This window comes from Vibrio jasicida CAIM 1864 = LMG 25398, from assembly GCF_000400365.1.
In the GTDB taxonomy this organism is placed as follows: domain Bacteria; phylum Pseudomonadota; class Gammaproteobacteria; order Enterobacterales; family Vibrionaceae; genus Vibrio; species Vibrio jasicida.
The window spans coordinates 173,014-230,684 of record NZ_BAOG01000003.1 but is presented as its reverse complement, the minus strand read 5'-3'; the positions used below and the strand labels follow the sequence as shown (position 1 = coordinate 230,684).

Annotated in this window: 37 protein-coding genes and 2 tRNA genes (2 of these 39 only partly in view); 4 read left to right on the top strand and 35 right to left on the bottom strand. The window is 43.0% G+C overall.

The genetic code is table 11. The features are described 5' to 3' along the window. Positions 1–516 carry the 5' portion of an adhesion domain-containing protein gene (locus tag VJL_RS01070; RefSeq protein WP_038874892.1) on the bottom strand. The gene continues 1,845 nt to the left of window position 1, outside the view, so the window shows 516 of its 2,361 coding nt (coding positions 1–516); it begins with the start codon at positions 514–516; its stop codon lies off the left edge, out of view. A gap of 760 nt (positions 517–1,276) precedes the next feature. Between VJL_RS01070 and VJL_RS01065 the strand changes: the two genes are divergently transcribed. Then, positions 1,277–1,900 (top strand): HD-GYP domain-containing protein, encoded by a 624-nt coding sequence (locus tag VJL_RS01065; RefSeq protein WP_038874890.1) that lies wholly within the window; start codon positions 1,277–1,279, stop codon positions 1,898–1,900. 137 nt (positions 1,901–2,037) lie between these two features. Here VJL_RS01065 and VJL_RS01060 read toward each other — a convergent pair whose 3' ends face one another. From VJL_RS01060 to hppD, 34 genes are all read right to left on the bottom strand, one after another. Further along, positions 2,038–2,469: a GNAT family N-acetyltransferase gene (locus tag VJL_RS01060; protein WP_038874888.1), complete on the bottom strand. Its 432-nt coding sequence runs from the start codon at positions 2,467–2,469 to the stop codon at positions 2,038–2,040. Between the two features lie 106 nt (positions 2,470–2,575). Beyond that, positions 2,576–3,463, bottom strand: a complete 888-nt coding sequence (locus VJL_RS01055) for a phytanoyl-CoA dioxygenase family protein (protein WP_038874885.1) — start codon at positions 3,461–3,463, stop codon at positions 2,576–2,578. A gap of 16 nt (positions 3,464–3,479) precedes the next feature. Further along, the gene (locus tag VJL_RS01050) at positions 3,480–4,703 is read right to left on the bottom strand and encodes a glycosyltransferase family 4 protein (protein ID WP_038871128.1); all 1,224 of its coding nucleotides are present in this window, start codon (positions 4,701–4,703) and stop codon (positions 3,480–3,482) included. 466 nt (positions 4,704–5,169) lie between these two features. Further along, positions 5,170–6,657 carry a lytic polysaccharide monooxygenase gene (locus tag VJL_RS01045; protein ID WP_038874884.1) on the bottom strand — a complete coding sequence of 496 codons (1,488 nt, stop codon included), beginning with the start codon at positions 6,655–6,657 and terminating at the stop codon, positions 5,170–5,172. Positions 6,658–7,206: 549 nt separating this feature from the next. After that, positions 7,207–8,028 (bottom strand): mechanosensitive ion channel family protein, encoded by an 822-nt coding sequence (locus VJL_RS01040; RefSeq protein ID WP_038874882.1) that lies wholly within the window; start codon positions 8,026–8,028, stop codon positions 7,207–7,209. Between the two features lie 236 nt (positions 8,029–8,264). Beyond that, positions 8,265–9,395, bottom strand: coding sequence for a CRISPR-associated ring nuclease Csm6 (csm6, locus tag VJL_RS01035; RefSeq protein WP_038874880.1), 1,131 nt, complete (start codon positions 9,393–9,395; stop codon positions 8,265–8,267). Positions 9,396–9,763: 368 nt separating this feature from the next. After that, positions 9,764–10,450 (bottom strand): hypothetical protein, encoded by a 687-nt coding sequence (locus tag VJL_RS01030; RefSeq protein WP_038874878.1) that lies wholly within the window; start codon positions 10,448–10,450, stop codon positions 9,764–9,766. Positions 10,451–10,999: 549 nt separating this feature from the next. Then, positions 11,000–17,284 carry a DEAD/DEAH box helicase gene (locus VJL_RS01025; RefSeq protein WP_038874876.1) on the bottom strand — a complete coding sequence of 2,095 codons (6,285 nt, stop codon included), beginning with the start codon at positions 17,282–17,284 and terminating at the stop codon, positions 11,000–11,002. 11 nt (positions 17,285–17,295) lie between these two features. Beyond that, positions 17,296–20,616 (bottom strand): STY4851/ECs_5259 family protein, encoded by a 3,321-nt coding sequence (locus tag VJL_RS01020; RefSeq protein ID WP_227741109.1) that lies wholly within the window; start codon positions 20,614–20,616, stop codon positions 17,296–17,298. A 246-nt stretch (positions 20,617–20,862) separates the two neighbouring features. Next, positions 20,863–22,167, bottom strand: coding sequence for an McrC family protein (locus VJL_RS01015; RefSeq protein WP_038874871.1), 1,305 nt, complete (start codon positions 22,165–22,167; stop codon positions 20,863–20,865). Between the two features lie 5 nt (positions 22,168–22,172). Further along, complete coding sequence (locus VJL_RS01010; RefSeq protein ID WP_050568796.1) at positions 22,173–24,410, bottom strand: DUF8426 domain-containing protein; 2,238 nt, start codon at positions 24,408–24,410, stop codon at positions 22,173–22,175. Positions 24,411–24,479: 69 nt separating this feature from the next. Further along, positions 24,480–25,889: a tetratricopeptide repeat protein gene (locus VJL_RS01005; RefSeq protein ID WP_038874866.1), complete on the bottom strand. Its 1,410-nt coding sequence runs from the start codon at positions 25,887–25,889 to the stop codon at positions 24,480–24,482. Continuing rightward, positions 25,889–28,687, bottom strand: coding sequence for an ATP-dependent DNA helicase (locus VJL_RS01000; RefSeq protein ID WP_038874863.1), 2,799 nt, complete (start codon positions 28,685–28,687; stop codon positions 25,889–25,891). The genes VJL_RS01005 and VJL_RS01000 overlap by 1 nt, the downstream gene beginning before the upstream one ends. 496 nt (positions 28,688–29,183) lie before the next feature. Then, the gene (locus tag VJL_RS00990) at positions 29,184–30,557 is read right to left on the bottom strand and encodes a restriction endonuclease subunit S (RefSeq protein ID WP_038874858.1); all 1,374 of its coding nucleotides are present in this window, start codon (positions 30,555–30,557) and stop codon (positions 29,184–29,186) included. Then, complete coding sequence (locus VJL_RS00985; protein ID WP_038874854.1) at positions 30,557–32,143, bottom strand: N-6 DNA methylase; 1,587 nt, start codon at positions 32,141–32,143, stop codon at positions 30,557–30,559. The genes VJL_RS00990 and VJL_RS00985 overlap by 1 nt, the downstream gene beginning before the upstream one ends. 71 nt (positions 32,144–32,214) lie before the next feature. Then, on the bottom strand, positions 32,215–32,451 hold the full coding sequence (locus VJL_RS00980) for a hypothetical protein (RefSeq protein WP_038874849.1): 237 nt from the start codon (positions 32,449–32,451) through the stop codon (positions 32,215–32,217). A 36-nt stretch (positions 32,452–32,487) separates the two neighbouring features. Next, positions 32,488–36,051 carry a type I restriction-modification system endonuclease gene (gene hsdR / locus VJL_RS00975; protein WP_038874847.1) on the bottom strand — a complete coding sequence of 1,188 codons (3,564 nt, stop codon included), beginning with the start codon at positions 36,049–36,051 and terminating at the stop codon, positions 32,488–32,490. Positions 36,052–36,275: 224 nt separating this feature from the next. Then, positions 36,276–36,617, bottom strand: a complete 342-nt coding sequence (locus VJL_RS00970; RefSeq protein ID WP_038874843.1) for a hypothetical protein — start codon at positions 36,615–36,617, stop codon at positions 36,276–36,278. Between the two features lie 117 nt (positions 36,618–36,734). Continuing rightward, positions 36,735–38,618, bottom strand: coding sequence for an EH signature domain-containing protein (locus tag VJL_RS00965; protein WP_160167702.1), 1,884 nt, complete (start codon positions 38,616–38,618; stop codon positions 36,735–36,737). Between the two features lie 142 nt (positions 38,619–38,760). After that, a complete protein-coding gene (locus VJL_RS00960) occupies positions 38,761–39,417 on the bottom strand; it encodes an OmpA/MotB family protein (RefSeq protein WP_038874840.1) in 657 nt (218 codons plus the stop codon). Further along, positions 39,417–41,498, bottom strand: a complete 2,082-nt coding sequence (locus tag VJL_RS00955; protein WP_038874837.1) for a chemotaxis protein — start codon at positions 41,496–41,498, stop codon at positions 39,417–39,419. The genes VJL_RS00960 and VJL_RS00955 overlap by 1 nt, the downstream gene beginning before the upstream one ends. Before the next feature lie 7 nt (positions 41,499–41,505). Then, a complete protein-coding gene (locus VJL_RS00950) occupies positions 41,506–41,844 on the bottom strand; it encodes a hypothetical protein (protein ID WP_038874834.1) in 339 nt (112 codons plus the stop codon). Between the two features lie 22 nt (positions 41,845–41,866). After that, a complete protein-coding gene (locus tag VJL_RS00945; protein ID WP_038874831.1) occupies positions 41,867–42,952 on the bottom strand; it encodes a hypothetical protein in 1,086 nt (361 codons plus the stop codon). A gap of 1 nt (position 42,953) precedes the next feature. Beyond that, a complete protein-coding gene (locus VJL_RS00940; protein WP_038874828.1) occupies positions 42,954–43,664 on the bottom strand; it encodes an OmpA family protein in 711 nt (236 codons plus the stop codon). 2 nt (positions 43,665–43,666) lie between these two features. After that, positions 43,667–45,442, bottom strand: coding sequence for a membrane protein (locus tag VJL_RS00935; RefSeq protein ID WP_038874825.1), 1,776 nt, complete (start codon positions 45,440–45,442; stop codon positions 43,667–43,669). Between the two features lie 429 nt (positions 45,443–45,871). Beyond that, positions 45,872–46,843, bottom strand: coding sequence for a hypothetical protein (locus VJL_RS00930; protein ID WP_038874822.1), 972 nt, complete (start codon positions 46,841–46,843; stop codon positions 45,872–45,874). Positions 46,844–47,142: 299 nt separating this feature from the next. Then, a tRNA-Val gene (locus tag VJL_RS00925) sits at positions 47,143–47,219 on the bottom strand. 46 nt (positions 47,220–47,265) lie between these two features. Further along, positions 47,266–47,342: transfer RNA gene (locus tag VJL_RS00920), tRNA-Val, on the bottom strand. A 179-nt stretch (positions 47,343–47,521) separates the two neighbouring features. Then, positions 47,522–47,860 (bottom strand): hypothetical protein, encoded by a 339-nt coding sequence (locus VJL_RS00915; RefSeq protein ID WP_009697431.1) that lies wholly within the window; start codon positions 47,858–47,860, stop codon positions 47,522–47,524. Positions 47,861–48,012: 152 nt separating this feature from the next. After that, positions 48,013–48,675: a DUF2726 domain-containing protein gene (locus tag VJL_RS00910; RefSeq protein ID WP_005439975.1), complete on the bottom strand. Its 663-nt coding sequence runs from the start codon at positions 48,673–48,675 to the stop codon at positions 48,013–48,015. A 197-nt stretch (positions 48,676–48,872) separates the two neighbouring features. Further along, the gene (gene maiA / locus VJL_RS00905; RefSeq protein WP_038874819.1) at positions 48,873–49,541 is read right to left on the bottom strand and encodes a maleylacetoacetate isomerase; all 669 of its coding nucleotides are present in this window, start codon (positions 49,539–49,541) and stop codon (positions 48,873–48,875) included. A 20-nt stretch (positions 49,542–49,561) separates the two neighbouring features. Continuing rightward, entirely contained in the window at positions 49,562–50,599 is a 1,038-nt protein-coding gene (locus tag VJL_RS00900) for a fumarylacetoacetate hydrolase family protein (protein WP_038874816.1), read from the bottom strand. A 9-nt stretch (positions 50,600–50,608) separates the two neighbouring features. Then, a complete protein-coding gene (locus VJL_RS00895; RefSeq protein ID WP_038874814.1) occupies positions 50,609–51,739 on the bottom strand; it encodes a homogentisate 1,2-dioxygenase in 1,131 nt (376 codons plus the stop codon). Then, positions 51,732–52,805, bottom strand: a complete 1,074-nt coding sequence (gene hppD / locus VJL_RS00890) for a 4-hydroxyphenylpyruvate dioxygenase (RefSeq protein WP_038874811.1) — start codon at positions 52,803–52,805, stop codon at positions 51,732–51,734. Before hppD ends, VJL_RS00895 begins: the two co-directional genes overlap by 8 nt. Before the next feature lie 400 nt (positions 52,806–53,205). Between hppD and VJL_RS00885 the strand changes: the two genes are divergently transcribed. From VJL_RS00885 to VJL_RS00870, 3 genes are all read left to right on the top strand, one after another. Then, positions 53,206–53,667: a TetR/AcrR family transcriptional regulator gene (locus VJL_RS00885; RefSeq protein ID WP_038874807.1), complete on the top strand. Its 462-nt coding sequence runs from the start codon at positions 53,206–53,208 to the stop codon at positions 53,665–53,667. 602 nt (positions 53,668–54,269) lie between these two features. Next, entirely contained in the window at positions 54,270–55,376 is a 1,107-nt protein-coding gene (locus VJL_RS00880; protein WP_038873360.1) for a M20/M25/M40 family metallo-hydrolase, read from the top strand. 424 nt (positions 55,377–55,800) lie between these two features. Then, positions 55,801–57,671: the 5' portion of a M66 family metalloprotease gene (locus VJL_RS00870; protein WP_152436607.1), read on the top strand. It continues 1,840 nt past the right edge of the window; 1,871 of the gene's 3,711 nt are visible here — the first part of the coding sequence; the start codon lies at positions 55,801–55,803; the stop codon falls past the right edge of the window.

Sequence of the window (57,671 nt, the reverse complement as noted above, 5' to 3'; positions counted from 1 at the left end):
CGAAGCACCTAACTCCGTTTCAAGGTCAATGATGATTTCTTGATTCTCGGTAGTTGAAGCTGTGATTCTCGGTAGCGATGTCGATGCATATGTTGAAGCAGAAGCAACACGAACATAAGACTCTGACTGTGCGCTATTGCTCATTGGAGAAACTCGGTATTGATACAGGCAATCTTGCGTTTCATTCGAGCTTACATCAAACGACGTTGAGCCAGAGCTGACGACCTGACAAGCATCCCCTGATAATGACTCGACAGACGTAATCTCAAACTCGCTATCATCGCTTGTATTGACATAACCAGTAACGTTAATAGAAGTGCGCTCACCAACAATAGCATTGTTACCGATGTTGGCAGAGAAGATCGCCGTATTGTCGACAGGTGAAGTAATTACCGGATTGCCCGAGCCGCCCTCGCTACCACCATTACACGCAGTAAGAAGTGTTGCGAGGGAGACGCTTGCTAGTAAAGATAGAGATGAATTCCTTTTCAACAGATACATGTTGAACAGTTTCATTGATGTCACTCGGTTGTTGAAGGTTCAACCATTTTGGCTGCAACACTTCAAAGTAACCACTAAATGACTATGATTAGTTATTAACGATTAAGACTATGATATTAAAATGATTAATTGGGAATTAATTGTTTTTAATTCATGAAATCCAGAGCGTTAAGGCTGGTTAGAAGCTTTTGACACTTTCTATTGCCTTAAGTAGTTGGCAAAAATCGAAGCAATCTTGAGTGCTGCTAATTTCATAGTTTAGAGAGTTGAAGTCCAAATGAACGGTAGCGACAAGCCGCGTTCTTTCGGGTGTCAGTTGAATGGTAATTCGGTTATTAACCAATCCTTGGGGACTTTGGGCATAACCAACTTCTTTTGAAAACTCAGCTATCGCCGTGCGCCATAGCGTTATGTGAAATAGTGTTCGGGTCATGGTGTGATAATTAATACTGATTGTTCGAGCGGCTATCATCCACACGAGCGGAATCAGTTACCAATAAATGGTTGTGAATAATGCCATTAATCGCAGATTGAAGAAGCATGGCTGTTAACCATTTTTGCCCACGCAACTACAATCTAAAACCCATTATCCCATAGATTTTCACTATAAGTTTTATACGATGCTATCTCGTTGATTCCAAACAATTACGCCATTATAAAAACTTCTAAAACACCGATTTAACCCTTATTAATTTCGATTCACGACCATTCATTTAACACAAGCACTAACCTTCACCATACTTGCCGGCCCAAACGAACGACTTAAGGTGTAGGTATGCAAAACGTCAAACTCAATCATGTGTATGCAATGGCATTGAACCACGCACATTCATTTACAGCACTTGAATTGCTGCAAGAAATGGCAGAGCACTCTCCGGAAACCTATACACACACGCTCAATGTATGCCTAGTCGCTCATGATTTTGGTGAGTTTCTGAATTTTACAGATGCGCAGTTAGAGCTGATTTTTGATGCAGCTCTAGTACATGACTTAGGCAAGCTAAAAACACCAACGGCGATCCTCCATAAACATGGCAAGCTTGAACCAATTGAACGTCAAGTGATGAGCGAGCATGTAAAGTACACCTACCAGATTGCAAGAGGTATTAAAGCTCTAGAAACAGCAACAATGGTTGGTGGTCTTCACCATGAACGTTGGGATGGGAATGGTTATCCATTTCGTCTTAAGGGCGACGAGATTCCATTTATCGCGCAAGTGCTCGCGATTGTCGACACATGGGACGCAATGGTTTCAGACAGAGCTTACAGAAAAGGCATGCCTAACTCGAAAGCAATCAATATCCTTTTAACCGAAAAAGATAAAGGCCAGTTTAATCCGAATCTCGTCGAGCTGTTTGTTACTTATATTGATTCTCACGGTAAAAGCAACCTGTCGTGAAAAACACTTTCTTTCCTATACCTGTTTTGAGTGACTGCCTATATCCAACGGTTACAAACGGAAACGCCCAAAGTTATTAGCTTTGGGCGTTTCTTCTAGCAAAACCTTGTTAAGGCGGATGTACGACATATCGAGCGTTACAACGTCATGTGTAAAATTGGAAATGGTTTACCCATATCATCGAGTGGTGAGCGAGATTCGATTTTAAAGCCCATACGTTGGTAAAAACCGACGGCTTGTGGGTTTTGCTCATTCACATCGACTTTTACTGCGCCGAGATGTTTGATCGCATGTTGCAGCAACATCTTACCTATGCCCTTTCCTCTTGCTTGATCTAGAAGAAACAGCATCTCGATTTTTTCATCATGAACACCAACAAAACCTTGTATTGCACCTGTAGTGTCTTTTACACACTTTAAGGTGACTGCAGGAAATGCTTGCTCAATAATGATGGGTTTAAAAAACTCAATATCTTCTTCTGTGATGAAGTCATGCGTCGCTCGGACTGAGTTTTCCCAAACTACTAGCAGCTCCGCATAGTGTTCAGGAAGCACATTTTCTACCGTCATAGGTGTTCTCTCTTTGAGTGGACTGAAGTTCAATGTGCAGCCGCGAATCGGCATTTTAACAAGATCACTGTATTCTGCCTACGCTAGACGATTAAGAATAACGTCCTCAAAAGATCTTTGTCGCCACTCGATTAAATAATTGTTGGCAATCTTGTCCAAGAAGACGGGTAAATAACCCAGCTTTAACCAAACTATGCAGAGCTGGATAACGTTGTTTCGGTATAAAGCCATCTTCAAAATATCGCTCATCGCCGAACCCTAAGATTCGTTCATGTTCTTTGGTCAAACCTTTCAAAAAAGCAGCGTTGAGCAAAAGCGGCGCGTACCGATCATACTCCTTATCCAAACTCTGAATAGGGAAAGCAGGATCGTGAAAATTGTAAAACACCACATTACGAGATGTCAGCACCGGATAGTTTTGTCGGTGAACCCCACTCGTATCAAATAAAAAGGCGGTTCCTGCCTTGCCGGTCACGTGTCTTATTGGCAAGTTCATTTCGTCGACTTGCGCTTTATTCCAATGACCCGGAGCCAATTTTTGCCGATGGCTTTGCTCTACGTAAGCAAACTCACCACTGTCTACATCGGTAAGATACACACCCAACTTTATCTGGGGTGGTGGCTCTTGGCATCGGTCAACGTCATACCAAGCGTCGTTATGCCATCCATGAAAATTACGAGTGGTACGAATGGTTTTCCACCCCCTAACCTCAGTCACTTGAAATCGGTCGCCAATGTAGTCACGGCATATATGCATCAAATCATCATGTTGGATTGGGTACAAAAAAGCAGGCGACAGTGTAAGTAAGTTTTCAATGAGTAATCGCCATCGTTCATTTTGTTGGTATCCCGTCCAAGTATTAAACTGTGGATGGGTAAGGTGTTGATCAAAGCATCGCTGCATTTGCTCGAGCTTAGGTAGCGGAATATAACCATCAAGCACAACAATACCGTTTTCACGTAATTGTTTGAGAATATCTTCTACGTTTAGCATTAGAGCTCCCTCTCTCCTAACCTCTCAATTCGAGCATTTTTTTCATGCTCTCCCACAAACTTTCATTCGAATTAAGCAAACGTTGATAATGCGAAAAAGTCTTAGACACCATATTGTCCAAGCCAAAGTTCTGTTCTGCATGACGTCGGCCGTTTTTGCCAAACTCTACTCTAGCGTCCGTATCTTCGATTAATCGCCAGATAGCGTCATATAAACCAGTCTCATCCCCAGCTTCAATTAAGATCCCACTGTGATGATGCAGTATGACCTCTGGTAGACCACCTATATTAGAAGCAACAACAGGAACACCGCATGCGGACGCTTCAATCGCAGTAAGACCAAACGCCTCTCCCCAAAGAGACGGCATAACAAAAACATCCGTGACACTCAAGATATCCGGAACATCAGAGCGTAAACCTAAATATTGAATGTCTCTCTGGTAATCCTGATGAGCACAAAGGGTTTCCACTTCTTTACGGTATGCGCCATCGCCAATGATCAAGAACTGGCATTCGATACCACCATCAACACAACGTTTGGCAACATTGAGAAAATGGTCGATGCCCTTCTCCTGTGTCAGCTGACCAATGAAGGCCACTATCATGATGTCGTCGGATACGCCAAGTTGCGCGGACTTAATCTGCCTTGCTTTCTCTTTAGATATCGCCGATTGAAACCGCGCGAGGTCAATACCGTTATAGAGGCGATGTATTTTGTGGTGAGCATTTGGCAAGTTTCGAGCAATGCGTGATGCAACAAAATCAGAGACAGGCAGATATGCGTCAATCGCGAGACTCAGAATACTTTGCCGCATAGAACGGAGTTGGTTTAAGACCAAATAATCTTTACTGGGCATACCAAGAGGATTGGAGCTGTGATCCGTAAAAACAATTTTTCCGCCCCACCTCAATTTACACAACAACAAACTCGGATCTGTTGGACCAATAAAGTGGGTGTGAAGAATATCGACTTTACGCTCTTTCAATAAACGCACAATGAAGCCTGAATTAGTGATTTTGTCATAATCTAAGCAAATAAGCTCACAGCCTGACTCAAGCAGCCATGTCTTCAGAGTCGGTGATATGGGTTCAATAACGCAGACAATGTAAGTCCAACCACGCTTTTGGGCTTCTTTTCCCATTGACCATAGGTAGTCTTCAAAAGAACCTTGTTTTTGGGGTGAGATTAACGCCCAACAAAACACTGTTGGTTTGAATACTAAATCATTGGAATCTTTCACTGCTTTCTCCTTCACTATCTCCGTGAGCAAAGAGGTCGCCCCATAATGCTCATTGGTCGTAAGTTAGAAAGCCAACCGAGTACCTATTTTCAATTTGATAACGAGAGATGCGCTGTCCCCCGGTTATTGTTCACTATGCAATAACAAAGCCAAGGGGAGATGCAAAGGCGCCAAACGAAAAAAGAGCCCTCACATCCATGGGGCTCAAGTAAAATTTCGCATTATTGTCATTTTAAGGTGAGGTCAAGACTATAGGAGGTGTTAATGCTCAGACGCATATTAACCCACCAGAATGATTAGGAATAAGCATCTGAACTCTCGAGTTTTTTAGAATTGCTTATTGCATTCGACGTCGAGTTTCAATTACTCATCGTCAAAAAAGCCACCATACATCAACCATGGTGGCTTTCTTATTTATCAATTTAATAAACGCGTAAACTGATATCTCTCAATATGAGAATCGAGATTAGTTAGTTGGACGCCAAACACCCCATTGGTCTTTCTGGTAAGTCGCTTCAGGGTTGTCACCACCTTGAATCCACCACTGTGCTTTCCAGTTTTGGTCAGCGTAAGAAACCACTTCACCACCTAAGTATGTTTTAGCAGCATCCCAAGTGCCATTCTCATCTGGATCTGGTTTAGGATCTGGGTCTGGCTCAGGTTTTGGTGGCGTAATTTCGTCATCACCTGCAATAACCTCGAAAGTAAACGTCTCAGCACGTGCGCTGTTTACCGCGTTAGCAACAAATGACAGTGTTTCGTTCTGCGTGATTGCACTAGTGTTTACCACTATAGACGAAGTACCGTTGTTCTGAATGCTCACCGATGAACCTTGAGTTTGTGTTAGGTTCGCGGCTTCACTTGTGGCAATAATTACGCTGTCACCAGCATTGACGACTTTATCGCTCTTCACAAGTTCATAAATATCGCCAGTCAGTGGCTCTACACCACCATCATCACCATCAATAACTGAAATCATGCCAGATGCGCGGCTATCTTTTGAGTTAAAGAAGTTACGTGATGGATCATTTTGGAAATACATGTAATGTGACATTTCTTCATGCCAATCACCGATGAAGACTGCGCCGTCTTTGAACTCTGCGTGCCAACCGTTGATTTCTGAAGCAAGTAGACGTGCCCAATCATTTACGTTCGAAGCTTCAACCTTAATATCAAAACTACGTGCCACATCGCCATTCTTGTTGATGATGTCATATTTAACTGTGTCACCGATTTCAGGATTTACAAAACCTTGAGGAATGTACAGGTCACCGCGAACAAGATCAGCTTCAGGAGGAAGAGTATCACCACCTGCAATAGTGATATCAGAACAGTTGTAGAAGCCTTCACCAGCGGCATCATCACGCTGCCAACGAACAAATAGAATCGCGTCACCAGAACGATCTGACGGAATCGTAACGTCCATGCGGTATTTGCCGCCATTTACGGGAACATTACCTACCGTCTGAATCAAGTCTAGATCGCCCCATGCCAGTGCTTTACTTAGATCCGCACCAGGTTTGGTTAGATAAAACTCCCAGAATGAAGGGTTGTGAGGAGCCGTCGCATTAAACACAAATTCAAATGTTCCTGTGTTTAGTTCAGTACGAGTCCAAGCCGTATGTGGCGCACCCATTCCCTTTTTCTGAGAGTCATTTGCATAACACAATGTGCCGTCAGGAATCGCCGCTTTCACTGCTGCCATATTGTTGTAATCAGTAATGTTCTTAGCGAATTCATTACGCTGAACAAAAGGATAAGAACCAGAGATATCTTTCGCTTGAGCACATGCTGCATTTGGTGGCGTACCAGACCAAACTCCACCTTGTTCGTAACACGTGTTTTGACGAGCACTCGGGAACTCAGACCAGCCGTGAGCATTGGCTGCTGTAGGTAGCCCGGATAGCATCGCCATACCCACCGCGATTTTAAGAATGTTATTATTTGCTTTCACTTTTTCACTCTCTACCGTTTATTGTACAAAATAGCTTCAGCGGATATTTTATAACCACTGTTACCTATTGCGTGTTTATAATTTTAATCAGAAAACAGTGAAAAATAATATACGTAAGTTTAATCAATAAAAGCACTATGGTTATTGATAGGAATTAACATCACAATTTTAAATAATTCAGATATATATGACAAAACCAACACAAACAAACAATTTCCTTAAAAAACATATCTATAAGTTCATTTTCCATCCATAACCCAATAGAAATGTAGAGTAAATATACCAGAACAGAACACCAATCAATCAGAGCTATGTATAGTTATTTCTTGTGACTTACGTTCCAATCAAATTATTTATCATTATGATTGAAAAATATAATCAAATAAGAACTAATATAAATAAACAAAATATAAAGAACCTCATATTTCATTGTTATTATATTTACTCTTGCTAATAAAACGAACATAGAAAGACAACAACACTTTGCTCTTATCTTGCAAATAATCTTTGTGTCTAGAAAAGAAAAAAGGAGCTGGCGCTCCTTTCGTTTTATCGTTGAATGTGAACATCTCTTTGAGGGAATGGAATCGTGATGTCTTCGGAATCAAAGGCATCTTTCACTCGCTCATAAAGACCAAAATACGCCGGCCAATAATTTTCAGAATCAACCCACGCCCACACTAACATTCCGACATGGCTATCGCCGTGTTGGCTCACATGCACCGTAGGCTCAGGCTCATTGATGATCAAATCATAGTTTTCCATCACCTGCATGAGAACGCGTCGTGCTTTATGGATATCATCGCCATAACTAATGCCGAATTCGATATCTATACGGCGCTTATCTTCACAAAATAGGTTCTTTACCGTTCCGTTAGACAATGAGCCGTTAGGAATGATGATTTTTTGGTTGTCATAGGTCAGCAAGACAGTCACAAAGATTTGAATATCAACCACTTTACCCATGTGCCCTTGCGCTTCAATCACATCGCCGACTTTAAATGGCTTGAAAAACAGAATCAGCACGCCACCGGCGAAATTAGACAAGCTGCCTTGCAGAGCCATACCTACAGCAAGGCCAGCTGCACCGAGCATTGCAATAAAGGACGTGGTTTCGACACCAATCATGGATGCAGCAGAAATGATCAAAAGGATTTTTAAAATGACGGAGGCAAGAGACGAGAGAAAGCCTCTCAAACCATGCTCGATTTTCATTTTTTCTAACGTGACTTCTATCGCTCGGCTGACTTTGCCTACAATCCACCAGCCAACAAACAACACCATCAAAGCTAATATGAACTTTGGCCCAAAGGTCAGCAGCATCTCCAAACATTTTTCATACAATGCTTCTAGAGAAATGTTTTCCCACATTTGTATACCTCTCTAATATTAAAAAGAGGAGTACTTTGGGTGTACGGTGCGTTGAGTTCAACTGACTCCAAGCAAGATTAAAAAAGACAATCACATTTTTTGTTTGTATTGGCGGAATTTATCGAATTCTAAAAGGGATTTGAATACAGCGTGATAGGCTCTAGATACAACAAAGCCCGCTAAAATAGCGGGCTTTGCGTTTTCAATGTTCAATAAACTAACAAAGGCAATGAATACTAAACGAGCTTCCCGTCAACCTCAATCATAAGGTCTCTACATATGCTGTAGCTGGCTCCCGCTTTAGCTCCATCAGAATGCACTTTGATTTTTGCTACGATGTCAGAGACTAGGCGCTCCTCTAGAGTTTTATGGAAAGCGCTCAGAGATTGGCGAACGAAGTCTTTGGTCAATTTAGGAGTCAAAGTGAAATCGTTTTGCCGCCACTGGCCTTCATCTTCTAGACCCATACTTCTATACAAACGTACGTCTGCTTTCATGGAGTCTAAAACCTCTAAATATTCACGAGTTTGCTCAACATCTTCCTCAAATGATCGTCCTAGCGTTTCCGTTCTCATTCCTTTATTGACGAAAAATAAATAAATTGATAACGCTTTAGCTGTTAGTTTTACAGACACACCTGCTACATCCAGAGTCTTATCCTTGGTAGAAATTTTCACTTTAACGCCAGAGTTATGCGCACTGTTTAGAGCCGATACCGTTTTCGAAAATGAATGGTTTTGCATTTGGTTGTAAATTGACTCATCAACTTGACGACGCATTCTTACAAACGGGATTTCCGCTAAGGTAACATTGGCATCCTTAGTGTTTACAACCTTTTTTTTGTCCCTCCCGACAATGTACTTATCGTAAGGAGTTGGGTAATAAAACTCGCTCACAAACTCAAAATCATCGTCAACAAACACATGGCTGAGCACATCTTGCTCACGACCATACAAAGACATTGCGTATCCCATGTAAAAAGCCATTGTCTTTCGGCCACCAGCAATTGAAGCATGAATCGCAACATCGTCATTACGAGTCAGCTCCTCTACTTTCTGTGTAATAAAGTCAGCCATTACAATTTGGTCAGCTTCTGCCTTTGCATCTTCTAAGACATTACCCTCTTCATCGGAGATCAACCAAATATTGTTGGAACTAAACTTAACTTCTGGGAGTTGATAATCTTCTATTAGCTTGTTCCAATGACCATCTTGAAATAGCCCTTCCTCTAACGTTTGCTTAGCGTTAGCGGTAGTAATCACAAACACTTCATCTGGCATTGTTTTACCTTGATGATTCAATGCAAACAACGTTTCAGTTAGGACTTGAGGACTCGCGCCTGTTACGGCTACCAAGATGTTTTTCACTTTGTTTTCCTTATGGAAATTACGTTCATTTAGAGTGGATTTAGACATACCTATTTCAGGCTCGAGCGCGCTTACCTTAGAACGGAATATCATCGTCTGACATATTACCCCAAGTTGGAGTTTCACCTATGGAAGTATATTGTGTGGAGCTAGGTTCTTGTGTGAGAGAAGGTTACTGCCAACTTACTGCATTAAAGCCAGTCGCCTTACCCTCAACTTGAGTATTTGAGCTTGCCACAAGTCTGAAGTTACCAAAGACAAAAAAGTAACGCTTTCACGAGTCTCTTCTTCTGATATCTTCTCTCTAAAACCAGCTACTTGATCTAGTATCAAGTTTGTTTTTCTATCCAACATTCAGTTTTGGCAAGCTAAGCTTGTAGCTGAGCAAAGGGACTATTCAAAGGGATTTGATGTACTTTGGGCATCATGGCCATTGGGTTGTACATCATTTCATAAAGCTCTCTAATCTCTTCAACTCGCTCCTGTGTAAACCATCCTTCCCTTAATGCTACAACCAATACATCTTTGATATCTAACCAGATATATTCTCCTTCACCTTCCCGTTTAAAGTGGTCCGGTAGCTCAGCAACGTTTGTGAAGTTTCGCCCCACACTATCTTCACCAGTGTAGATAAAACTCATGTCGATGCAGATAGCAAGTGAGCCATTTAGCTCATACACAGATGAAGCGGCCTCAGTGGTCGCTTTCAGTTGAGCAATACCCGACGAACGTTCACTTAAAGTCTCACTAAAACGCTCTTTTAATTTGAGCTCACAAAACTTCAGCCCGAACTCATTTTCAGCAATAAAATCGATCTCTTGGTACTTCAACACACCGTTGGAGGATTTGTATCTAAGGATGCGTTCACTCTTTGAGTTCACCAATCGAAAAAACCAACATGTGATGTCTCTTTCAACTAGCATTAAATGCTTATAAAAGTCTCTAGCTAACGTGTCTACACCTTGATTACGGCGAGAATGACGGTATCGATTTGCATAAGCTCGATTGTGACGCATGTAACCAAGATCGTTAACTGAAATAAGTTGAGTTTCCATTACTGTCTCCGCTGTTGTCATTCAAGCCGTTGTGTAGGTTAAACGATAGCGGAGAAGCAAAAGGAAATGAGTTAGTAAGCTTACAAAATCAATATGAAATCAATAGTGTTTAGTTTTGCTTCAATTCTGAGGTAAATTGAATCCGATATTGTGTTTCGAAACTATTCAAAGAAACTCCTAACTCTACATTAGCAGTTAGTGACTCGTAAGCCCTCCAGTTTCAAGCTGAATCAAACGAAGAACAATCCCACAACATTCACTTTCAACACAGTTATTTTTATTTTGTAAAACCCAGAAATAGTGCCCGTTATTTGTAAGCCTTTGTCACACGTGGAGTTCAATCCAAATCATACAAGTCATCGTGAGTTAGAAAAAAGTAACTGTCTGAAGGCTTCATTGACGATAGATCTTTTAATTTAGGTGTTTATTAGAAAGAGCTTTGAAAGCTTAGTAACCCTGAAACCCAGGCATACTCAACCACTTGTACATATTTCAGGTAACGAAACTAACGCTGTCGAGACATCAGACAGCGTTAGCAGTTAAGCAGGATTATCCGTGAATTGAATACGAAATATCTGTACTCCAGTCTTCACTGTTTCTTACTGTAACCTCTTTTTCAAGTTTTTGTAATTGTGCCAACTGATGAGCAGGATCGAGCTCAAAACCAAATTTGATACTTTGGAAGTGTGATTGTGGTTCGAACAAACGCCAATAACCCATCCCTTGATCTAGCTTGAGATTAATCTTCTGGCCAGACGCTAACGTCAGAGTAAGAAGCCTACGGTGAGCAATGTCTGTTCGGCTATCAACTACGGTAAGAAGCGGCTCTACTTTGGCTTTATGCTCAATCCATGTTTTGAACACTGCAAAGTGATCATCTTGATAAAGCCAATCTTGATGTAAAAACTGACCTGAACGTTCCTTTTCGTTAAACAAGGTCGCGACTTTCAACACTGGTTTTGCAGAAAGCACGTTGCACAATGACCCAAGCACTTGAGTAATGAGCAACAAGCTAGCTGGACTTTGTTGATAACGGTCGCTGTACGCGACTTCGACAACAGGATCATTCGACAATAGCTTGAGCAGTTCGTCACCATCGTTTTTAAATAGATGCATCCAAAATCGTTCGCCAAAGTCCGTTAACTTGCCGTTTAGTTGGGTAGTAATTTCCCACTCGCCATTCTTCACACTTTGTTTGGCTGAACTTACTTCAAAAAGCTTAAGCTCCGTATCTATTAAATTAAGTTGGACACTTTCGACCACTAGCCCACCCGCATTTAACCAACCTACTCCTGGAATTAAATTTTCAGATGTATCAGTAGCGAGTGAAACTATATTGCTTCTAGTTTTTAACTGCACCGCGATATTCGAATTCAGTTCTGTCTGTGATTGACATAACGCGAAATTCACACCAAGGTTTTGTAGAGCAATCAGCTCGATTTCCGTTTCGCTGTCTAATTCAACATTAGGCAGTACAATCGTAACGTCAACGTTGTCCTTAGCAAGGTATGTCACCAAGTTATTTCTAAACTTGGGGTTTAAAAGGTCCCAGTTATTGAAATCGTTCGGCAACTGAAACAGCACCGAAGTTGCCCCTTGGTTAATCCAATGACGCACAGCTTGGTCAATAGAGCTTGGTTGATAATAACCGCCAGCTAACAATTGAACGTCGTCAGGCAAGCCGACAAAATTGAGAAACCCATCGCCTAACCAATTTTTAGCAACTTGACGATCTAAACTATCAGAGTCTCGGCGAGTATCGGATTGCAACAAACAATCACCACAAGCCGTTTCACAGCTTTGGCATTCAAGATTACGAACCATTTTTCGTAATATAGATTCAACGTGCAAGTGCGCAGAGCTCGCGAAGCCCGCACCACCTGAAATAGTGTCAAACAATTGAATTACCAACGCGACTTCGCCTTCAGACACGATTGCAGGACGCAATGCATAACCCAACTCTGATGTAGAAATACCAAGTTGTTCAGCCAGTGCAGCTCGTAGGGCGACCGCAAGAGTCGTTGCAACCACTCTCCCTTCAGCGTCATCTGCTATGTATTCATTACTAACTGGATTTTTCAAACTCAATTCAAACACATCAGTCTTAGTGTGGGCACCAAGGTGAATTGCTTCCATCAACGTAGGCGAACCATCACACTCTACCGAATCATCACCTTTTCTGTCGCGTTGCGGTGCTTTGAGCGGACGATGAGGCTTTGTCGGATTCAAGGTCTTAGGGAAATGTCCATTTTTGTCCATTGATTCAGCTCGACCACATGTCATGCATAACGCATAGCCTGTGCCGTTCTCACCAGAGGTGTGGTTAAATACTGTGCCTTCGGTGTTAGATAACATGTGCCCAATTTTTTCATTCGGTAAGCTAACTCTCGCAGCGTTCCCAGCACTCACCCAAGCCGGCTCAACTGGGATGAATTTTTGCATAGCGATGTTATTAGTCGGCGTTGCATAAAAATCAGTCACGAAGCCCGTTGGTTGTAACACCCTGCGAATATGCTTTTGCTTAATTGGTTTAGCACATTCTGGGTTACTACAATTCAGCTCCGCCATCACTGACGCTTGAGTCTCATAGCCTGTATGACCACAAGAATCACAACGCCATGCTAAATCAAATTTTTGTGCTTCATTGGTATCTGCGTGTACGTTTTGCCAATGCAGTGACACACCTCCAGAAGTAAACACTCGACCATCTAAAACAATTTCTGAACCCGGAGCATACTCACGAATCGCGACGGCAAGGTTACGGCTTGGTAAACCACGGCTACGCGAAACATTGTCAATTCGGTCCGACTTAGGTGTTTTATTATTCTGCTTTTCACGAATAAAGTCCTGGATATTATTGTTGTCAAAGTTCACTACATCCGTTGGAAAACCATAACCTGGTAAGAACGATTTCGACGCTAATTCACGCAGAACAAACTCATTTTTTAAACGATAGAGTTCTTTATTAATGCGATATTCATACGGGGAATCACTGATCGCGGACGTCAGTTGTTTTGTTAGATAGCGGTATTCTTCAAACCAACGATCTCGCAATTTGCGAATTGTATCCGCTGAGATATCACATAGTGTCTCGCAGGTGTGATCATTTAACGCAGTGCCTTTTACTAAACTCTCCAACGACTTAGACCACTGCAGCGCATCACTTCCTAACCAATCCACAAAACGGTCACACACTGAATCTTGTTCTGGCAAGTAGAACCACTCAAGATTCAGTTTCGTTTTCTCTTTGTTCGTTGTCCCAACCTGGCGATTTAAGAAAAGCGAGAACAATAAAGAGTTAACATGCCTTTGCACCAAACGTTCCGAATTAAATGCCACATAGGGCGCTGGAATCTGGGTTACAAATGGCCACTTAGGATTATCAAAAACTCGCTGATCGTGCGGATTACCTTTACACAAAGTATACGAAATAGCACGCGACTCTTTGCTACGTCCCGCACGCCCTGCTCGTTGTAAGTAGTTAGCGGGATGTGGTGGTACATTGTTCATTACGACCGCCGAAATACCGCCAATATCTACTCCCATCTCCATAGTCGTTGAGCAGTTTAAAACGTTGATTTTGCCTTGCTTAAACATGTCTTCGTAATCGTTCAGCCTGTCAGCACTTTGCTGTGCTGAGTGCTCTGCTGTTCGATAATAGAAACCACCTTCTAGAGCTCGGTCGTTGACATCAGTCCACAAATTGGTGCTACGTAACTTTTGAATCGCATCATCCTTAGCAATTTGACTACGCACCGACTTTAGACCCTCTTCATAATCGAGTTGGCTAACGTCGTATTCCCAAATGTGTGGATATGGAACTTCGGTACAAATATATTGTTTAGGGTCTTCGACCTTACGTGGAAGATAAGGGGTAAAACCTTTAAATGTGCTATCTATTAGTTTATTAGTTACCGGACACACGTACGCTTTTTCGAGTAAAGAAAAGTCTATTTTATGACGGTCAAGTGCATATTGGTTTCCATCATTGGTCAGCACACGTGCATCTACAGTTAGTACTTTCCATGCATCCCTTAACCAACCGTTGATGATATCCTTCCCATGGCTAGAACTCGCATCAAGCCCTGCTCCCAAACTCAATAGCTTCGCCAACCTCTGGAGTTGTGAGCCTTTTATTTGCGGCCAACGTTTAATACGCCATTCGTCTTTCTCTTCAGATTCTGGGTTGCGTAGAGCTTTCGCAGAAAAGTGACCACCAATCCACTTGATCCACCCTTCATCCTCCATACGCATAAAATTGTTCTCACGCACGTAAAAATCAAGAGCTACCTTAATGAAGTCTTTCCAATCTTCAAGTAACAGGCCATATGATTCCCACTTCTCAGGACAACGAGTTAACGTCTCAATTCCTTGATAATTAACGGTAACTAACCCTTGAGTTTCACTGCTATTTTGACGTTTTGGTCGGCGAGAAAACTCTCTAAACAGCAACATATCAGCTAGCTTTAAACTACCGTCACTGTCTTTAAAGACTTCAGGAGATAAGTATTGGTTGTAAAGCTTCATTGCACCTTTGAAGTCACTCTTTCTGGCCAATTCATTGATCATGTCAACCCATGAAACAGAAACTGGCTTGAATGCCATAGCTCCTGATTCAAGTGCATCAGCTTGACGCTCTAGCTGTTCTGCAGCTTCATTCATACTTGCCATACCAAGTGCACGAAGACCTGCAGCCTTCTCACGTAGTTCTGAAGGTGAAATACCTTCACTAACCACTTCTTGGTTTGCCATGCTATCGAGTTGCTTGTTCTTCAGTATCTCAACGACAGCACCACGTAATTTTGAACGCTCTGCTTCTTGCTGCATTCTTACTGAAAGACGAGCTGTACCTTGGCGGCTATCCGTAAACGTAATTAATCGACGCCCTCTAGCTGGTAAGGATTGTGGCCCAACTTGATTGCTCTCCCCTTCAAAGTCAGGGCAATACTCCAATAGAGTTGGCACAACATTAGCGATGTAAAATGGGGCACCTAACATTGCACGCCTTAGAGGCATACTTCCACTAAAGCCACTGAAACCACAATTGCAACAGTGGGATAGCCCTGACATATCATGAGTCAGTGTATAGCCTTCACCATTCAATGAGCCTAGATTACCCTCAGGACTTATAGTCATTGAACCATAATGCCCTTCGTCATCAAGTCGACTACCAAAAACTTCTGGAGTGTTAGAGTTTTCTTCAACATCTTGGATTTGCTGACTGTCATCCTCAGCAAATTCATGTTGAAGTGAAAACTCGTCGCCAACGCTTCCATTCCATTGCCCCAACTTGCCTTTATTATCTCTTGCTAAAAGATGTGGCTCGTTACATTCGATGCAAAAACTCAGCTCTAGCACTGGAGCACCGCAACCACATTTTTGACGATGAGTCGCATAGACCAAACCAAACGACCAGTCTTGTTCTAGTGCCGTATTTTTCTTGCAGCTACAGTCTTTATCAATGCACGCAAACAACCCATTAGTCATCCGTTGGAAAAAATGTGCTCTTACTTTCAAAAAAGCTTCACTTGATGTGTCTGGTTTAGTTCCAGTCAACACATCTATCCATCGCAACAAATGCTGTTGAGATATAGCTTCACCATTGAATGCTATTGAGACTTGTTGAGCAATATCACTTAAAGTCAGTGGTTTATCACTATCAACGATAACGTCTCGTATCCTAAGTGCGACTGGATGGGCACACAGCGCTTTAAATCGCTCTGGAGCTACGTCAGAGTCATACTTGCCCTTTTTAACTTCAGTGCCTTCTGGTTCGATTGACTCAACCTCTTCGAGACTAAGCAATTTTTGATCTACAAAATCAAGTTTTGGGATAACACGTCGTCCGCCAATAACTTTGACTTGTTCGGTTTCCACCCCAGCAAGATTGGCAAGGTATTTTTGTAGTTGTTCAGCCGCATCATCCCCTGCAATCGTCGCAGAAGTCGCGACGAAGCGGACATCTTTTGCTTCAACCCCAAAAGCCTGTAACACGCGACGAAGTTGAAGTGATAGTTCAGCAGCTTGAGACCCCACATAAGTATGAGCCTCATCGAGTACAATCCAACGAAGAGATTTTTGCGCACGAGACTGCTCGATGATTGGAGAGTCAACTTGGCGAACTAGCATGTACTCAAGCATCGTGCCATTGGTAACCAAAATAGGAGCAGGTTCTTTACGCAGTAACTCCCTTGACAACACTTCATTTGGACGTTTTTTCTGTGCCGAGCGCATTTTGTTTTCACTGTTTTCTGTATTGCCATTATACAAACAGTAGCGAAGGTTGCTGCCGAAGTGTTGCGTCCAAGCATCCAAACGTTCTTGTTGAGAATTAATCAACGCATTAAGCGGATACAGAAATAGCGCCCTGACACCAACAAGAGGTTGTTGAGTTTGTGCATGCTCTTCATATAAGTCATTGATTACTGGAACCATAAAACACTCAGTTTTTCCCGAACCAGTGCCAGAAGTAACCACTACTGATTTCGGTTTCTCATCGAGTAAGGTTTTCCACGCTGTAAGCTGATGCTTGAAGGGATGAAATTCGGCTCCAAAACGATAACGTCCATTGGATTTGTCATCGAGAGAGTCAACCACTGCGCTATTAAGTAAACCACCCTTTAAGTTTTTCATATTGGGCTCGGCGAACTCCCAACCAAAGGTGTGTTCGAACAACGGTGGTGCCATAAAAGACTGGGGCTCACCACTCTCGGCAGACATCACTTGTTTCAAGTGTTCACGCAAGCTTGAATTTGCGACACCGAGTACGCCTAGAGTAGCCTCTTGCGAGCGATTAATTGACTGCTCAACCAAAGAAGAGAAATAACGATTCATATTCTATGCTCCTAAGAAGCGTTGCATGTAAGGTAGTTAACTACGTAGCAAAATAAAGGGCCAAACCATTGATGATCAAAGTTCTTTAACTGGCGAAAATCGAATAGAGTTTTGTGCTCAAAGCGTGAAATAATTTCTTGTGGTACTCGACCACATGCGACGCCAGCTGCAAAGATTGGCGCATACACAACACCAATTTGATACCCTGCATTTACGGTTAGGTCGAATGGCATGAGGCCGAGTGAGGTACACATTTGACGCAAATCGTCCCCTGCATCATTTGGCCAATGATCATTATCACTATGCAGGCGCAGTAAATCTTGGTACCACTGCCCTTGAATCATTGGTTGTATAACCTGAGGGGGGAATGGCTGAGTTAGCTTTTCGTCTTTAATGTATTGTGCTAAGGCTGACAGTGAAGAAATTTCCTGAGTCAACTTGTCTATCATTTTGCTCAGCAGATCTGCTTGCATTTCACCAGTTATGCCGAGCTTTTCCAAAGCATCACCAAATAATTGCTTCGCGTCCAACCAACATTGAATTGGAACAAACTCCCATACTACTGGCAGTTGAGTCTCAAGTTTTGCAATAAGCTGTGCGTCCATATCAAACTTAAACAAAGCGACGGCAAGTGCTTTAGGGTTTCGCACTAAGTGACGCCACACTTCAAAAGTCGACATTGGTAAATATTGAAATTGCTTCCACGTGCTTTGCAAATATGTCCAACCGCTATGATTCCAATCATCGGCCATTTGCGAAATGACTTTTGCAATACTGGTCACTTCATCACGAGGATTAAATGCTCGGGCGGCTTTTTGCAATGTATTGATATCTAAAACATCACTATCATTTTTATCGCTAGGGATAAAGCGAGCTCGAAATGCAACTTCGGAGTTTTCAGCCGGTAAGACTAACCATGGACCACCATCATTAAGGAAGCTCGGGAGTTCATACTCTCCCGTATCGACACCTTCGCTAATACGACTAACTAGCGGGTGTGGCGCCTGTTCAGGCTTGGTGAGATCCGTTAGGATCGCCTTAACCCCTGATGCGTCTCTGAGCGTACGGCTATTTAAGCTCACTAAGTTATTGTCTGTATCATAGCTAACCGTCGTTGAGTAGTAACTGATGACGAAGCGCTCCGTACGCCCACAGCCTTTGATTGAGAGTTCAACTTCACTGTCTAAGTTTTCGCTCAACGATAATAGTTCAAGAACATAATCTCGAAGACCATATAGGCTCACCTCAACAGGCTTGTCAATTACACGGTAATCCCAATTGAAGCTTGCAGCTCGGCGTCCTGAACTGTACTTAGATAAATTCAGCAATGTAATTTCGTAACGTGTTGGTCTCCCATGCTGAGTGAAGAGGTTGATACGACTCCCGACTAAATCTTCGAGCGACAAACGACCTTGTAAAGGCTGTCCGTTTCCATTGAACGCAGTTACACCAGTGGATGGGTATGGCACAATCAAAGTAATTGGATCAGACAGCAACGAAGCCTGAATATTCAAGGTGAAAGTTGCTGGTGGCATCCCACTCGCATTCAGAAAAATTTCTGTGACACCTTGTTTAGGTTTTGTAATTGAAGTACGAAGATCCTTATCGATAACATGAGCAACTAATGGTGACTGACTAGATACCAATACTCGACCTTCAGTAGGCGTAGCTCCTGGAAGTAGATCCAGCTTAAAGTCTTGTGGAAGAATACCGATCCGCTTTCTTAGCAATACTTCATTATCACGGTTTTTAACCGACAGAAGTTGGCGACCGTGTACCTCTGATGGAGCAAGCCGATGGGCAACATCACCATTCAAATAAGTACTCAAGCCGAGGCTAATATCTCCAGCGTCTTGCGTTGCAATTTTCGGCACACCTTTAAAAACTAAGGATGGGATAGACTTCCAAGGGACAAGATCCCCCTTAAGGGTAAAGATCTCATCGGCATAGTGCTCAGCCCCCGTAGTAATAACAAACCTATCTCCATTTTCAAACGACAGTGAAACTTTTCCTTCAAGGCTATAAGTATCTAAATTTCCGAAAGAAAATGAAGGAGTGGATTCATAGTGACCATGTTGTATCTCGAACAACGTTTTATTAGGTACCAATACGAGTACTTTATTCACCTTAGTGCGAACTGTCGCCTGTCCTGCCACCAAAAACCGACCATCGCTTTCCACTAGAGTAAGTGGTGCATCCTCACAATCCACTGTACTGGCAGTCAGCCTTTCTTGAGCTAGTTGTCTACCAGATTGCAATGCGACTATATACAGTTCGCTGTCTGTCGAATCACGCACTACTGATGCCAAACTTTGACGAATTCGAACAACTGTTTTGTCATTATCAAACTGAGCAAAGCAGGTACCAAGGGATGCTAAGTGGCGCTCACCTTCAAAGATAGCCAATTCAATTCGACTACTGCTCAATTGAACTGGGTTTATATTAAATGTGATGCTCAGCGGTAATAAAACATCGCTAATCACACTTTGGTTAGCGAAGTCGATATAGTGTTTACAACGTAAGTCGCGGCGTTTCTTTGCTACCTTACGCACTTCTTCCGTTGCGCGTGAAAGCAACTGACTTAAGAACAAAGTACCGGTAGCACTGTCTAGTGGTAAAGGAAACACTTCACGCCACTGAGGGTAATTTTGCTCGAGGTAGGCAACTGGGTCAGCTTGTTCATCTAGATTGTAGGTGTGTACAAAACTGTCTAGCTTTTCTACCATGTTTCGAATCAGTTCTATTGACTCTTCACCTTGCAGCGACTCAGGAAGGTACACAACCTTACTGCTAATATATGCATTGACTGCACTCTCACCAAATTCTCTTACAACTTGGTACTTGTCAAACACCGAGTTAAAGGTCCATTGATAATGATTGTCATTCTGCGATAGCAAGTTAGAAGGCAACCCCCCTTCTCTAAACAAAGAGCCTAAATAATCATTCCGATTAGATTGGCTGTAACGCGACAACGTTTTCCCCCAATAATCCTCAAGCCCCATAGGGATCGCTTCACTAATGTCGCCAGGCGATAGGCGAAACTTCAGACGCTCGAAGATAGGTTCCCAACTCCAATTCTGGGTATACTCTCGCCTAAACCACTCTGCACAATAGAGAGTGAATGCGCCGCACCACTCCTTAGTAAAACGTAACGTGTGTTGAAAATCTCGGCTTTTCGATAGCACAGCCTCTAACTCGCGATATTCCAGTTGAGTCATGTGTAGCTGATAAAGTGGTTGATTAGAATGAATCTTATCACTCCGAGTCAGACAAAATTGTTTCAGCCAGTCAGAGACCGACTGTGTTGGGATATTAGAGGTAGTAGGTATCACAATATTGACCGCTTATTAAATGATTGACTGTTGATGAAAATACCAACAGATTAATGAATGATTAGGTAACTCGGTTAACTGTTAAACGTTATTTATAATTCACTTATTACTTTAAGAGGCTTTACTCATAAACAGGTATATTTTCCAAAAAACCGCAGTATTTATGATTCGTATTTAGAGATAAGACTCTATTAAAACTCTGGTAATTATTATTACCATTATGCGCCAGTTGTGATTTTTATAAGCTTATGGCGTTGACACAGTATTTGGAAATCCGCGGGGCCACATGAGTCTACTTCCCCCCTTCAAGTCAGTGACAAACGGGACAACCCAAAGCCGCAATGATTCGCTGAAATCAAAACTATATTTTATCGCTTTTTTAAAGCCGCTATGTGCGGGGTAGATCAATAAAAGATCCCCCATACCATTTAGGTATTTATGTCCATAAGCAAACATTTGATAGAGATCAGATTGAGAAAGCCCATAATTATGTTCTTCGAGGTCGAGCAGCTTCCATTTTGTATCGAGAATCAGCTTCGAATTATCCGGTAGTGTTAACAATAGATCCGGTTTGAGCTGAAACTGGCTTTGCTCATTATGACTTACAAGATATTTCGAAGAAGCTTGTGTGATCAGAACCACATCATCAGGGAGTTGCCTCTTTAACACTGAAGCAACATAGCTCTCAAAAACCGCCTCCATCGGAAACAGTAAAGAAAGAGCACTACTTTTGCCCTTCATGCTTAGCGGAGAGAAGCCGTCGAGTATCAGTTTCGCCCACTCAATAGGTCGATGATAATCACTCATTCCCCTGTCCAACTTAAGGGCGTTGATATCTTGTTTAACCGACTTGCAGTTAGGGACTTCAGCAAAAGCAAACTGCAGCTCACGCAGTAACTTTTGGTTGGTCGCTAACCTTGTGTAATTACCTAACTTCAATAGAGCCATTTTGAGAATTCGATTGGCCGGACGGTTAATCAAATATTCATCGTATTCAACGTAAAACTTGTGTTTATTAACCAGGTTGTGCCTGATTTGCTGAGAAACTTGTAGCTTGCCTTTTTGGAAGTGAAGATTGTCGTCTTGTGTGACATAGTCACTTTTCAACCCTCGCTTAACCAGCGTATTCACCGACTGAAGAAACTGGGCTATAAAGACCTCTAGAAGTGGCATTTTTTTGCTAGCCACACTCGCTTGGTTCGATGCCACATAGCGAAAAGCCCCTAAGTGCTGAAGCATCATCAGCAACATTTCACGCGATTCTGTTATCGCCTGTTCAGTACTTTCCGATTTACGGCCTGTTTTGGGCAATACTTCAATATGTTCGCCTGTCGGTGTAAACATTACACCGACGTAGTTTTTCACTTGAAGCAACTCATGTCCAAAACGCTTAGTTAAACCTAAGCATTTACTGGTTTCAGATTCGCTCGCACTCAAGCAGACTTCTTTTAAATACTCGAAAGCACTTTTAGAGATAAGCTGGGCATTTAAGTTATCACACGCAGCTTGCACATGCGTTAAGTAGCCATATTCAAAAACCGTAGTATGCATTGAGATTACTCTTGGTTTGAATCAGATTGACTCTCAGAGGTTTTTACCATCGTTTGGTAAATACCTGTATAAGCCTCAGCATCACTCCAAACGGCCGCATTATCCGTAGCGAGCGTGTATTTCACTACTGATTGTCCGTATTGGTCTAGGTGATGCCCCTTACCAAACAGGTTTGTCAGAGCTTCAGGCTTTTGCTCTTTTTCTTCAACAAACTGCAAATGATCTAGCTTTTGATTATCAGCTAAAACCAAACGAATATTGCCCCAATCTTCAAAGAAGTACTCTTCAAGTAGCGGAATGATTTTGTTTTTGAATACTGAGACAAGCACTTTAAATGCCTTATCTTCTTCGCCAACATCAGCAAGCGCCTTAACTGGCAATAAGAACGCATGGCCAAGTGTGTGTTCACGGTCATAAAGAATTTCAATACGCTGGTTGAGCACACTTAGTAATTGCTCAAGATCGATGCCTTTTACTACTGCACCTTTCAATAACTCAGGTTTTGGCATCATTTCAACAAAATCAAAACGACGACGAAGCGCTGTATCCATCATCGCTAATGAGCGGTCAGCAGTGTTCATAGTTCCGATGATATGTAGATTGTCGGGTACAGAAAACGCCTTACCTGAGTTAGATAATACAAGCTCTAGAGCTTCCTGCTTACCAGCCCGCTTTGACGGTTCAATTAACGTAATGAGCTCACCAAATATCTTGGATATATTGCCTCGATTTATCTCATCAATAATCAGAACAAATCTTTGTGCACCTTGAGCAACTCCTTTATCTAACAAAATATTGTTCTTATTCAATAGAGTAAGTAACTCTGATACAGAAAAACGAGTCAACTCGCTGCAAGTTTTAATTGGTAAGCGAGTCTGACCATTTAGATCATAAACATTGAGTTTGAGGTTTCTTGCTAACCATTTAATCGGACGAACATGACAATAGTCCTCACGCATAAGAACACCATCTGGTCGAAACTCATAATCTCCGCTAACAACACCAATGGCTTCTATTGTTTTTTGACCACTAACACAAAAAACCACATCACCAATGGCCATTCCATTACAAAAATGCCTTATTGTTGCTTGATTTGGATGAGTTTCAGAGGCAAGTAAGTCATCGCTTTCCTGAGTCCGGTTGGCAGAGCTCATATTACCAACATGCCCCCAGCCAATCGCCCCTATATCATTCTCCAAGCAATACTTCTTAACTTCACTTTGACCGCTACTTTCAATAGATAGTTGCCAAATTCGTGCGTCTTCACTTAGTAATTTGGGTTTTTCAACTTTCTGAGCAGCAGCTTCATCACAGATAGACTTGAAAATACCATCTTTGATTACGTAGGATAGGTTACCGTCATTATCCGACTCAGCGCGGAGCCCTTCAACAAACTCTTCATAGCCATAGCTTTGATGGAAAGTGACAAAACGGATGCGCTTATCGGCGACTAATTGGTCATATTTTTCTTTTAATTCACTACGATTTGCCCAGCCAAAAGTCGGTTCTGCTGCTACAACAGCTGCTTCGATAGTATGGTAGGTTTTACCTGTTCCAGGAGGGCCATAGAGTATTTGATTAAGCGGTGACATTAATGTGTTCCCTGCAGAAGTGTTAAGTGGCTCATTCGATGGTTGTTCTTCATTATCGAGAAGCTCAAGCTGAGACCAGCACATCCGTCCATACTCAGCAATATTGGCGTGTTGTTCTGTGTCGTAGTTATTCATCAAAGAGCGATAGAGCTCTGGATAGCTTGAAGACTTAGGCAGCCCAGTTAACTCAGACAGCTTATCTTTCGCGAATATATTGACGATAGTAGGCACACTTTGTACTTGGTACATAAATGCGATTTTCCATTTATATACAGGAGCAAGTTTCGCATTATCAACCGTCGTTAGGTCGCCAACTTGAACCGCATTTATGACTCGAATAATTTCACTTCGAACAGTTTCGAAAGCTTCTTGCTCGGTAGAACCAAGCTTTTCCCACCATGAGTATTCCGACCCATGAGCCATCCCGGAGCGTTCCTTCGGTTCACTATTGCGTTTATAAATACCAAACTTGGGAGATGGGGAACCTTTAATATTTGCTAAAGGCTGAGTCTTGGTTTCCAACCAATATGTAAACGTCGTTTTATCTTGAGTTGAAACGTATTCTTGTAGTGTCATTGTTTTAATACGTTCAAGTGGCCACTCGGCCAAAAACTTATCCCACAGTTGCTGCAGTGAATTAATTTGATTCATTGTTCATTCCACTAACCAAAAGATGTTTTACATCGAATTTACTTATTAGCGCCCTTGAAATAGAGCTTTCTATACCCTTGTTAGCTTTATTGCCTTCCAGCTATAACGAGATTTAACCTTATCCCATGTCATCACGCGTAATGCCTTCACCTGACTTTGTTCTGGAATATCGCTGATAACAAAAGGTGGAATGAAAGTATCTTCTACAAACCCAAAACCTTTGGGCGCAATCCTTAGTTCCCCTTCTATGTATGACACATCGTCAATGCTAACGTCTTTGCAAGGCTCTGATGCCACCACTTCAACCTCACCCTCTTTTTGAGCCAGTGAGAGTTCTACGTAACTGCCGACTTCAGGCTTAATTTTCGCCTTATGAGCCCCCATTCGTACGGAGTGTGAGGTCGATTTATTAACAAACACATGGAAACCTTTACCAGATTTGTGAATGTTCTCGACTAAACCTTTCACCTTAGTCACAGGGCCATGAAGGTAGTCAGTGGCATCGCTACAAATAGAGTTTAGGTAGGCATTAAGCTGACTTTGGTCGACCGTATCGTCATACCAAGCACTTTGCGACAACTGAGCTAACTCTGGCTTAACCTTCCAACCATTAGATTGGTAAGTTACAAGCGCAGTTTTTACACACATAGAAGCTTCAGCTGTACGTTGGTGTTCAACAAGTAGTGGCACTATCCCATTAAGTAATCGAAGACTGAATGTAACGTCATGGGCAGATACGATACCTTTCGCAAAAAACTTGATCGCTAGAGCTTTATCTTGTGAACGATAGGTCGCCGCGAGAGCTCCCCAAGCCCAAGACTCTTTAGTCTTTTTTCTGAGGATTGGTAGAATCAGTGCTCGAGCCTGTTCAAACTGCCCAGTAACAATCAAGCACTTTGCATAGTCATAATCTAACCACACTAGGTGCTTTGTATCAGCGACCGCAGATTTGGTGAGACTGATCAACTCAACTACTCGTTGTAAGTCGATTTGCCAATGTTTATGAGCACGCAACCATGCCGATGCAATTTGCCTTGTAGACGATAACATTAGACTCGGGACTTCGCCCTTTTCAGCTTGAAAAGGTTGCTTTGATTCATGATCAAACAGTGCCCCCTGCAAACGTAACACGCAGTGAATCAGTGTAGGGAACCACTCAATATTTTTACGAAACTGAACTAAGAGCATCTTATATTCAAGTCCACCTGTCGGTATGTCCAAGTTCATAATGGTTTGGAGTAAATTTTCTATTTGCTCGAATTCAAAATCTGTTGGTCTATGGTTTCCCGATGATGATGCACGATGTGTAATCCTCTCTTGCTGCTGCTTAAGAAATTCGTAACAAACCCAAAACAGAGCGCCTTTCAAATACGCATCTTGAGGATTACTCTCTAACGCTTGAAAACCGACATTCCACGCTTCTTGAAGCTGTCCCGACTTTCTGAGGTTTGTGACAGTACGGAATGGCTGCTCTGACATTATGACTGACTCCAGATTTCTGTAACTGTACTTAATAGTGTTTTAGACCCACTTAGTTGAGGCATTGGCATCACTTTTTTAAACTGTTGTTTACCGTTGTAGTAGAAATCAACTACTGCACTTTCGTTGTTGAGAGAAAACGTATAGCGTTGATTCCATGGCTTTTGATCAATGTCTGCAACCTTAATCCCATGTGGGGAAAAAACATCACGTACGCGTTGATAAAAATCAGACAAAAAATCTTCATCAAAGTGGAAATCACCTTTAGTAGCAACGGCTGAGCTATTTGCGACTGTGCTACCAATAATTTTGCCAAACCGAGAATCAAGGTCAGATTGAAGTTCACCCTGCCCCTTGAGTTGCATCGAAGAAATTTTATTTTTGCCGTTATAGTTGAAGTGAGCTTCTACAGTGCTATCCCCAAGCTGAAGAAGGTATCTCTCTTGGTATTGATAATGGCGTATATCAATAATTTCTACTTGCGTCCCCTCCAGACATGCTTTTACTTGCCCTAACAAACCGATTAATACTGCTTGCCCTTCTCCAATACCAAAACGATTTAACTCTTCACTATCGATAGCAACAGGTTGAATCACAGTATCAGGCTTCTGCTCACCAATACCGTTTCCAATAATCACTGGGCCGCCACCAATCTTAATCTTTGGCTGATTTACCACATACAAAGTTTGGGAGGTTCGAGTAATTGCCGTGTATAGCCAACGAAAGTAATCTAAGCACAGTGGCGCATGATGAGATTTACAATTAACCAAAACATGCTCCCATTCGCTACCTTGGGCTTTATGACAAGTAATGGCGTAACCAAACTTAACCTTGAATGCGTTTAGGTATTCATCCGTTCTTCGAGCATGAATTAATTGCTCTTCATACCCTTTGCGAGTTAACTCTGGATGGCGGTTCAAGAAATCAACGTAAAGAGCTCTGGATTCATCAGCAGTTAACGATGGCTCATCGCTATACAATAGCTTTTCCATCACCTTCGCTCTAACAATCTGGGGGTTGTTGAATTGATTTCTAAACACTAGCTCAACATCGCGGAATGCCAGTTCAACTGTGACTTTTTCTGTTTTGCCATCCACTTTTTTATTAAAAGTGACTAGCCTCGACTCCACACCAGAAAGCACTTGTCTGATTAAGCCGAAGTCACCATTAGTCACATCGATATCATCTCGATAATGGTTGGCAACTGAGATAACTTTGTCTCCGGTGCACAACTCCAATTGCCCAGGAAAGAAATAATCACGACATTGTTTGTTGTAGCCTGCCACGATGCGATTTGAAGAGCCAACCAGCATCACCTCTTTCGTTTGAGCAACTGAACCATTACATAACTGCATAAATCGCTGAACAATTTGGTCTGCCTCGATGGATTCAACGTCTGGCTTTGCTAAGTCAAAATCTAACTGATTGAACACCTTCTTCTCGATGGCATTTCTCAGCATTGTCGCATTCCCTAAGACCCCACTTTCGGACTTCTGTCTCACTACCTCTCTAAGGGTCTCCTCAACGGTCTTTAGTTGATACTCATCGGATAAGTACTCATTCGACAATGCTGGGCTAAAATTCATTCCTACAGGGGGGAGCTGTGCGTGATCACCAATAAAGATAACCTTTCGGCGTACCTGTGCCTCTGCGCTGCCATTAGACTTCTGAGAAAAATCGATAAGATCTTTCAGCAAAAAACCTGAACCAAATTGCAAATTTTCAGTGCACGAATATATGTCTGCAACCATCGATGCTTCATCGACAATATAAACTGTCTCTTCACCGCTAAAGTTGGGCTTTAAAGACGCAACAGGCAAACGGTCGTCATGCTCATCTCTCAGGTAACAATCTCGAAAATCGTAGATTGCACTGTGTATGGTCGATGCACTATGCATCGTCTTTTCTGAAAGTACTTTCGCTGCCTTACCCGTAGGCGACAACAACACACAATGCCTGCCTAGGTTGGTTAAATAGTTTACTACCCCTTTGGTGATAAAGGTTTTACCTGTACCTGCATAACCGTGAAGAATAAAAACATCTGGCTCAGGTGAATTAATGAAGCTTTCAATTGAGTTAAGCGCTCTTTGCTGATCATGAGTAAGAGTGATCCCAGAAAACTCATCATGAATAGAGACTCTTGCCCGCGTTTGATCCATCTTGAGGTCAAAACTGCTGACCGCTTCTTGACCTGCTCTCTGAAACTCTCGGATCGACGCTCCAGAGATTTCGCTTGATAACTGTCCGGTACGACGCTGCGTTAGCTCTTCTTTTAACTGTGCAAGCTCGTCTTCAGTTTGCTTAAGAATGGCCGCTCTTTCATTAAATTTGCTTTGCAGTTTGGAGTTATCTAAGCGTAAGCTCTCTAAAACCTCATCACGACAGATAGGAGCTACAAAAGCCGGAACAAAGACATAGCTACCTTGCATCGTTTGGATAAACCAACGTCCAATCAAATAGCACTCTTCTAGAAGCCACAGAACATCAGAGGCCGTCAGTTCGAGTTCATTATGAACCGCCTTGTTACCTTGTTTCCTCACTGCATGCAGTTTACTTAAGATTTCTTGAGGGACTGCTTTCTTAAAACTTTCACTTTGCAAACGTTGAAGAAGGGATTGATTCGGTTCCACTTCAAGCTGGAGGTGGTGAAATATGTGTTCTACCAACAACTCTGAAAATGCTCTCAGCTTAAAGGCTGCTGTTTGCGGGTCACGATAAATGTTGTTTTCAGCTTGCTCGCCCAGTTTTTGTACTTTTGGGTAACCTGAGCTTAGAAAAGAAAAATTCGAAGATTTCACTCACGAACTCCATTGAAGATAACTTAATCAATATGTTTGAAGCAGTAACTCGAGTGGTCAAGCTACTAGTGTTTCTAGCAACATTTAGATTGCACCGAAATGCACATCGCTATTATAAACACAAACAGTATGACATTCCAATTATGGGTAGATAGAATTCTTGACCAAGAACAAATCAGATTCAGTTTTATAGAATTCAGCTCTACTTATGACTTAGAGAACTGCGCTCTTGTTGTTCGATCTCACTTTTCAGTTTCTCGATTTCTTTGTTTCCTTTATGTCGGATGTAAAAAGCAGAGAAAATATGGCATAGCACTTTGATTAAGTTGCAGACAATAGAGAATAAACTAAACACAATTGATAAAAGACTTTTTACAAGCTCAACGATTAAGTTAAACAGTGTAGATATTGCTTTAAACATATAAAAACCTCAGATGACAGGCACTAAAAAGGGGCTCTCGCCCCTTTATTAAAACAACAAAGTAAAGCTCAGAACTTACGCGCTTTTTGCGGCTCTTTTCTTAGCCGCTTCGGCTTTTTTGGCTGCCTTGGCTAGGGCTTCAGCCTCTTTGCGAGCCTCGGCAATGCGCTCTAGCAGCTTGTCGGCTGGCTCATCGTTTGGATCTTGATCCACCAACTCACCTCGGAAGGCTTTTGCCAAGATACTTTGGGTTAGGTTATCTACCCTCGCCTGCGCTTTTTTCACTTGCGCTTCGATAGTGTCAGCGAACGCAAAGTATTGGTCAACAAGACGAACGATTTCTTTTTGTTCTTCTATCTTAGGCAATCGCAACGAGCAATTTTTCACATCAGTTTGGTTGATACTCGCTTGATTAACTGCCAGTTTCGCGTTTTTTCTTAATTCTTGAAGACCAACAATACTTCTCAAGAAAATAGTTACGAATGCTGGTAAGGCTTTCTCTGTATCAATTGACATGCGCATAATATTGCTTTCAAAAACAGCGCGTTCTGGTAACTCTCGTACTAAGGCGCACTTTCCTAAATATTCGATACTATTTACACGGTTAATTAAAACATCATCAACATTAACTCTGTATTTACCAACTTCTTGCTCTTCTAGATCGACACGCTTAATTGTTTCCCAATCAACTAACTCTCCATCATAAAAACTATCAATTCGGAAGATTTTTGTACCGTCACCATAGAAACGAGAAGGTTTATATAGCCCATTCTGTGGACCATCTTTCAATAACTCGCCTAATTTCACCTGTTTGCCGAAAGGCTCAGACCCGACACCACGCCACTCTTCCGTCAACTTCCCCGACACCGCAGAAGCGAGTACCGATTGGCGGAAGCGTTTTAGCAAGTCTGGGATGCCATCTAGGCGGGCTTTGATGGTGTCGACCTGTGCCAATACCTCATCGAGTTTTTTAACGATGCGTTTTTGTTCGGCTAGAGGGGCTAGAGGAAATTCTAGAGCATTGATGACTTCAAGCCTAACCCCTTTAACTGTAGTACCTGTACCCAACGACTCAATCTTCAATCCTTGAGAACGGTACCAATATTCGAAGTAGTAATCATCGACATCTCTATTGACGAACAAGGCCTTCAAGTCTTGGTTAATCGCAGAATCAAAACTTGCACGAACTATTTTTCCTAAACTCATACGAGTGGCAATAATCGGCGTTCCAGCAGGAATAACATTGGTACTACTATTATCAATAGCTTCTTGGGTAATATGATCAATGGTGTCAGTAAGATACGACTTATTCATATCCTTCACTGTCATCCAAGGGATATCACCTTCATAGTAGGAAGGAACTGATTTACTCGGTGTCCCTCCTCCTACAATCTTGTCTACTACCTCATTTAAGAGAGTAGCTTTCCACGCCTTCGGCAATTCACTCATTATTCTGCCTCCGGCTTTTCTGCCAAGCCAAAAGCTTCTTCAAGCAATTGCTTTTGCCCTTCTGCCTCATCATTCGCACCAAGCGCTTGCATTAATTGGTAGATCTCAGACATAGCTTCGGTCAGCTCTGCCATTGCTTCCCCGGCGAGCACTTCTGGCTCTGGCAAGTTTTCTGCGCTGGTAGCTTCGAGGTCTTTTAACCAAGAGATATCTAGGCTGTCCCCTTTTTGGTCGCGAATGTAATCACGACTAAATTTACGGAAGCGCGCGTTTTCAAGTACATTTTCTACCGCTTCTTCACCTTCGGCAAAGATGTTACCGAGCGTCTCGTAAATACCTTCTTCACGAGGTGATTGACCGTTTTTATCTGTGCCATAAGCATTGATAAATGCTTCAAAGTGCTTTTCAGTCAGCGGACGACGTTTACCAAAGGTGTTCATGTTGGTACGCATATCGAATACCCATGTTTCCTTGGTACAGCCTTTATCTTGGTTCTTGTTCTCTGGCGTGCCTTTTTGGAAGAAGAGTACGTTGGTCTTTACGCCCTGAGCGTAGAAGATACCCGTCGGCAAACGCAAAATGGTGTGCAGGTTACACTTGTCCATCAGGTCACGGCGAATATCGGTACCTTTACCGCCTTCGAATAACACATTATCAGGAATTACCACCGCTGCACGGCCGCCTGGCTCTAACGCATCGTAAATATGCTGCATGAAACATAGCTGTTTGTTACCCGTTGGGTGAACAAAGGTACGAGTGATGTTGGTGCTTGCTGCGCTACCAAACGGAGGGTTAGTTAAAATCACGTTTGCTTGAGGAAGCGTTTCACCTGCACTGCCTAATGTGTTTCCAAGGCGAATTGCGCCCTCTTCTGCATCACCTTCAATGTCATGCAATAGGCAGTTCATCAGTGCTAGACGGCGCGTTTCTGGTACTAGCTCCAAACCAACAAAGGCTTTGGTCATTTGGAACTCTTGATCATCATCGTCTAGATCATCTAAATCGTTGGTTTGTGATTTGATGTATTTATCCGCTTCAATCAAGAAACCTGCCGTACCTGCGGCTGGATCTTGGATTACTTCACGAGGTTGAGGTTGCATCACTTTGATGATGGTGCTGATCAGTGAACGCGGCGTAAAGTACTGGCCCGCACCCGATTTCGTCTCGTTCGCGTTCTTTTGCAGTAGACCTTCGTACATGTCACCAAAGTCATCTCGACTCTTGCCAGTGTCACCGTCAAACCACTCTAGTTTGTCCATGTTATCAACGAGTTCAGTCAGCTGAGCAGGTTGAGTAATGGTGGTGTTTACGTTTTGGAAAATCGCACGAACAATGGCATGGTCGTCAGCGCCAAGCTGAACCAGCATGTTACGGTAGAACTGGTGCTGCTCTTGGCCTAGCTTAGCTTTTAGATCTGCCCAGCGGTATCCCTCTGGCAACAATTCATCTTCTTGGCCCGTTTCTTCACACATTTTAAGAAACAGTAACGACGCCAATTCATTTACGTAGTTTTGGTAAGACACACCGCCATCACGTAGGTTGTCACACAGTTTCCACAGTTTGGCGACCAGATCATTATTGTTCATGCTTGTTCTCTTATTTGTTCTTACAGTTAAGCCTGTTCGTTAACTGCTAAAAAGTGCTTAGTTGTGACTGATTAAAGCCCTGTTGTGTTGATGTCGATATTTGAAATACCAGAGTCAATAGAATCCAATTTGTTTTCAATCGTATTTAAGCTGTCATACACCACCTTGGCGTAAGAGTGCTCTTCAACCCAATTTAATTCTTTATTTATATCTTGGACTTCTGTTTTGATGTCTGAAACGGTTTCAAGTATTTGTTCGTTAATTGCAATCAATTTCTCTAACAAGTATTCAAGATTTTCTGTGCTCATATTTCGTCATCTTATTTTGGTTTGAATATTACAATTTTACGCGGGCTCGTCCCACATAAACTCGTTGAATTGGGTGAGTATGCTGTCTAATTCATCATTAAAGACGTTCATAAGCTTACGTTTGCCACCTTTACGCTTGTAGTTACCCGTTTTAAAGGTGTCATCGTCGAGTACCACTTTGTCTTTAATGGATGACGCTAAGCGATCGAGCCAGTTAAGCTGCTCGTCACTCCACTCTTTTTGGGCTTTGATTTTATCTAACGCTTGATCTACTCGATCTTCAAAGGGCAGCAATGCATCACCAATCGCCGCTTGTCGAATGTGACCAATTAGGCGCGCTGCCACATCTTGGTTTTTGGTCTCTTTCCACGCTTTTTTCAGCGTTGGCTCATTAAAGTTTTGTGCATCAAACCACTCTTGCAGCTCTAGCAGACCTTTACGAGTTAAGTCTCTTGGGCGATTGATGATTACATCTAATGCTTCTTGTTGGTTGGATGATTTGTCCACCAGCGCATCAAAGGCTTCTAAGAAATCTTGGGCAGTTTTATGCTCGCCATACACGGTTTCTACTCGTAACAGCGAATCATCCACATCGGTAAAGATTGGCATATCACGCAAATCGTTGATCTCTTGCTTTAGCTGCTCTAAGCGGCCGACCATATTGGTCACCTTGTTGAACACTTCTGCCGACCATTTGGGACCTTTTTGTTTGAGTGTTTTCGCAAGGCTCGCAAAGTTACAGCCTGCTGAGTCTTGGCAAATCTCATCAAAACGTTTGATTTGGTTATCTATCTCGCGTGATTTAAGACGGCTAAACTCCGCGTGGCTTGAGATGCGTTGCAGCTTGGCAACCAGTTGTTCGTGACTATGCTCGGCGAAGCTGCGACCATCCGCCTCAATGACCTTATAGGTTTCAGAATCCGTAATTTCGTTAACCAAGGTTTGCAGCTCTACCTTTGGACGAACCACGACTGGGCGCATGGTATCGACACTTTGCAATGTGGAATACAGGTCAACCGCATCGAAAATTTTGAATGATGTTTTACCTACTGCCGGGCATAAGCGCGTCGCACGGCCTTTCATTTGCTCATACAAGATACGGCTACGCACTTTGCGCATAAACACTAAATTACAGATACTTGGTATATCGATACCCGTTGTAAGTAGGTCTACCGTTACCACGATGTTCGGTAAGCGCTCTTTGTTAAAGCGTGTGATCATCGACTGGACTTTGGTGGAATCTTTGTCTGAATCACCGGTAATTTTGATGATCGCGTCGTGTTCAAGTTCAGGGTACTTAGCCTTAAACGCGGTTCTCAACTCTTCGACCACAGAGTCGGCATGAGTGTTGTTCACGCAAAAGACTAAGGTCTTTTGTGGGCTGGTTGGGTCGATATGGTTAACCAACTCTTCACAAACTACTTTATTGAAATTTGAAGCGATGAGCGCACGGTTGAAATCCGCGACTTCAAAGCCTTGTTCGTCATCTAAGGTGTCATTAATTAATTCACCTTGATTAGAGAGTCGCTGAACTTCGGTACCTTGAGAGAGATACAACCCAGATTCACTGAGTTTGGTGATGATGCGGATTGGCGGCTCTTGATCGGTTAAGTACCCATCGATTACGGCTTTTCGGTAGCTATAGCGATAAACAGGTTTCTTCTGCTCTCCACCGAAGATATCAATGGTGTGCAACGCAGGTGTCGCGGTTAACGCAATTTTTACTGCATCGAAGTGATCGATAATACGGCGATAAGAAGAGATAAAGTCTTGTTCGCTTCTGAATTTCTCTTCCCCTTCTGTTTGCTCTTTATCAAGAATGTAACCACGGTGCGCTTCATCAACAATAATGCAGTCGTAACGCCCTACTGGCATCACTTCATCACTTTGTAGCGTGCGCTTAACGAGAGACTGAACAGTGGCAACGTGGATCTTAGTGCTGTCTTCTGGGAAGCGATCCGTTAACCCTTTTACATTGAAGATCGAATTAAAAGTATCCCCTTTGATGTTGGTATCTTCGAATGAATCTAGTGCCTGTTTACCAAGAGATGTGCGATCGACCAAGAACAGAACGCGCTTAAACCGCTGAGACTGAATAAGGCGATACATTAAGGCAATCGCAGTACGTGTTTTACCCGTGCCCGTGGCCATAGCCAACAGGATATCTTGCTGACCATTAGCAATAGCTTGCTCAGTCGCTTGTACCGCTTCTTCTTGGTAGTAACGCAAACCGAGGTCACTCATGTCTGCATTTCGGCTAAACCAGTTATTGGTTAGCTGATCGTCACTTTCTAGCTTGGCAACTAGCTCTTCAGGTCGGTGCCATTCAGGCAATGCTTTGGGCATATTGGTAGCGTGGCGAACGTCACGATACCAGATACCACTTTTTGTTTTCGCCGCCGCTTTATAACCACGACCATTGGCAGAAAAGCAGAATGGAATTTTAAATTCTTGCGTTTTAAGCGCAGAGGAGCCTTGAGAGTCTGCCCACGAAGGTAAGTACGTAGGTAACGCTTCAGCAACTTGATCGAGTTCATCTTGGCCGTTAGCGGCTTGCTGTAATTCTGAACGCAGAAAATCGTTATCAAAATACTTACTATAACGGTATGCCTCGGTCAGCTTCGCTGAAACATCTTTGTTGCTCTTCTTCGCTTCAATGACGCCCATAGGCTTTAGACCGACAAACAATACGTAATCAGCAAAACCTGTTTTACCGGTTTCATCTTTGCCTGTTGGCCACTCTGCGATTGCAATATTGCGACCAACTTGTGGCCTTGTACCATTGGCAAAATTTAGCTTTTTACTGTCTGCATCCCAACCGGCCTTGCGCAGCTGGTTATCAATTAGATAGCGGGTTTCGTCTTCACTTAGATTTAGAGGGCGTGACTTCGCCTCTTCGATGATCTGTTTCTTATAAGCTTTACGTTCGACTTCTGTCTTCTTAGATAGCTCGACTTCTTGCTCTTTGAGTTTCGCTTCTAGTGCGCTAATGCGAGCTTGAGACTGTTCGTGTGTTTCTTCTTGCTTACTCTCTAAAACGGAGATGTAGCCGTTCAGCGCTGTCAGTTTCGCCTGTTGCGCTTCTAACTCGGCTTTCGACTGTTCTCTCGCTTGGCTTTCGCTTTGACGAGCTAATGCCAATTCATGTTTTAGCGACAGCACTTCTTGTTCAAACTGGTCGCCATTGTCTGAGCTTGGCAAAACAAAGTGAGGCACAGGAAAGTCGTATTTCTTGGTGACAAGTCGGTAATACCAAACCGCAATACGAAACGCAAAGCGCAAGCACATTTCAGCATCTTGGAGATCGTCATGATATTCATGGACGGCTTGGTTACCAATTTTACGCAGCTTATGGAAGACATTAAGAATACTGTCATCGACAAAAGGGATTTTGCCTAGTTCACGTAGGAGTTCGTGTTGGTTCTCAGGAACTTCGATATCTAGCAGCTTAGCTAAGTGCTTGGCTGTCGCTTCACCAAAGATACGCAGTTTAACTAACGTGGTGTTTGGATCATCTGGATAGTTTTTTTCTGCTGCGCGAGCAATAGCGTACAAGAAATCGTTAACGCCTTTGAGGAATTCGAAGTTTGATTTTTGCATTAAATACCAACCGACTCGTCGTAGTTTTGCATGTAATTTTTATTGGATAAATCGTATCTTACAATAAAAACCTCATATAAAACGATGAAATACGCAGCACACGACCCATTAGTTTTTACAAGATGTGACCATTGCTCACATGGCTTCTTTTTTATTCGTGCAATTGCACAATTTGCGTTCAAGTCAGAGTGCTATAAACGTCCATAACGCCAAACATCCCTAACCTAACAAAACGGGTCAAATAAGAAGCTCAACAGCTCATTGAGTTCTCGTTCTGTTTTTATCTTGGCACGGATAGCCGCATCACCACGCTTTAAACCTGGAGAAGCGTACGTGTTACTGTGCCGACCCTTGCCTTCTGAGTACACAACTTTCTCACAAGAAAGCTCTTCCAATGCGTCCATATTGTGAGGGAGCCAAACCAAGGCGTATTCGCCAGTGCTAGGCTGGTCTATTTGCACAACTACACCAAAGCCTGAGGTAATGTCCCATGCCAATGCTTTTTTCGTTTCTCGCGTTGGCACGCCCAACTTTTCTGAAAGTGCTGTTATCGTTTTGTTCTTCACCGCTTTATCTCATTGAATTTGATCATTTGTGAATCCTACGACATGCATAAGAAACTGTGAGTTTTGTAAGCTTGTGAAAGTAAAGGCTCAATCGTAATACATGACAAAAAATGCCTACTAATATGGTATTTTCAATTCATCTAGCAAAGCTTTGGCTTTAGGTAGCAATGGTTTAAGCATTTTATCCGCACTGGTGGTGTTACGACGCTCTAGCTCATTAAGTAAAATCATAATGTTCGCTGCGTTGATTACATTTTGAGTTCGGGTAAAGAAGTAATTTACCTTATCTAATACTCTTACATCGCTCCAATGCTGAAGTCTCTCTTCCTTTGCCATTGCAGCTTCTTGATTCTCAGGTATATGTGTCTCTACTGCTGACAACAGCCTCGCCGCTAAATCACTAGGGACAATGTTGAACCTTTTAGCTGTTTCAAGCGCCACTTCGTGTCCTTCAGAAGCCGCCTTAGCAATCCACTTCTCACCATATTGCCTTTTCTTGGGTGTTGATTCAGAACCAAGCATCAGTTTTTGACCTAATTGCCACATAGCTTCTGCATTGCCTTGGTTCGCTGCCTTCATAATATACAGCTCATGATCTTCATCATTCCCGAGCTGCTTCGCCACTTGAGCTTTGGATAAGTAAATATTACTTTTTTGACGTAAACCTGACTGCTCGCCATATTTAGATGTCTTAAATTCAGTTTCCCAAAAATGTTCCACCCAACGCTCTAGTTTCCTAGCCCTTTCATCCAGATAGCTTTGTTCAGGCTTTGGCAAACCACGAGTTTCACTGTAACTATTAACGGCTGGAGGTAAGCCTTTGAAATAAGGAATATCGGGATTTGGTAACAGCTTAAACTTGGTCCGCAAAAGTTTTTCACAGAAGTACTGCCACGACGTTAAATGGTCATGAACATCGAGCTGCGACATTTCGCGTATAGCTTCGATGGTCAGCCCTGGCGTTTCAAACAAGCGCTTAGCGTTCCACTCTGTATTCTTGAAAAAGCGAGTTTCGCTCAGATCTCCTCTCAAAAACTCAACGGCGATAATTTTGTCTAGCTCAAAAATCAGCACTTCGCATTGATAAACAGATTTATCAGACAACGCCTCAATTTGACCAGAGGGTGAATACCCTTGGCTCATCAGGTATTGAAGAGTTTGCGTAGGTAACAGTGCTCTTATTCGATTAAATCGAGCGCTATAGTTAGACCAAAACATAGTTCGGCTATGAATCTGCCTCGCTTCATGCTCCTCAAACTCAAGGTTCTCTTTGCCATGATCTGACGTTAATAATCTAGATATACTCTTAAGTTCGTAATAGCTTGAAATGTTGAATTTCTTTTTGAGTATGCCTTTAGTTTGTTCAGACAAGGAGTACCAAAAAGAGTCATCACCTGTTGGTAAGCATTTTTCTTCGAGAATGTCTTCGACGTGCTTACCATAATCAAAGTCTTTGAAGTGGTTGATAGCGGTATCGCAAAAAGCCAACTTATCATTGGTCGTTTTTAGGCTACGAAAACATTCTTGCAGCCATAAGTCCGCTGCGCTAGTAAGCGGCCTCGGAGCGGCTTTAACTAGCTCAGATGATAAATGACGTTCATACGAGTTCGCTTTAGGAAGGCGTAGATACCTCACATAGCTCCTAGGTGTTCGATTGTTATCAAAGCAATATTGACTCATTGATTGATAGCTTTGACTTCTTATTGCTTGAAGCCAATCAATCTTTTTCCTTTCTAAGTCTTCAAGTTCAGACACACCCTGAACAATATCCATACTTTGGATCAAATCGGGGACAATAGACGTTGGCTTGCCGTCAAGTGCTAGCGCTACTTTAAAGAACGCAATGTCTCCCAATGCGACATTGGTACACATTGCATACCAAATAGCACGGCAAGCATCGTTAACCTCACTCGCTTCGAGATCATTCCATTGGCTCTGGTTATCTACTGCATCTAGCCATTCCAAGATTGAAATTTGCTCGCTTTTTCCTTGGTCAACCAATTGGATGATCTGTTTTATCGTTTTGGGAGGGAAGCTCGGTAAGTTACCCTTTAGATCACCCATGTTGTAGAAATCATCAAATGACATTCTGTCGAGGCTATTTGCGCCAGGGACGACAGGCTGATTAAAAGTAAAACCTTTATTACTCAACTGATTTCACCTCAGAGAAATAACCTAAGAACTCATCGTCTTTAAACTGGAATCTGAATTTCACTTTACGGTCTGCCGGATCTGTCGCTTCTTGGTTGGCCTCTATTGGTCCACGACCTGAGATCATCGCTTTATCAAAAAAAGGAAGTTTATGTTCAAAATCCATACTGTTTATGTACTTCGCTACACTATTTGCTCTTAAGACGCTAAGCTCCATATTGCGATCAAATGAACCTTCTGAACTTGAATGCCCCTCAATCACAATGCGGCTTACTTCATCAGACGTTAGCTTAGATTGAAATATCACGTCGGAATAAATAGGGATAAACTGATCGAGAAACGCTTTGCCAGACGGCTTCAAGCTGTACTCGTTTCTATCAAATAGAATTGAATCTAAAATTGAGATATCACCAGTTTCAGAGTTAGCTTGAACTTCAATACCCGCCCCCTCCAAAGCGTCATTAATGCCTTTAATGATAACAACTCGGGTGGTTTGGCTATTTTCATGAACTTCCGAGATCTGTACTAACGCACTAATCAATAACAATGCAAAGATCATCAAGAGTACGGACATCAAGTCGCCTATCGATAACCAAACCCCAGACTCTTCAGCGTCGGCTGTTCGCGGGCTTGTTCTTAATCCGCGCATTACGCTTCCGCCCTAGCAACAGCTCGCTCATCAGCCTCAAACTCTCGACGCTGTACTTGAGAGTTAATCAAATAACCTGCAGCTTGCGATAACTTGTTATGAATAGAACTTGCTGCTGTATCAAAATCACCAAAGAAGCTTTCAAAACTTTGGTTCGCTCTTGTGAAATATTCATCCATTGCTTTAGGTAGGTTTTCGGTAACATCATTAAACGTAGCTGCCGCTTTTGAGTACTCCAGTTTAAGCTGTCCAATCTCTCGACCCATGGTACGCGCTGCATCTTGGAGCTCAGCCATTTTCGAAGCTTCATTCAGGCCAATAGCTTTAGCGACTTGCTCAATCGTTTTCGCTGACTTTTGTAGTTCAGTGTGCTGAGCCGTTAGTTCTTGCAGCAAGTTGTGACGAGTCTGATACTCACTTTCAAAGACTTTACGAAAGTTTTCGACTACGCCATTTAAACCATCACGTTGCTTACCAAGACTCTCTTCTAATAACGTGTTTTGTTGGCTGAAGTAATTGGTTAAGTTTTGCTGATACTGTTCGCGGAACGCTTCTAACTCAGTTTGTACTGTTTGTGACATTGAAATCACTTTCTTATCAATATCACCAAGCCCTGAAATCAACTCATCTTTTGCAGATGACATCAGGCCACTCGCCTCTTCGCCTACCTTTTCCAATACTTTGGTTTGGTTATCAAAAATGTCTTGTGACTCTTTCAACAAAGAAGCGATTCGACTTTCAACATTGTTGAATAGTGCTTGCTCTACATTTTGTCGTTCTGAGAGCGCTTTATCCATTGAATCTTTAATACCTTCGAAAGCGGAAGCTGCAGTTTCTGAGCTATGTTCAAAAGCAACACGCTGTTTATCCATTCCCTCTGTTGCACTGTTTAGCATTTGCTGAACTTCGTTAGCAATTGCTCCCATGGCGCCTTGGGTGTCGTCTTTAAAGCTACTTAAAATATCTTTTAGCGACTCAGCAAAACCTTGGAGTTTAACCATGGTTTCTTGTTGGAATTTGTCGATGGTTTCTACTGTTTCAGCTGTGCGCGTCATTACTTGTTCAACGTTGCGGTTGAGTAGCTCGGATACTTCGTTGTTTTTCTCTACCGCGCTCGCCGTTTTCTCTAGTTCTGAAACGACAGGTTCGATTAGCTGAGTTTTCATCTCACCGATCATAAGCTCCATCAGTTCTTTCTGATTTTGCTCTTTTATATCTTTAAGAAGTGAAAGTTCATTTTTGATACCTTCTAAAGCTGGTGACATTTGTTTTTCGATTGACTCTGTCACTGCTGCTGAAATCGTATTCGCTATGATTTCACCATTAAATGATTGCCCTAAAGCAGACAATTGAGTAACAACTGAGTCCATGCTCCCACCCAGCTTCTCCATTACAAGCGCAGAGTTTAGCTGAGCATCGATCACTTCTTGTTGGTTTTCGTTGGAGATGTTTTTCAAATACATGATTGGGCTAGCTTCTAGATATTGGCTAGCAATTACGGCGATAAAATCACTCTGTTTTTTCGCGATCGTACTCGAAGACGCCTTCATAACAGCCATAAACACAGCAGATAGTGACAGGCCAACCAATGACGTATAAAAGGCTGTTTTCATGCCTTCCAATAATAGCGCTGCTGATGCTAAAAGAGCTTTTGATTCACCAGTCATGGAGAACTCACTCAGACCCAGAGTGATACCTAAAAATGTACCTGTGATACCTAAACTCGTAAGAAGTGCTGGTACTAATTTGTATCGACTAGCGTCAAAGCTTGGCAGCATCTGTGTTACTGGAGATTTAGATAACCACTTGCCTTGTTTAGACTCAACTAAAAGCGACTCACCTTCAACGTCATAGACTAAGTGATCTGTCACCCAAACTAATTCATCTTTACTCAATTGAGCTATTGGTAGCTGACCACCAATGAATCTGTCGCTAAGCGATGCTATGGAAGATAGTCTATTTTTCTCATCAGAGTTGGTCTTCCACTCTCTGTAAAGAAAAAAGATAAAGCACACTATAGTTGTACCGATGATCACTGCAGTCACGGGTTCGCTGAATAAATTCAAAATAAATTGAAACATGATAAGCCTATTGATTTAGTAAGTTTTGTAATTCTTGGGGAGTAAACAGCTCTTCAGCGATTCTTATCGGAAGGTGCTCAGCATCGGTGCGCAATGTGTCATTAATACGTATAGGGTTCCTGAGCCTGACGCTATACATGGCCTCACCATGGTCATCGCTGTCAGTTGCCACTTTTAAATAGGCGTATTCTGGGAACTCACGTAGCAAGGTTGCTTGCAACGATGACTTTGTATCGCGAAAAGATTTTGTAGCAACAAAATCGTTTCCAAATTCATCACGAGATAGTTTCCATGCATGATTGATGGTAATTATTCTTTCGAGGATCTCATCAAAACGTATTCTCAAGTTATCTCTCCTAATACCAATCCTACCAACGTAAATTCCCTGCTTGAGATCTGTAGTCTGCTAAAAACTCATTGGCTGTGAGCACGTGCCAACCTTCATTGCTTGCATCTTCAATATCATTCGCTGATATAGCAATGCCAAACTTGTGCTTAGGCCATGCTAGTTCAATTTTTGCCGCTAAGTCACCGAAAGAATCAGAGATATAGAACCCGACTTCTGGCAATGTTGTTCCAAAGTCTTTACAAGCATGCAAAACACCATGTAAGCCTGGGTCAGCAAAATCAAATAGGCTTTGCCAATTACCTAGATCTTCTAGTAATCCTTGCTCGTTTCGTAATTTGTTAATTAACTGCCTTTCTGAATGACTTACTGCCATATGCGAGTGCATAGGTTGTTTACTGTGACAATCTATACACAAAGCTTTAAGGTTTTTGGGACGGTTGTCAGACTTCACCCCACTTACATGGTGCACATGAAGAAGATGGCGATGTGAACGAAGATTTACATCACATTGCTCACAAGTGAAATCCTTATCAACACGATAATGTGAAGAAACTTTTGTCCAGTCTTCACTGTACCCAGTTTCCGCTGTCTCTGCCTGACGTGAAGGCATATGAGGGAAGAAAGAGCTGTATGTTGCGAAGAACTCTCCCATATCAAACTCGTTGACAACGGATTGAATGTTGGTCGTTGTATTACAGCCTTTATAGTTCAGCATTCGTAAGCAGTTCTGACAAACCTTTAAAGGCGCTTTACGTTCGCCATAAGCTGTAGCAATAGTAAATTCACCAGAGGTGTCATTAGTTACAACATAACGTTCGAACCTTCCATTAGCCCGCATTCCCTGGAGAGTACGGCAATCAGCTACATGGAAACGCGCAGTTGTACCATTATCTTTAATGTATAAAGAAACGTTACGCCCTTTATAGCTAAGTAGGCCAGAGTCAATATCAACATCTTTGAGCTCAACGTCTTTACCTTTAGCCAGCTCCAAGTCCAGCTTTTCAATACTGGTTTCGACAAACGCTAGATTAAACTCGCCTTTCTTCTTGGGCTCCATTAACTCAATGGCAGCATTTAGGTTTTTGAAGCTAATATTCAGTTTCAAGTTAAACCTCTTCCAAGATCTTACGAATTTGTTCTTCTGCGTTAGTTATAACGCGGAAAGATACACGTCGAGACTTCTGCTCATCTTCATTACCAAGTTCATCAAGCGTCAACTTTGATGAAGAGTAACCAACCGCAGCTACGTTCTGTTTAACCCAATGGTAATGTTCGTCAACAACAGGCTCCAAGCTCATGATGTAACCTAGTACCGCTCGCGTTCGTGATTGCGATAATCGCATATTGTTGAAATACGCCTCATAATCTGTCGAATCGTGATTCCATCGACTAGAAGTGTGGCCTTCTATCTTGATCTCTTGAATGATTGGCTTATAGCTATCCAGAACCGACAGATAACGAGGAATGAAATCATCTAAGATCAATTGAAAGTTATCATTTAGATCGGCTCTACCGTTTGCGAACAGTACATCAGGAGCAGTAAAGTTTACGCTCAATGTCTCTCGATCTATCTCAGCCCCCCACTTTATCAAATCTTTTTCGAATTCTTCGTAGAGGGCAACGTAAATTGCTTGTTGGGTTTGTTGATAAGTTTCAGCAACTTCTTTAATTTTGTCGCGCTCGACCATTGCATCTCGCATCAGAGCAACGGAGATGAAAAGGAATACCATCATCAAACCTGCCATTAAGTCTGATACCGACATCCAATGCTCACCGCTGTCGCTGTGCTTTTTCGAGCTTCCGAAAACCTTATCCATGATTACACAGCCATTTTGCTAGTCGTGACAACGTTGTTCATTTCACGAACAAGTTTTTGGTAATCACGAGTGAACTGTTGAGTGATCGTTGCTAAAGCTTCACCCATTTCACTCATGGTACGGTTAATCTCTTGCTGCATTTGAAGGTCAAGCACTTCAACTTGCTTCTCTACCGCGCTGCCTGTCTTACCAACAGAGTCTGTAATTTGGTCTTCTAAACTATCAAAGGTTCTACGCACCGCTTGAGCTTGTACCTGGAAGACATCTTCTAACGTTGTTTCTAGACGTTCATGAAGCTTAGAAATAGCGTTTGTTGTTTCCTGCTGAATTTCTTTAGTGCTTGCCAGAAGCTCTTGGTTTGCTTCTTTTAATACTGTTCCCGTATCTTTTGCATCATCTTTAATCTCAGCCACTAGAACACGAAGCTGACTATTTAGCTCAACAATAGAGTCTTCAAGCTGTTGCTTAATTTGTTCAGCGTTGTCTGTGAGGTAGGTTGCACTATTCTGAAGTGCCCCTGAGGCTGTTGTTACGTTGTCCGTAATATCGTTAGATGCTTCAGCTAAACGGCCACCAATTTCTACTGCTCGACTCTCTAGCTCATGTGAAACCTTAGTCGCGCCTTCCTCAAGGTTAGTTCGCATTGATTCAACACTCTGGTTCGCAGTCGCACTAAAATTATCAATGATCTTTTGAGATTCAACCAACATTGACTCGTAGTGCGTTGAGGCCGCTTTTACTGAGTCACCAATTACTGCCATTGTGGTATCCATTTGCTCACGAATCTGAGGCATAGCTTCAACAGCCTTATCTCTCAAGTCTTTAAATGCCTCAAGTCTGTGTTCTAACTCGGTTACCTGACCATGACCTAGTTCCATAACTTGATGCAACTTCTCCATTGTTACAGGAATTGCTTCCGCTCGCTCATTGATGTGCGCTACAGATTTCTCAGTGGATGAAATTGCATCAACGCCCAACTGGTATTTGGTCGCCATATCCTCGAGTTGATGGCGATAGTTTTCTTGCCAATCGACTAATTTCTTCACAGATTCATCCAAACGCTTAAAGTTCTCACCAAATTGCTCCGTCAACTTCTCGTTGAAATCAACAATTACTTCTTTTAGAGCATTGATTACTTGTTCTGTTGCAGACTTAGACAGAAGTTCACCGAACTCATCCATTTTCTTCCATAGTGTGCTCTGGAATTCAGCATTACGCTCTGTTGTTTGCTTAAACTGGTCGTTTAATGTTCTTTGACCGTCATTAATGTCTGTTCTGAGGTTCTTAATTTGTGAGGTCAATGACGAATCCTCGTCACCTTTAATCGCAGATAGCAACTCATTCGAAGCGTGTAACTGCTCTATAGAAGCCTTCAGTTGTTGTGACATAACTGAGAAGATTTCCTCAGGACCTACAGACTTCGTTTCTTCGCGTTCTTTTTGAGGAATTAAACCTAACGCAGCTTTATAAAAAATAGAACCAGCCATACCTGCTAAACTTGTCAGGAATGCAGTCTTTAGGCCACCAAGTAGTGATTCGATACTGCCATCAATGTTTTGGGGATCGAAGTCCATCAGACCAACTACGATGCCTGCAAACGTACCAAGAATACCCAATGATGTTAAAATATTAGTTGTACTTGCAGTAAAGCGTGGTGCTTTCCCTAATATTGCCAATAAGATCGAACCAACTAGCAACAATAAAATAAGGTAGATAAAACCATTTGAAATGGACTCTGCAGAAAATGAAGCGATAAGTGATGCTAATAGTTCGGTCATATAAGTAATTCGGTAGTATGTAATTGGACGGCAGCATTCTATATTAACAGAACGCCATTCTCAAACATTCAAATGGAAGTTTAATAAAATATCTATTTGCACAATGATTTGGATCATTTTTATAAATAAGAGAGCTAGCAAGGTTATTTAATTTAATACACCACGTGAATGAAATGTAACGAAATCAACACCAACTTTAATTTACAAAAATATATTAAATAATTTGATAACAAATATAATTCTAACTATTCAACTTCCCTAATAAAGCTAACTAGCTCATCAAACATCGCTTCTAGGATGCTAGGCATCACAACAACTAATTGTGTGGCAATACATCGAATCAAGTTCTGTACCATGATGAGCTCCTTGGCACGAATCTAATAACTATCGCCAACACTAAACAGCTAGCGATAGTGTGATTGTTTGGGTCTACGCGGCTTCTAAACGAGAAATAATAGCCTCTAGAGGCAGATCTTTATCACGAATCAGTTCAACAACTGCATCTATATCTTGTTCACGGTTCAAAGCTAACGCGTGGTTTAAATCGTCAATTAGTGTTAGAGCTTGTACTCTAGTTAGTTTACGCAGCGAGCTCACTCGACTATCTGACGACATATCCATTAACTCTGCTACGGAGTCTTTATCTTGTTTCACAGGATGGGCTGTACTTGTGCTTTTCTTGATCTTTGAAACAACCAAATTCTCTACATTCGGCACCGCTTTCGACGAAGAATCAATACTTACAACGCTCTTAGCCCTAAACTCTCGAACATCAAACTCATTCATCACTGTTTCTACAGGCAAAGGTTCATAACTCTTCTGGTTGTATTTGTTTTTACTTACTAAGAGCTCAGAGTAGTAAGCAATTGTTGGCAACATGAAATTCAGATGCTTCAAAATATCTTGCTCAATCCCTCTCATCTCATTTCGTTTGATATACACGCCGTCTTTACGTGCTTGCAGTGCGAATGAGATGGAATGCTTCACTACGTCTAAACGGCTCTCGTTGATATCGCCTAGCTCCTGAGTTTCTAAAACACGAGACTCTTCTTGAGATTTCAAGATAGGTAGACGTGTACGAAGCGATTTGATACACCCCTGGATTAATTTATCGTTCGAAGACCTGATTGAATGAACCTGTTTAGGTTTTGACTGAAAGTCGTCTTTTTTAACTTTACTTGCTCTAAGCTCACGCTTTACTTCCGCCATAAAGTTATTAATTGATTTACAGTCAGATGGAGTCGAACCGGTAAAAATTGGCTTTGGTACACCATCGATAAGCACTTTAAGATGATTCGTCTGTGTTCTTTCATAAGAGAAAGGAGTGTCGGCGCCAAGCAAGTCATTTAGAAATTTAATGACTCGTTTTTGATACTTGCTGTAAACGGATGACTTACACATAAAGGCCTCTCAATTGATATCGTTTTGTTGAAAGGAATTTTATGAAAGGCTAAGCCTTGAGTGGGGTTTATAAGCTTGCGAAAAGTATTTTCCTGAACGTTTTTACTGTGTTGTTGAGTTTATTTAACGGCTTAGTGGCTGATTCCATGAACCAAGTGACTATTTGCACTGGGTACATATATTCAATTTGCGTCAGTTATTGTAAGTTGCGACAGCTCAAACTCACAATTCAAACGGTTCAGATACAACAAAGCCCGCTAAAATAGCGGGCTTTGCGTTTGTTCACGAAGAACTAAATTTGGTGGGTCCGACCAGATTCGAACTGGTGACCCCTACCATGTCAAGGTAGTACTCTAACCAACTGAGCTACGGACCCAAATTTTATGTTCGGCATACTTTGGTTTTAGTATGGCTTTAAGGAGTGGTGGGTCCGGGCGAACTCGAATCGCCGACCCCTACCATGTCAAGGTAGTACTCTAACCAACTGAGCTACGGACCCATTCCTTAAGAACGAGAAGGATATTAGCTATATCCTATGAGGGGTGCAAGCATAAATTCATTAACTTTGAATCGTTTGGCGAAAATCTAAACTCAACACCCGTTTTCAGACGATTTTATCGTCAAGCCGCAACTTGAGTGAGGTTAAAAGTGTGATCTACTTAACTTTTGTGTTTTGGGTTAATTGTCGTAAGGCACTTCACTGAGCATCCAAATTTGCAAAACTTGCGATACGTTTGGGCAATCGCCAAACAAAATTTGGTATTTAGGCTCAAATGGTTCACCAATAAACGTCGTACGTATCAACTTGCCCGTTTTTAGATCCACCTGAGTACTGACCCGCCCTTTAAAGTTCTGGAAAATCGCAAACTGCTCACTGTGGTAAACCATCTGCTCACGATAAAACAAGAAATGGTCCTGAGGTGTATCAGTTAATTGGCATTCTAGTGGTTTGAGTGACTGCTGTGCATGACTACTGAACGTGAGTAGCAGCGCTGAAAGAATCCATCCATATCGCATAACGCTTCCCTATTCTTCTTTCTTTATCAAAGTATAGGAGTTACCAGAACGGATGTTGCGAAGTGCTGTTCTTTGTTCAATGGTAAAACAAAAAAGGCTTCAACCAATCCAGTTGAAGCCTTTCTCTATTTCAATATCTGGGAGCGAATTGTTTATTCGTCTTCGGTATCAAACACCACGTTGTAGTTTTCTGTGTAGGTACAGTTTGGCTGACGGCTACAAGTGAAGAAGCGTCGGCCCTTAAACTCACCTTGGCTTGCTGTTCTGATGATCATCGGACTGCCACACTTTTTACAAAAGCGGACTTCTTTATCTGGTTCAATCAGATCAATGTGCGCTGCCAATAAACGACGTAGACGCCCCACTTGATAACTGTGTTTTACCGATGCGCCAATCAAAGGAAGGTTCGCCGATTTACACACGTGCATCAGCAGCTTTTGGCGCTCGACTTTACCTTTATGCAGCTGCTGACCGTTATCAAGCTCAATAATGACACGTGGTTCAAGCGTTCTAGGGTCGCAGATAACGTAATCAAAGTAGCTGCGTGAAATCCGGTTACTGGCAATGAAGAACTGCTTTTTGTTCTTAATCTCTTTTGGTGCGATCAGCGTTGCCATGTTTACTTTGGCAAACACCACTGCGTGATCACCAACCGCCGCTCTCAAGGCATTAAAAAACGCCCCTTCTTGCCCTTTTAATAACGGACCTTTCGAACGGTATGGGAAGTCTCGCGTGTCATCGTTTTTGATCACGTACTTTTGAATGATAAAGAAGAAAACAACAAGTAGAACAACAATGATAAAGATGTTGGTCATAGATAAAGTGCGCCCAAAACAACTAGTTGCTCAAAGCCTAAATGGAAATTTTAGCCAGAGCAACAAAACCGATAAATTTTGCGGGGTGATAATAACAGTAGCCAACGTTTTGAACACGATTTTTACGTGAACCAGAAAGAACAAAAACGGACTCCATCAAGAGCCCGTTTGTTAATCATTAAGATGTAGAGAGAGTGCTAGCTGTTCGCGTCGGGTTGGTTCTCTGGCATGGCATCAATAAATGCAGGCAGTTGATTACATGCTTCTACAACCGAGCTAATAATTGGATAAGGAGTCATATCCACTCCAAAACGTAACGCATTGTACACTTGAGGCACTAAAGAAATATCAACAACAGAGGGAGAGTCAGTCACACTGTAAATACAGTTTCCATGTTGTTGTCGATGCTGGTTTAGCTTCTGTTCTAACGCAGTAAAGCCTTGGTTAACCCAATGATGAATCCACTCGACTTTCGCCTCTTGGTCACACGACAGCTTCCCTTCTAGGTACTGCAGCACGCGCAAGTTATTGAGTGGGTGAATCTCCATCGCGATATCCTGAGCCATAGCCAAAGCATGGTAACGAAGCGGCAATTTCTCTGGAACCACTCGAACTAGTGGATACTCCTCATCGAGATACTGAATGATGGCAAGAGATTGGTTGAGTTGAATATCACCATCCACCAGCACTGGCACGAGCTCAGAGGCGTTTAACTCATGATATTCCGCGCTGTGCTGCTGGCCGCCATTACGTACCAAATGAATCGATTTGGACTCGTACTTCAGCTCTTTTAAGTTCAAACAAATGCGAACTCGATAAGCCGCCGAAGAGCGCCAATAGCCATAGAGGGTGATGTTATCGCTCATACTTCCCTTGCCCCTCACTCTCAGTGTTTTAGGTATTGGCTGACTTGCTGATCAATCGCGCCAAAGATCGAGTTACCATCTGCGTCAAACATCTCTAGCTTGATAGAGTCACCAAACGACATAAAGCTCGTCGACGGTTTACCATCACGAATGGTTTCAATCATGCGCACTTCTGCAATGCACGAATAGCCTACGCCACCCTCTTCGATAGAGGTACCGTGCTCCGTGCCCTGCTTGTTCGATACTGTGCCCGAACCAATGATTGCGCCCGCAGAAAGTGGACGGGTTTTGCTGGCATGAACAATCAAATCAGCGAAATCAAACGTCATATCTACCCCTGCATTCGGGCAACCAAATGGCGCATTGTTATAGGTTGAAACCAAAGGCAAATGAACTTTGTTTTCATACCATGCTTCACCCAGCTCATCTGGCGTTACTGCAACAGGAGAAAACGCCGATGATGGTTTTGATTGGAAGAAACCAAAGCCTTTCGCCAGCTCCGCTGGGATCAAACCACGCAACGACACATCGTTAACGAGCATGATAAGACGAATGGATTCTTGTGCTTCTGCAATGCTTGCTCCCATCGGCACGTCACCGGTGATCACGGCAACTTCACCTTCGAAATCGATGCCCCACTCGTCGCTCGCAAATTCGATGTTGTCGCAAGGACCAATAAATGCATCAGAGCCACCTTGATACATCAAAGGATCGGTCCAGAAGCTTTCTGGCATTTCTGCACCACGCGCTTTACGCACTAGTTCAACGTGATTGACGTAGGCACTGCCATCCGCCCATTGATAGGCGCGAGGCAATGGTGACTCTAGATAGTGGGATTCAAACGCTTCACTTCCTGAAACCGAACCATTGTTTAACGCGTTATAAAGCTCTTCCAGTTGTGGAGCGACTTTATCCCAGTTATCCAATGCCACTTGCATGGTGGGCGCGAGATGCATCGCGTGGAAAATTTCGGTTGCCGGAACACATTGTGTCAGGTCTTTGCTCACGACCAGCAACAGACCATCGCGAGTACCATTTTTCTTGGTTGCTAATTTCATCCTTGCCCCTTACTTCTCTTGCCAGCTATAGACGTATTCTTTGTTTTCAACCTTACCGAGCTCGTCAGAGAACTCGAGCGCATGGCGTGTATCAATCATCACTGCCACTTCATCGGTAAACTTCTTCTTGTATTCCTGACCCGCTTTGAACGCTTTCGGGTGAGGACCGTGGGTAAAACCTGCCGGATGGAAAGTCACCATGCCTGCTTCGATGTTGTCACGGCTGAAGAAATCCCCTGCGTGGTAGAACAAGACTTCGTCATAATCGTCATTGTTATGATAGAACGGCACCTTTAGTGCGCCAGGGTCGCTTTCGATCGGTCGAGGTACAAACGTACACACAACGAATCCAGCACCAACAAATGTAGTGTGGGCAGAAGGCGGTAAGTGATAACGATGCGACATCAAAGGTCGAATATCACGCCAGTTCACTTTCACCACAGCCAAGTCACCGTGCCAACCAATCGCATCAAGCGGGTTGAATGGGTAAGTAATCACGCTGACTTTGTCATGGCGCTTCACATGAACTTGAGTTTGATCTTCTGAGTATTGCGCGCGAAATTCGTCATTAATTGACGGCGTTTCCAGAACGGCTGGGTCGAATACAGCGTGATTACCCACCATGCCTTTTTCTGGCAAAGAATAAGCAGCGTCGGTGTTTTCAATCATCAGAACAAACATTGGCTCGCTTGGTTCTAATCGCCAACTGGTTGAGCGTGGGATCATCACGTAATCACCTTCGCTCACTTTGAGATGACCATAATCGCAGTAAAGATCTGCCGTGCCGTGATGGATGAACAGCAGCTCATCGCCATCGGCGTTACGCACCAAGAAGTCCATCTTTTCGTCCATACGCCATACACGGATCTTACAGTTGGCGTTGTGTAGCAGATGCGGCACTGCCCAAGGCGAAATCTGACTCGCCGTTTCGACTAGGTTGAAATCGAAAGCGCGCGGACGTAAATCGCCTTCCCACTCAGACCAACCTGTCGGTGCGTGTTGATGATGAAAGTGTGCCGCAGGACCGAAGAATCCACTTCGACCTGCTTCACGTTCGTAAATTGCCTCTTCCGGGAAATCAGCATGTGCTTGCTTGGAGCACACTCCCTCCCGATGAGGGAATGTGATCCATTTATGCATCGCTTAGTACTCCTCGACGGATTTGGTCTTCTTCAATCGATTCAAACAAAGCTTTGAAGTTACCCTCACCAAAACCTTCGTTGCCTTTACGTTGAATGATTTCAAAGAACACAGGACCAATTACAGTCTGGGTGAAGATTTGCAGTAAGATGCCGTCTTTGGTTGGCGCGCCATCAATGAGGACTTGCAGATCACGCAGTTTGCTGACGTCTTCCCCATGTCCTTTTACGCGCTCGTCGACTTTCTCGTAGTACGTATCCGGTGTTGGCATAAAGTCCATACCACGATCTCGCAGTGTTTGAACGGTTTGGTAGATGTCATCGGTTGTCATCGCGATGTGCTGAATACCTTCTCCGTTGTATTCACGGATGAACTCTTCAATCTGCGATTTGTCGTCAGAGGACTCATTGATTGGAATGCGGATCTTGCCACACGGTGCGGTCATTGCGCGGCTAACAAGCCCAGTCAGCTTACCTTCAATGTCGAAGTAGCGAATCTCGCGGAAGTTACCAATGCGCTCGTAAAATCCAGACCACACATCCATGTTGCCTTGCTTCACGTTATGAGTCAGATGGTCGATTTCGTACATGCCAACGTCTGCTTTCGCTAGACGTTCCTCTGCATCATCGTAGAAGCGGAAGTCGACATCGTAAATGCTCTGTTTGCCGTAACGATCAACGAAGTACAGAAGACTCTCACCGATACCGTAAATTGCCGGAATGCTTAGCTCCATCGGACCGATTTCCGTTTTGTACTCTTCACCGCCGTTATCCAGCGCTTGCTTTAGCGCCACGTTAGCGTCTTGCACGCGAAATGCCATGCCACAAACGGAAGGTCCATGAACTTTAGCGAAGCCTTCTGCCTGACTGTGCGGCTGAGCATTAACGATAAAGCTGATGTCACCTTGTCGGTACAGCCAAGCCTTCTTAGAACGGTGTTTTGCGATTTCTGCAAAACCCAACGAAACAAACAGCGCTTTCAGTTGTTCAATACCTTCGCTATCCGCCGCTGTGTATTCCACAAATTCGAATCCATCCGTGCCTAATGGGTTGTAGGTGTCCACCATGACTTTCTCCTTATGTCATTGTTGTGTTTGAACATACGTTCTTGTTCGATATTTCTAACTTGGCGCAGGAGGAGAAAAATTGGAATACATACGAGGAAATCTAGCTTCATGCACTTTTTGCAACGTAATGTAAAAAATATGTTACACGACATTATTCGCCCGCAATCGTTTACGTGAAAAATAAGGAAAACACATAATATCAATGTATTAGCATATCGTTTTTAAATTTACACGCCCAATTAAGATGTAAACAGATTGTTACCGCAATGACTTTTGTGGGCAGTAACGCGCAATTCTCATTCAAACAGTGTCAATATACGGACAATTATTCTGATAATATATGGAATGAGTGCCGATAAGTGGTAGTATCATTTTTTAACCACTACACTGGCAAATAGTTATGGCACGCCGAACTCAAGAAGATACCCAGATTACCATCAACACCATCCTCAATGTCGCGACAGAGCAGTTGATCAAGCTTGGTTACGAGAAGATGTCCTACACGACGTTGAGTGAGCAATCGGGAATATCGAGGACGGGCATAAGCCATCACTTTGCAAAGAAAGCCGATATTCCTCGCGCTCTACAAGGCCGACTACTAAAAATCATGGCCGATAAGTTGAACATGTCAGGTAATGAAAAAGACTTCATTGACAGTTGGGAACATGCGTTTGGCGATGAAGCGTTTATGGCGATTTGGCGTTTGGCATTTTTGATGACAGTTTGTGAGCATCACACACCTTATCTCAATGAGATTCAAACGCAGATTGAGACTGTTGCATCGTTCAAGCTTAACAAGTCATGCCAACGCACGATTGAATGGTTGATAGGTGTAACTTTATTGAGCTTGCAAAAAAGTTAACCCAATTATCTGGATACGAGGCCGAGTCAGCGACTCGGCTTTTTGCGTTTTTATACTCAGAAAACTTGGATTTGATTATTATTTAAGTATAGCGGCCGAACCCTTTGCAGAGTTCGGCCTATCCAGAAAGGCAGTGCGAGAGGACATGAATAAACAGAGACCGTATTAACCCACAGATGTGATACTGCTTCAATAATTACCCGTTAAATTACAATCGACTATGCAGTTATACTGTTAACTTTTCATCAATTACATAAATAGCTCGACTCTGTACATAAATACCACTCGCCCTTATATAAATCAGTCACTTTCGATATTTGTAAAGATTCGCTAAAAGCTCATAACAAACGATTAGTTTTTCTCTATCACCCCAAAAAACTGGGTGTTAGTCTTGTTTACATATTTACCTAGCCCATTTTTACTTTCGTGACCGCCGCATCAGATCCGGTAATTCGTAGGTCAAGAGAATGTCAGGCAGCGGTATTTTTTGATTCAAGACAGTTTTGACACGGACTAGGTGTGTAATAAGAGGTGTTCTGTTCCCTTTCGGGCTCGCACTCTATACCGCTGCGGTCTCGACCAAGAAAGAAAGAGACATCCAAATGACACAAATTAATCAAGAACGTCTAGTTGAACATTTCTGCCAACTGGTTCGCATCGATAGCGAATCTATGAATGAAAAACAAATCGCAGAAACTCTGGCTGAGCAACTGGGCGAGTTAGGCTTTACGGTTCAAAAACTACCTGTACCAGAACAAATTTCTAATGGCTTCAACGTTTATGCACGTCTAGAAGGTAAGAAAGAAGGCTCTATCCTCATGAGCTGCCACATGGATACAGTAACGCCTGGTATCGGCATTGAGCCGATCATCGAAGATGGCATCATTCGATCTAAAGGCAATACGATCCTTGGCGGTGATGACAAGTCTGGCATTGCAGCAATCATGGAAGCGGTTCGTTGCATCCAAGCTGAAAACCTAGAGCACAAAACGTTAGAGCTTGCTTTCACTGTGCATGAAGAAGGCGGTCTGTTCGGCTCTGAGTACTTCGACATGACACACGTAACGTCTAAAGAAGCGATCGTACTGGACACAGGCGGTCCTATCGGCACTATCGTGACAGCAGCACCTGGTCAGCAAAAAATCGTTGCAACAATCAAAGGTCGCCCAGCACACGCGGGTCTAGCACCTGAAGAAGGCATCAGCGCAATCATGGTAGCGGCAGATGCAATCAACCACATGAAGCTGCTTCGTATCGACGAAGAAACCACAGCAAACATCGGTATGGTAAACGGCGGTCAAGCGACAAACATCGTGATGCCAGAACTAAAAATCGTTGCTGAAGCACGCTCTCTAAACGGTGAGAAGCTAGAAGCGCAAGTGAACCATATGATCTCTACCTTCGAGTCAGTATGTGAAAAACACGGCGCAGAAGTTGAAATCGAATCAAGCCGCGCATACGACGCATTTGTTATCGAAGAAGACAACGCTCACGTCTCAGCAATCAAAGCGGCATTCGCTGACATGGGCATCGATGCATTCACAAAAGGCACTGGTGGCGGCAGCGACGCAAACAACTTCAACAAGAAAGGTCTAACAACGGTAAACCTTTCTACTGGTATGGCGAAAGTACACACAACTGAAGAATTCATCGCGGTTGACGACATGGTGAAAATCACGGAATTCGTTAAGCACTTCCTCGTCAAATAAGCGAACTAAGTAAGCACAACTTGCGCTTAGTCTAAAACGTAACCTAAATCCCCTTCCTGCTTTACGCATGGAGGGGATTTTTATTTCCGTTGAGTAACGTCCCCTTCTATTACGCAGTTAAGCCACCAAAAAACAACGATTCCCCAGAGCAACATGGCGTACGCATACATAGAAAACGTCATTTTGTATAGATGGATAAATGTGAATTTGGACATAAGGTACCAATCTGCTTTCGTGATCAAATCAGAGCTGGAAGCAAAATCACAGGCATAATTCATGCTATCTATTTCGTCGGCGGTTCCCATCAGATAATCAAATCCATAAGTCACTTGCATTAAGAGTGCTTATGTAATCCCCCTCCATACTGTGTCGAGCTTCTGGCGACACATAAATGTCTATTCAATTGGCAAAAGTAGAGTCTAATATGAAGAAAAACACGCTCGCTTGGCTGATCTCATCCTTATTAGGAAGTACAGCCACTTTCGCAAACGCGAACCACGACCTAACCTTGGTCGAAATCGGAAACCAAACCTTTGAACGCATAGAAATGCTCAAGCAGTTAGCAGACAAAGGTCAAGGTACGTCTCAACGCGATGGCGAAACCTACCTTGATTTCCAAGGCTATGAATACTGGGTGAACTTTGATGGCTACCCTAAGTTCCCATTCTTATTCGGCGATCAAGACCAAGCCTACCGCAATGTGGTGGACTTCGTCGGTCCTGAATGGGAGTTCATCATGTACAACGGCGGCTTCTACCTGATGCACAAAGAGTTTGGCGTGATGAACCCAGACGACACAGGTTGCTACGTAGAATATATCCCTGCTGCCCGCGGCTCTAAGCGTCCAAATGGCGAATACATTTGGCAGTCAGATATGATTCAAAACATCGAGACTTCTGATTGTGGTGACCTATCTGCGCCAAGCATCAATGCATTGAACGTAGCCAGCGTTTCAGATCAAGGTGTTCAGCTAAAATGGGCTACGCAAAACGCGAATGACAATGTGGTTTTGACGTTGACCGAATCAGGTTCAGAGCCCGTTCGTTATGACAACGTTCAATCTGGCTTGTTCATTGGTAACCTGAAACCAGACACTCGGTACACGGCGGAGCTTTCTTCGTGTAATGCGATCGATTGTATCGAGCCACAAAAGATTGAGTTCACGACAAGTGCTGCACGCCTTGGTTACGCAGACGAATTGCCGTTAGACAATCACTTGAATGGCGATTTGACTGGTTCTATCCATTTTGCTCAAACCCATACTACCACCGCCCCGAATCAAAACGATGTGAACCTGTTCCCTGACTTGGTGATCGACCGTGAAGCTCTGCTTTTATTCACGCCAGAAGATAAAACCGTTCAACAAGTTTGGGTAGAAGTGAGCTTTGAAGGCACTGTAATCACTCGCCTCCCAATGCTGCCACCAAACGCGCTTGCAGCTTCTGATCAGCCAGATAATGGACGTTCTAAAGTGGTATTCTCCCATCACGCGTGGTCACTGCCGTTGCAATGGGATTGGATGAAGCCAGGCTTGTCGCTGCGCTTAACCGATAACACTGATCGCCAAGGCGACTTAGCTGCCAATGAACTTGTCTTTGGCGGCGCGCCGGAGCTTATCATTCAAAACATCGACATGGGTATGCTCACAGCGCCACGTGATGGCAACACCATGATCAAAAACATGGCAAAACTCAGCGCCGATTACTTCCAGAAAATCCCAGCATCTAAACTGGTGATGGCAGATTACACTGCCGCTTATTTCCCGAAAGTGACGCTGCCAAACGGTAAGGTTTACACCACAAGCTCCGATGGTGAAGGTGGCTGGCACGGCGGTGACATGCGTGAAGCCATTGGTAAAGCACTGGTATCTACAGGTGTGAATAATGCGAACGTCGGCATTACCGATAGTGCCGGCTATTCGCAAGCTTACAATAAACGCTTCAATCACATTACCGCGCACACCAACCGCGGCGTGTACACCAATGGCATTATTGACCATGGTGGCAGTGGCGGCGGTGGCATCGTGACGTTAACAGCGACAACCGGTAACGAATGGTCGCACGAACTGGGTCATAACTACGGTCTGGGTCACTACCCTTGGTATGCTTCTACGCACGATTTGGAATCTGGTTGGGGTTGGGATGCTCTGCATCGCCGCTTTATTGGTAACTTACACTGGACAGGTGAAGCCACGACTAACGATGTGGGTGGCGAAGTGGTGCCACCATTTGCTGGTGAATTCCGCTTTATGCGTGACGCTCAAGCCGGTGGCGAAGCTGCGCTATTGGGCACCAT

Bases quoted from the DNA above. Each gene is read 5' to 3' on its own strand.
- VJL_RS01065 (WP_038874890.1), top strand. From the start codon at position 1,277: ATGCAAAACGTCAAACTCAATCATGTGTATGCAATGGCATTGAACCAC.
- VJL_RS01060 (WP_038874888.1), bottom strand. From the start codon at position 2,469: ATGACGGTAGAAAATGTGCTTCCTGAACACTATGCGGAGCTGCTAGTA.
- VJL_RS01055 (WP_038874885.1), bottom strand. From the start codon at position 3,463: ATGCTAAACGTAGAAGATATTCTCAAACAATTACGTGAAAACGGTATT.
- VJL_RS01040 (WP_038874882.1), bottom strand. From the start codon at position 8,028: ATGTGGGAAAACATTTCTCTAGAAGCATTGTATGAAAAATGTTTGGAG.
- VJL_RS01030 (WP_038874878.1), bottom strand. From the start codon at position 10,450: ATGGAAACTCAACTTATTTCAGTTAACGATCTTGGTTACATGCGTCAC.
- VJL_RS01025 (WP_038874876.1), bottom strand. From the start codon at position 17,284: ATGAATCGTTATTTCTCTTCTTTGGTTGAGCAGTCAATTAATCGCTCG.
- VJL_RS01015 (WP_038874871.1), bottom strand. From the start codon at position 22,167: ATGCATACTACGGTTTTTGAATATGGCTACTTAACGCATGTGCAAGCT.
- VJL_RS01010 (WP_050568796.1), bottom strand. From the start codon at position 24,410: ATGAATCAAATTAATTCACTGCAGCAACTGTGGGATAAGTTTTTGGCC.
- VJL_RS01005 (WP_038874866.1), bottom strand. From the start codon at position 25,889: ATGTCAGAGCAGCCATTCCGTACTGTCACAAACCTCAGAAAGTCGGGA.
- VJL_RS00990 (WP_038874858.1), bottom strand. From the start codon at position 30,557: ATGAGTGAATTGCCGAAGGCGTGGAAAGCTACTCTCTTAAATGAGGTA.
- VJL_RS00985 (WP_038874854.1), bottom strand. From the start codon at position 32,143: ATGAACAATAATGATCTGGTCGCCAAACTGTGGAAACTGTGTGACAAC.
- VJL_RS00980 (WP_038874849.1), bottom strand. From the start codon at position 32,451: ATGAGCACAGAAAATCTTGAATACTTGTTAGAGAAATTGATTGCAATT.
- hsdR (WP_038874847.1), bottom strand. From the start codon at position 36,051: ATGCAAAAATCAAACTTCGAATTCCTCAAAGGCGTTAACGATTTCTTG.
- VJL_RS00960 (WP_038874840.1), bottom strand. From the start codon at position 39,417: ATGCGCGGATTAAGAACAAGCCCGCGAACAGCCGACGCTGAAGAGTCT.
- VJL_RS00955 (WP_038874837.1), bottom strand. From the start codon at position 41,498: ATGTTTCAATTTATTTTGAATTTATTCAGCGAACCCGTGACTGCAGTG.
- VJL_RS00940 (WP_038874828.1), bottom strand. From the start codon at position 43,664: ATGGATAAGGTTTTCGGAAGCTCGAAAAAGCACAGCGACAGCGGTGAG.
- VJL_RS00935 (WP_038874825.1), bottom strand. From the start codon at position 45,442: ATGACCGAACTATTAGCATCACTTATCGCTTCATTTTCTGCAGAGTCC.
- VJL_RS00930 (WP_038874822.1), bottom strand. From the start codon at position 46,843: ATGTGTAAGTCATCCGTTTACAGCAAGTATCAAAAACGAGTCATTAAA.
- VJL_RS00915 (WP_009697431.1), bottom strand. From the start codon at position 47,860: ATGCGATATGGATGGATTCTTTCAGCGCTGCTACTCACGTTCAGTAGT.
- VJL_RS00910 (WP_005439975.1), bottom strand. From the start codon at position 48,675: ATGACCAACATCTTTATCATTGTTGTTCTACTTGTTGTTTTCTTCTTT.
- maiA (WP_038874819.1), bottom strand. From the start codon at position 49,541: ATGAGCGATAACATCACCCTCTATGGCTATTGGCGCTCTTCGGCGGCT.
- VJL_RS00900 (WP_038874816.1), bottom strand. From the start codon at position 50,599: ATGAAATTAGCAACCAAGAAAAATGGTACTCGCGATGGTCTGTTGCTG.
- VJL_RS00895 (WP_038874814.1), bottom strand. From the start codon at position 51,739: ATGCATAAATGGATCACATTCCCTCATCGGGAGGGAGTGTGCTCCAAG.
- hppD (WP_038874811.1), bottom strand. From the start codon at position 52,805: ATGGTGGACACCTACAACCCATTAGGCACGGATGGATTCGAATTTGTG.
- VJL_RS00885 (WP_038874807.1), top strand. From the start codon at position 53,206: ATGGCACGCCGAACTCAAGAAGATACCCAGATTACCATCAACACCATC.
- VJL_RS00880 (WP_038873360.1), top strand. From the start codon at position 54,270: ATGACACAAATTAATCAAGAACGTCTAGTTGAACATTTCTGCCAACTG.